The sequence below is a fragment of the Aquimarina agarilytica ZC1 genome, from assembly GCF_000255455.1.
GTDB classification, from domain to species: domain Bacteria; phylum Bacteroidota; class Bacteroidia; order Flavobacteriales; family Flavobacteriaceae; genus Aquimarina; species Aquimarina agarilytica.
This window is the reverse complement of the sequence record NZ_JH621259.1, coordinates 1-57671: the sequence shown is the minus strand read 5'-3', so window position 1 is coordinate 57671 and position 57671 is coordinate 1. Positions and strand designations below refer to the sequence as shown.

The following is a 57671-nucleotide window of genomic DNA, read 5'->3' as shown; positions in this document are numbered from 1 at the left end:
TTAAACGATGAAAGTTTTTTAAAAACACTCCGAGAAAAAATGCTTTGGGGTGAAGATAAAAGGAATTGAATCTAGATGATGGATGTGTTAGAACTTGGTTGTAAAGAGTGAAAGCTTAATAGAATCAAGAACTTTCTTAGTTTTAGTATAACACCATTACGGTTAAATTATGGGTTAAACATTAATTGAGAACAATAAAATCTAAAGCAGAATTCGATGGAAATCACAATAAATTCAATCAAAAACTGTTTTACATTTTTACAATGAAAGTATATTTACGTAATAAAGCAAACAAAATTTCTATATTTGCAAACTTTGATGATTATGCGGAAGACCTTTTTCACACTTCTTACAATTTTAGTAGTTTCACTTGTACAAGCGCAAACGTATGAGGTGGGAGCTGTGATTGGTGTGTCTAACTATGTGGGTGATATAGGGAATACAACATTTATTAGACCGCAGGATACAGGTTTTGGTATTATTGCCAAATGGAATAGGAGTAAACGTCATTCTTTTCGGTTTTCGGCGGCTTATATTCCAATCAGCGCTAGTGATCCAGATTCTTCAGATCCATTAAGGCAACAACGAGCATATTTTTTCGATAATTCTATAAAAGAAATTTCTTTGGGTATTGAGTATACTTTTTGGGAATGGGATTTACATACTGGTGAAAAGCAAATGGTTCCTTATTTGTATACCGGTATTACTGCATTTAGTTATGGAGATTTAGCTCGAAGAGATTTTACAACAACATCTGGGGCAGCAGCAAGTGAGTTTTTGGCATTTGATGATACTTGGTCTATGGCTATCCCAATTGTTTTAGGGATTAAAACAAACTTAGGGAGACACTTTGTTGTAGGTTTTGAGTTAGGAGCTAGATATACATTTACGGATAACTTAGATGGTAGTAATCCAGAAAATTTAAGCTTACCAGGAGGCTCATCGGTCTTAAATTTTGGAAATTTAAATAATAATGACTGGTATTTTTTTAATGCATTAACCCTTACTTACACATTTGGTAGGCGCCCTTGTTATTGTAATTTCTAATAAGAATAAGAGTCAATATAAATTTTTAAGCACTTTCCCCTTTAAAATAAGCTAAAAAATAAGTTAAAATCATTTAAGTTTGTTGAGCAAACAAAAATGGGTATTCAAAAATGTAGAGTAAGCATTTTTTCGATTTTTTAAATAATTTTGGCTAAAAGTTGTGAGCTTTTTTCTTGAGTAACTTACTTTTGTAGTGGCTTTTTAATAAGTTGCTTAAATTTTAAAATGAGAATGTATATAATCCAGTCGGAAATGTTTCGGTGGAATGAATAGTATGATGAGTATAAAAGAACAATTAAATACAAATATCCCAAAGCACTTAGCTATCATAATGGATGGTAATGGGCGTTGGGCAAAAAGCAAAGGTCTTTTACGTGCTCTAGGACATGAAAGTGGGACAAAAACAGTAAATAGAGTAGTGGATGCATGTCGTGATTTAGGTATTGAATACTTAACACTTTATGCTTTTTCTACAGAAAATTGGAATAGACCAAAATTAGAAGTAGATACATTGATGCGTTTGCTAGTTAAATCGCTAAAAAGAGAGCTATCTAATTTTATAAAAGGAGGAATTCGCTTAAATGTAATAGGTAATATTGATGCATTACCTAAGAAGGCAAAAGAAGAGTTGCTTTCTGTTATGGAAAAAACAAAAGATTTAGATACGGTAGTGTTAACATTAGCACTAAGTTATGGTGCTAGAGAAGAACTTGTAAATACTGTCCAAGAATTAGCTGAAAAAGCAAAAAATAATTTAATTTCGCCACATTTAATAACAGAAGACGTTATTAAGGAGCATTTGTACACTAAAAACATACCTGATGTCGATTTATTAATACGTACAAGCGGGGAACAGCGTATAAGTAATTTTTTATTGTGGCAAATAGCTTACGCAGAATTGTATTTCACGCCAGTGTTATGGCCAGATTTTAAAGAAGAAGATCTGTATGAAGCATTATTAAATTATCAACAAAGAGAACGACGATTTGGAAAAACGAGTGAGCAGCTTAGCTAAAACAGTATTGAACTCAACCTCTATTCAGTATATTTTTATTTTATTCTTTTTCATAAGTATTGGTCAGGTGTATAGCCAGAACGATGCTGCTTTTGAAACTAGTAAAAGATATATATTAGGGGAAATTGAGGTGACAGGGTCAACTACATATAATGAACAGACCATTATTACCTATACCGGACTTAGAACTGGTGAGGAAATTTATTTGCCTGGGGATAAAATTAGTAAGACCATAAAAAAATTATGGGAGCTAGGTTTATTTAAAAACATCAATTTATATATCACTAAAATAGAAGACGGAGTTGCTGATATAGAATTAAACATTCAACAAGTTCCCGTGCTTAATGAAGTGAAAATAGTAGGTGTTTCGAAGTCAAAAAATCAGGAATTTATTAAAGATAATAATCTTAATAAAGGAGTGAAAGTAACTGATAACTTAACCACCACTACAAAAAATTACATTCGTAAAAAATATCAAGAAAAAGGCTATTTAAACGCTAAAGTGTTAGTAAATGTTAGCGAAGTAAAAGATACTATAGCATCTAATGAAGTAAACATGTTGGTGCGCGTCGATAAAGGAGAGCGTGTTAAAGTGAATGATATAATTGTCGCAGGAAATGAGAAGTTTTCTGATGCAAAAATTAGAAAGTACCTTAAAAAAACAAAAAAGAAATTTCCTTTACGTTTTTGGAAGCGCTCAAAATATATAGCCGAGGACTACAAGGAGGATAAGAAAAAGATTATAGAGAAATATAAAGAAAAAGGATATCGTGATGCACGTATAATTTCAGATTCTATTGTACAAAGAGATGACAATACTATAGATCTTAAATTATCGGTTGAAGAAGGGAGGCGTTATTACTTTGGAGATATTAGTATTATAGGGAATAGTGTATTTACCGATGAGCAAATTGCTCGTAAATTGATATTGAAAAAAGGAGATGTTTACAATGGGGTATTATTAGATAAGCGTATTGCAGATAATACCAAGCCAGATGCAGATGATATTACTAACTTATATCAAAACAATGGATATTTCTTTTCTAGAATTAATCCAGTGGAGGTGAATGTTAAAAATGACACCATAGATTTTGAATTACGTATTATTGAAGGTAAGTTGACTCATTTTGATAAAATTACCGTTATAGGGAATGATAAAACGAATGATCATGTGGTGCATCGTAATTTAAGAACAAGGCCAGGTGAAATTTTTAGTAAGCAAAAAATTATTCGTACACTTAGAGAACTTGGTCAAACTACATTTTTTGACACGGAACAATTAACGCCAAATATTAAAAACCCAGATCCAAATTCGGGAACAGTTGATGTAGAATATTCTGTTGTTGAAAAAGGATCGAGTCAATTTGAATTACAAGGTGGATTTGGAGGTACAGGTTTTATTGGAACACTAGGCTTGCGATTTAATAATTTTTCTATAGGTAATATATTTAACAAAGAGTCCTACAGACCATTACCTTCGGGAGATGGACAAAGTTTAGCATTACGTGCCCAGGCAAGTCAGTCTTTTAGAACCTATAGTTTGTCATTTGTAGAGCCATGGTTAGGAGGAAAAAGACCTTACCAATTATCAGTGTCCTTTTCGCACACAAATCAATTTCAATTTAATTTCCAAACACGTGAAGTTGACAAAAACCAAAGTTTCCTATTAACTGGGGGTAGCGTAGGAATTGCAAAACGCTTGCGTTGGCCCGATGATTATTTTACATTATCTCAAACCATTGGTTTTAGACATTATAATTTAAAGAATTTTAATGTGAGTAGATTGTTTACATTTGGGAATGGTAGTTCAAATGATTTAACTTATACCTTTGGAATCAGTCGTGATAACACGAGTATTAGTCCAATATTTCCAACAGCCGGATCAAAATTTTCTTTTACGGCAAAAACGAGTTTACCCTATTCATTTTTCAAAAAAACCGATTGGAAAGCTTTAAGAGAAGAGCGTGCGGCGTTAGTGGAAACACAATCGCAAATAAGCTCACAAGTAGTTAATGATCGTATAGCAGAAATTGATCAAGAGCGTTTTAAATGGTTGGAATATTATAAATTAAAATTTGCGGGAGATTGGTATACAGGTTTGCCTAAAAAATTTGTGCTGCGTTCTGCGTTTCAATTCGGGTTTTTAGGTGCTTATAACCAGGATAGAGGAGATATTCCTTTTGAACGTTTTCAATTAGGAGGAAGTGGATTAGGAGGAAATAGTGGTTTAGCTTCTGTTGAAAATGTTGCCTTACGTGGGTATCCAGATGGTAGGGTATTTTCTCGTACAACTGATATTGGTAATACAAGATTTGCAGATTCAGGAGGTTCTACAATTTTTAATAAATTCTCATTGGAACTTAGGTACCCTATAAGTTTAAAGCCTGCAGCAACCATTTATGCGTTAGGTTTTCTTGAAGGAGGTGCGGCATATGACAATTTTAAGCAATTTAATCCGTTTGAATTAAACCGTTCGGCAGGGGCGGGAATTCGTATATTTATGCCAGCCTTTGGTTTGTTAGGTATTGATTTTGCTTGGGGATTTGACTCATTGCCTGGTGAAACTGGACCACACGGACAAGAGATACATTTTATTTTGGGACAACAATTTTAATTTGTGGCACGATTATTTCAATAAGTTAAAAGTAGATACTAATGCGTATAAAAATTTTATCAATTGTAGCATGTTTTTTAAGCATGTCAGCTTTTGCACAAAAAGGAGTTAGAATAGGGTATATTGATATGGATTACATTTTAGACAATGTAGCAGAATATGGAGAGGCCCAAGGACAATTAGAAAAGAAAGTTCAAGATTGGAAAACTGAAATTGAATTAAGGCAAAGTGAAGTTGAGGATATGAAAGTAGCCTTGGCGAATGAAAGAGTACTCCTTACAAAAGAGTTGATAGAAGAACGAGAAGAAGATATACGTTATAAGGAAAAAGAAATAATTGATTACCAACAGCAGCATTTTGGTCCTACAGGATATTTAGTGAGACAAAAAGAGCGTTTGGTAAAGCCAATTCAAGATCAGGTTTTTAATGCAGTGCAAACAATAGCACAAACAAAAAAATATGATTTTATTTTTGATAAATCAGCAGATGTTGTAATGTTGTATTCTGCAGACAGGTATGATATTAGTGATTTAGTATTGCGTAATATCACTAGAGCAGCAAAACGCACGCAGGCGCAATCAAAAGCAGAGAAGAGGAAAATTGAGAATGATGAAGGGAATACGATTGCTCAGGATAAAGAATTACAGGCAAGGCAACGTGAAATTGAGGCAAAACAAAAAGAGCGTGAACGTTTGATAGCGGAGAAAAAAGCCGAAAGAGATAAGTTAAGACAACAAAAGATAAAAGAATATGAAGAGCGTAGAAATAAATTATTAGCCGAAAGGAAAAAGAAACGTGATTCATTAGAAGCTTTAAGAAAAAGTAAATAAATTTAAAAACAGAAAACCAGTATTAATTCAAATTAGTAAAATGAAACAAATAAAAACACTTTTAGTAGCAGTTGCTTTGATTTTTGGAATGAGTAATGTGGCAAATGCACAATCTAAAGTAGCACATATCGCATCTCAGGAATTGGTAAATATTATGCCAGAGTACAAAGCTGCGATGAGTGAACTTGAAAAATTACAAAAAACTTACGATGCTGAATTTAAAACTATGGCAACTGAGTTACAAAATAAAGTAAAGATTTATACGCAAGAAGAAAAAACAAAAACACAAGAAGAAAATTTAAAAAGAGCTCAGGAAGTTCAAGGAATTGAAAAGTCCGTTGGAGAATACCGTCAAAAAGCCCTTAAGGATTTACAAACAAAAGAAGTTGAATTATTAAAGCCAGTTATTGAAAAGGCAAGAGCGACAGTACAAAAAGTAGCTCGTGATAAAGGATATAGCTATGTGTTAGATTCTACAACAGGAACTGGAGTGATCATGGCCGATGGTTATGACTTAATGAACGATGTTAAAAGCGCATTAGGAATTCAGTAATTTTGAAATAAAATAGAATTAAAAGGTTGTTCGTAAGAGCAGCCTTTTTTTTGTGGTAATTTCTAAAAAAGATATAACTTAACAGAAAAGCAAAGTAAATAATGAAAGAACCAATAGGGGTATTTGATTCGGGTATAGGAGGAACTTCCATTCTGAAAGAGTTAGTCAAATTATTGCCTAATGAAAATATGGTTTATTTAGCGGATAGTGCTAATGCGCCTTATGGTCAAAAGTCACCAGAAAAGATTATAGCGCTATGTAAAAAAAATGTAGATCTACTATTGGAAAAAGGCTGTAAACTTATTGTAGTGGCTTGTAATACAGCTACAACTAATGCGATAGCCGAGCTAAGGCGTGTTTATGTTGTTCCTTTTATAGGAATTGAACCTGCCATTAAACCTGCGGCATTGGGTACAAAAACAAAGGCAATAGGTATTCTGGCTACAAAAGGCACCTTGAGTAGTGCTCTTTTTACAAAAACTTCGGATTTATATGCTCAGAATACCGAAATTGTTGAGGTTATAGGAAAGGGCTTAGTTGAATTTATAGAAGCTGGAGATCTTTTAAACCCGGAACTTGAAATTTTATTGAAACACTATGTGGAGCCTATGATAGCTAAGGATATAGATTACTTAGTTTTGGGGTGTAGTCACTACCCTTATTTACTTCCTTTATTAACAAAATTGCTTCCAAAAGGAGTTAAAATCATTGATTCAGGAGAGGCCGTGGCACTTCAAACACATAATGTGCTTAAATCTAAAAACATTAAAAATAATTCAAACATAACGGGTGAATTGTTATTTTTTACTAACAGTAATACCAATACTTTAGAAAAAATTATAAATAAGTGTTTTAAGACAACAAAAAATACGGTGTTAAAAACGCTATAAACAGTAGTCTTTTACTTACTTTTTTAAATTTTAACATTTTTTAACTCGCTGAAATACCAAAATAATCGCTATATTGCGCCATGCTTGATAAGGAATTGAGTATAAGTAACTTAAAATACGCGATTATGAAATCAGTTTTATTCGTTTTGTTTTTCAGTTTAGGAATGGCCGCATTTTCAGCAAATACGGTAATTGACAATGATTTTTCTTTAGAATTAAAGAAGGATATTCTTGTTAACAAAAATCTTCAAAAAACAAAAAAATCGGATAAAGGTGATATAGCGTACAATTCCTACTACGCATTTGAATGGTTGTACAAAGATTCCCCCTTTATAAAAAAGCTTATAGTATTAGCTTAGTTGATTCAAAATTGTTTGTGAGTGAACCCGTAATTACTATTGCGGGTTTTTTGTTTCATAAAATAGACGTGTTTTTTGTTTTTATTTTAACTCGGATTATGTAATAGCACTTCATTATGAGTAGTCTATTCCGTAACTTTGCGTAAAGTTTGAATACCTATGAAAAAGTATACCGTAAAAGTAGTGCCTACATCTCATGAAGGCATAATGAAGTTTGAGGCAAATTATTTTTTAACACAGCATATTAGTTATGAGTTTGAAAATATTGAAGAAGCAAAAATCTCTCCTTTAGCTCAACAATTATTTCATTTGCCATTTGTAAAACAAATTTATATTGCGCAAAATTTTGTAGCTATTAACAAGTATGATATTGTGGAATGGGCAGATGTACAAAGGGAAGTAGCAGAACAAATAGAAGCCTATTTAAATGAAGGGCATCCAGTAATTGATGTGGTAAATACAAGCTCAAAAAAAGTTCCGGTTACCGTATATGCAGAAAGTACACCTAACCCAGGTGTGCAAAAGTTTGTGGCAAATAAAAAGTTAGTACTTCAAACCTTGGAATTTAAAAATATAGATGAGGCAATAGATGCTCCATTGCCAACAGCATTGTTTAATTTTCCGTTTGTAAAAGAGGTTTTTCTAGATGATAATTACGTGTCAATAACTAAATATGATAGAGTAGAATGGAATGATATTTCAAATGAAATACGTGAATTTTTACGTGATTATTTAGAGCAAGGTAAAGAAGTCATTAAAGAAGAGGCTTTTAAAACTCAATCTTCAGAAACTTCAAACGAAGTTGCGAATGAATCGTCATACGTGAATGATGAGAATTTAGATGACGTATCTAAACAAATAATAGCTATTATTGATGAGTATGTAAAGCCTGCGGTGGCAAGTGATGGTGGGAATATACAATTTCAAAACTACGATGCGACTACGCAGAAAGTAGAAGTTATTTTACAGGGAGCTTGTAGTGGCTGTCCATCATCAACTTTTACCCTTAAAAATGGAATTGAGAATATGCTTAAAGAAATGTTGCCAGGTAAAATAGCTACAGTAGAGGCAATCAATGGGTAAGCCATTGAGGAAGTATATATATTTTTAATATGAATTTGTTATAGCGTTAATATTGTTATATATTTAGTATTCAACTAATTATTAATTCTATAAATATTAAAAAATCATGGCAGTATTAAAAGTAATAGAAGTGTTAGCAAATTCAAACAAAAGCTGGGAAGATGCTACTCGTAAAGCAGTAAAACATGCTTCAAAATCGGTAAAAAATATTCGTTCTGTATATGTGAATGAACAAAATGCTACGGTTAATGATGAGGGAGAAGTTGATGAATTTAGAGTAAACGTAAAAATTACTTTTGAAGTAAAGTAGTTATTGTTATAGAGCAATGGTAAAATAGTACTAAATGTTCTAATACATACGATTAATAAATAATATAAAAGCGTACTGATTATGTCAGTGCGCTTTTATATTTTTATGACTTATTCTAAATAAAGAAATCTATGTTATTTCGATTTTTTCTAGCAATAATTTGTTTAGGAATACTTGCTAGCTGTAATACACAAAAAGATCCTATTATGGAAACACATGAGTTTACTAACGATTTAATTCATGAAACAAGTCCTTATTTGTTGCAGCATGCACATAATCCAGTAAATTGGAAGGCTTGGCATCCTGAAACTTTAAAGGAAGCCAAAGAGAAAAAGAAGTTGATGTTAATTAGTGTAGGTTATGCCGCTTGTCATTGGTGTCATGTAATGGAACATGAAAGTTTTGAAGATTCTACGGTTGCCGCTGTTATGAATAAAAATTATATCAATATAAAAATTGATAGGGAAGAGCGTCCGGATATTGATCAAGTATATATGAGTGCGGTCCAGTTAATGACTGGTCGGGGCGGTTGGCCATTAAATGTAATTGCCTTACCTGATGGTAGGCCTGTTTGGGGTGGTACCTATTATCCAAAAGCAGAATGGATGGGAGCACTACAGCAAATTCAGAAAATATATGAAGATGACCCAAGTAAATTGGAAGAATATGCAACAAAACTAACCGAAGGTATTCAATCGGTAAGTTTAGTAACTCCTAATCCAAATGCATTAAAATTTGAAAATAGTACTATAGAAAGTGCTGTGGAAACTTGGGCTAAAAAATTTGATTATAAAAAAGGAGGTTTGGATTATGCGCCTAAATTTATGATGCCTAATAATTATCATTTTTTATTACGTTATGCACATCAAACGAATAATGAGAAGTTAAAAGATTATGTGATTACAACACTTAATCAAATTTCATATGGAGGAGTTTATGATCATGTAGGAGGTGGTTTTGCAAGGTATGCTACAGATGAAAAATGGCATGTGCCTCATTTTGAAAAAATGCTTTATGATAATGCGCAATTAGTAAGTTTATATTCGGATGCTTATTTGTTAACAAAAAATGAATGGTACAAGCAAGTGGTGTATGAAACTTTAGATTTTGTACAACGCGAATTAACGAATGCCGAAGGTGTATTTTATTCGTCATTAGATGCAGATAGTGTAACACATTCCGGTAAATTAGAAGAAGGTGCTTTTTATGTATGGCAAAAGCCAGCATTAGAAACGGCTTTAGGGGTAGAGGATTTTAAACTTTTTGCGGATTATTATAATGTAAATGCTTATGGTATTTGGGAGCATAATAATTATGTGTTGATTCGAAATGAAAGTGATGCTGATTTTATTGAAAAGCATAAGCTTGACAAGGGTGACTTCTTGCAAAAGCAAAAAAAATGGAAACAACGTTTATTAAGTATTCGTTCCAAAAGAGAACGACCACGTTTGGATGATAAAACCTTAACCTCGTGGAATGCTTTAATGTTAAAGGGATATGCAGATGCTTATAGTGTTTTTAATGATGCTAACTTTTTAAAAGTAGCCTTGACAAATGCAGCATTTATTAAAAATAAGCAAATGGCAAGCAACGGTCAATTGATGCATAATTATAAGGAAGGTAAAAGTACGATTAATGGGTATTTGGAGGATTACGCGGCGACTATTGATGCTTTTATTGCATTATATCAAGTTACGTTTGATCAACAGTGGTTAGATTTGTCTAAAACAATGACGGATTATGTATTTGATCATTTTTATGATGATGCTAGCGGTCTGTTTTTCTTTACTTCGGATGAAGATGCAGCTCTGGTAACCCGAAACATTGAGTCATCGGATAATGTAATACCTGCTTCAAATTCAATGATGGCTAAAAATTTATACAAGCTATCTCATTATTTTTCTAATAAAAAATATTTAGAACATTCTCAAAAAATGCTACACAATATACAAGTCAATATTGAGGAATACCCAAGTGGTTACTCTAACTGGTTGGATTTAATGTTGAATTATACCGAAGATTTTTATGAAGTTGTTATAGTTGGCGCTGCTGCAGAAGAAAAAAGAGTAGCCATTCAAAAACAATATTATCCAAATAAAATAATAGCAGGGAGTGCTAAAGAATCTAATCAACCATTATTACAAAATAGGTTTAGTGAAAAGGATACACATATATTTATTTGTGTAAATAATGCATGTAAATACCCAGTAACAGAAGTGGAAGCAGCTTTTAAGTTGTTGAATGATAAATAGCTAAGTGAGCAGTAGGTAGATTGCGATATCATTAAAGTAATGACTTCAAATTTTTTAAGTTTTGAATCGTTTAAATGATGTATCTGTCATACATTTGAGAAAAAAAATTAATACTATGATGACTATTATTTCGCTTTTAAGTTTTTCTGTTTTTGGTTATGAAATTAGTAAAGAAACTATCGATAAATTAGTGGTTTCAGTAATGAGCTATTTGCCAAAAATTATTGCAGCATTACTGGTTTTAATTATCGGTCTTTGGTTAATTAAATTGATAAATAGAGTATTAAGAAACTTTTTTGCAAAAAAGGATTACGATATTACGCTTGAGAAATTCATAGCAGATTTAGTGAATTGGGGATTGAAAGTAATGTTGTTCATTATGGTGATCACTCAATTAGGGGTGCAATCAAGTTCATTATTGGCTATTTTAGGAGCAGCAGGTTTGGCAATTGGTTTAGCGTTACAAGGCTCGCTTTCCAATTTTGCAGGAGGGGTGTTAATATTATTATTTAAACCATTTAAAGTAGGAGATTTTATTGAGGCTCAGGGTCAGGTAGGTACGGTTAAATCAATTTCGATATTTACGACTACATTGCTTACAGCCGGGAATCAACAAGCTATTATTCCCAACGGAAAATTATCAAATGATACAATTAAAAATTACAGTGCCGAGCCTAATCGTAAAAATGTGATGACTATTGGAATTTCTTATGATAGTGATATTAAAAAAGCGAAGGATATTCTTCTGGCTATCGTTAATGGGCAGGAAGCTACTTTAAAGAATCCAGCCCCGGAAGTTTTTGTAGCTAATTTAGGGGATAGTTCTGTGGATTTATCTTTGCGATTTTGGGCAAAAAATGAAGACTATTGGAAACTAAATTTTTATGTGCTAGAAGAAGCTAAAGTACAATTAGAAGCCAATGGGATTTCAATTCCATTTCCGCAAAGAGATATTCATGTGTTTAATGAAAAATAAATACACTTGATAGCAGTGATACTAGTTATTCTATGAGAATAGTAAATTATTTGTTGAGGAATTTTAACCCCGAAAAGTTCGCGAAATTGTGGGAGCAAGACCTATCTGATTTTAAATCAATATACAATAAGTCGTTCAAAAGTGTGGAAAGCGATTACCAACATATGTTAGTAAATAATACTAAAGAAAAGGCGTATAATTGGTTGCGTTATTACAACGAAGTATGTAATTAATATTACTAATAAAAATGTTAAAAACAACTATCTTAGCGGTGTTATTATGAAGGTAGTTGAGCAAATAAAAGCCCCAATTTTAGATGAAATGGAAACTTTCGAGCAAAAGTTCTCCAATTCAATGAGTTCCAAGGTGGCATTGCTCAACCGTATTACCCATTATATAGTGAACAGAAAAGGGAAGCAAATGCGGCCTATGTTTGTTTTTTTGGTGGCAAAAATGCTTTCAGACAATGAAAAGGCAAATGAACGTACTTTTCGAGGAGCTTCGGTAATTGAGTTAATCCATACAGCAACTTTAGTGCATGATGATGTAGTTGATGATTCTAATATGCGACGTGGTTTTTTTTCGGTAAATGCCTTGTGGAAAAATAAAATAGCGGTTTTAGTTGGGGATTATTTATTGTCAAAAGGCTTGTTGCTTTCTATTGATAATGAAGATTTTGATTTGCTTAAAATTATTTCAGTAGCAGTTCGAGAAATGAGTGAAGGGGAGTTACTGCAAATTGAAAAAGCACGTAAATTGGATATATCGGAAGCAGTGTATTATGATATTATTCGACAAAAAACAGCTACGCTCATAGCCGCCTGTTGTAGTTTGGGAGCCGCTTCGGTCCAACCCAATTCAGTTCATGTTGAAAAAATGCGGAAATTTGGAGAGTTGATCGGGATGGCCTTTCAAATAAAGGATGATTTATTTGATTATGGGGAGACTGCTATAGGTAAACCAACAGGAATTGATATTAAGGAGCAGAAAATGACATTGCCACTTATTTATGCATTAAATACGGCAACAGATAAGGATAAAGACTGGATGATTAATTCGGTAAAAAATCACAATAAAAATAAACTTCGCGTAAAGCAAGTAATACAAAAGGTGAAAGATTTAGGAGGCTTGGAATATGCGGAAAAGAAAATGTTGACTTTTAAAATGGAAGCTATAGATATACTACAACAATACCCTAATTCTGACTATAAAAGCGCTTTAGAATTAATGGTGAATTACGTTATTGACCGTAAAAAATAATTCATACTTTGATAGCAAAACAAACCATAGATGCTGTTTATGAAGCTGCTCGTTTGGAGGAGGTAATAGGAGACTACGTTCAGTTAAAAAAATCAGGAAGTAACTTTAAAGGATTAAGTCCGTTTTCCGATGAAAAGTCGCCTTCGTTTATGGTGTCTCCGGTAAAACAGATTTGGAAGGATTTTAGTAGTGGTAAGGGAGGAAATGTGATTGCTTTTTTAATGGAGTATGAGCATTACAGTTATCCAGAAGCAATAAAGCACTTAGCGAAACGCTACGGAATTGAAATTCAGGAGACTGAGCAATCTGATGAGCAAAAAGAGCAAGCCAATGAGCGCGAAAGCATGTATTTGGTGAGTGAGTATGCAAATTCGTATTTTCAAGAGCAATTACATAAAACCGAAACTGGTAAAGCTATAGCTTTAACCTATTTTAAGGAGCGTGGCTTTACTGCCGAAACTATAGAAAAGTTTCAATTAGGATATTCGCCAGATAGCTGGGATGCCTTTACAAAAACGGCAATTAGTAAAGGCTATTTATTAAAATATTTAGAAAAAACAGGACTAAGTATAGTTAAGGAAGAAAAACAATTTGATCGCTTTAAAGGTCGAGTAATGTTTCCTATACATTCCATGTCGGGAAGGGTCTTGGGGTATGGTGGTAGATTGTTGGTTACTAATGCAAAAGCAGCTAAATATTTAAATTCACCAGAAAGTGATATTTACCATAAAAGTAAAGTGCTTTATGGAATTTATTATGCCAAGCAAGCTATTGCTAAAGAGGATAATTGTTATTTAGTTGAAGGCTATACCGATGTAATTCAGTTTTATCAAACGGGAATTACCAATGTGGTATCCTCATCGGGAACAGCATTAACTTCGGATCAAATACGTTTAATTAGTCGACTTTCAAAAAACATTACTGTACTTTTTGATGGGGATGCTGCTGGAATGCGTGCAGCAATAAGAGGAATTGATCTAATTTTAGAGCAGGGGATGAATGTGCGTGTTTGTACATTTCCTGACGGAGAAGACCCTGATAGCTTTGCAAAAAAGCATACTAAAGAAAGTTTACAAGCTTATCTAGATACGAATCAGCAGGATTTTATACGCTTCAAAGCAAGTTTATTACAGGAAGAAGCAGCGGATGACCCTATAAAAAAAGCGGAACTCATCCGAAATATGGTAGCAAGTATTGCTAAAATTCCAGATGTAATTAAGCAAGAGGTATACATAAGAGAGTGTGCTTCTATCATGCAAATTTCAGAGGAGGTACTGTTTACTAGTTTAGCTCAAATTGTAGCCTCAACAAAGAAAGATCAAGATAAAAGATCAAAGTCAAAGCCAAAAGCAGCACCTGTTAAGATGGATCCCAATGTAGATCCTAATGAACCACCCATGGAGGTGTACTTGAATAACATGGAGCCTACAGAAACCGAAGTAAAGGTCAATGTGTTGTTTAGGTTGGAGCGATCCATTATTGGAATTTTGTTGTTATATGGTCAGCAGGAGGAAGTGTTTACAGAATTAATGTATCAGCGTAATGATGATGAGGAATTGGAAATAGTGTCTGTTGAGCAAACTAAAAAGGTGTATGAAAAGGTGTTTTTGGATTTGCAAATGGATGAAATTGAGTTTACACATCCAAGCTTTCAGCAGGTCTATGGTATTTTAATAGAGACTTTAAATGCTGAAGATCAATTTAGGATTGATATGTTTTTACAAATGCTAACTCCGGAATTATCTACGGAAATCACAGATATTCTAATGGAAGAAGAAAAGTATGCATTGGATGACTGGGAACGTAATGAAATATATGTGAAGCAAAAGAAAACAAGTGTAGTTCAGTATGTAAATGATGTCATTTTAAATTTACGTAGACAGTTGGTAGATCTTAAAATATTAGATTTAATGAATGGTATCAAAGAAAAATCACCCGATTCCAATTCTACTATTCAAGAGGACTTATCTGAAGTCATTGAATATCAAAATTTAAAACGAGTGATTTCGGAAAAGCTAAATCGAGTGATATAATATGATCTAGCAAATGTGTAAAATTCTTGATTGATGGATCAAGTCGGCTAAGTTGTCGACTTTTAATTTTTTTAGCAATCTTGTTTTGTATGTGCTAACAGTTTTTTCGTTAATATCTAATTTGTTAGCGATTTCTTTGTTTCTTCTGCCAGCCGAAAGTAGATTGAGTACTTCTACTTCTCTTGTAGATAATTTTTTGAAAGTGTTAAATTGTGAACCTCTGTAACTACGGTTATTTAATTGGTCGCTTAGTCTTTCATTTAAATAAATACCACCTCGAGCAACTCTGTCAAAGGCAAATTTTAAAGTATCTATTGATGCTGTTTTACACAAATAAGCAGAAGCCCCAGACTTTATTGTGCTTAATGCATAAATTTCCTCAGGTTGATGACTAAAAACAAAAACTTTAACGCCTTTGAATCTGTTTTTGATTTCTTTAATGGTTTGAAGTCCATTGGAGTTTGGTAAATCCAATTCTAAGAAAACAATATTTGGCATTTCTTTCCTTATGACCTTAAATAAATTTTTTCCATCTATAAGTGCAGGTAATAATCGAACATCGTTGCTGTTGCTAAACAATGCTTCTAATATCCCTTTACGTGTAATTGGGTGATGATCTGCTACTAATACTTTCATAACAATATTAATTGATGATTTAATTGATTTTGCGTGCAGTAAAACTATAGAGAAAAGCGATTGAAAAAAGTTTTTTAGTGCAAGTTTCGATTAAAAGGTATTATTTTAGGTCAAGAGGTATTTTACAGACCGGAATTGGCTGCATTTTATGCTGGTTTACCGTATTTAGTCGGTGGTAAATTTTGAAAACTTCTTGTTTTCTGCCAGAAAAATCGTCAAAATGCTTACCCTTATCTTGCTGGTTCATTGCCCATTCCAGTTCATCATAGCTTGCTCCGATTTGATCTTCATCGCTACGGCTGTCTCCAAAAAGGCCATCTGTGGGAGCTGCATTTTGGATGGATTCTGGAACATCTAATGCTTTTGCAAGCTGATAAACTTCACTCTTCATTAAGTCTGCAATTGGACTTAAATCTACGCCTCCATCTCCATATTTTGTATAAAAACCAACGCCAAAATCTTCGACCTTGTTTCCTGTTCCAGCAACCAAATAGCCATGTAATCCAGCAAAATAGTATAAAGTAGTCATACGTAAACGAGCACGTGTGTTTGCTAAAGAAAGATCAAGTTGAGCACTAGGCGCTATTTCAGGGACTTGTTTTTTAAAACTTTCGAAGGTCGGAGTTAAGTCAACACGTTCATCACTAACGTTAGGGAAATGCTTTTTTAATTGTGAAATATGTTCTTGAGCACGAGTGACTTGGCTTTCGGCTTGGTGAATAGGCATTTCAATACAAATTGTCTGAAGCCCAGTTTTAGCGCATAGTGTGGAGGTTAGGCCACTATCGATTCCTCCACTCACTCCAACAACAAAACCTTTAATATTAGCGTTTGTAGCATATTCTTTTAGCCAGTTTACTATATGATCTATTACTTTTTCGGTTTTCATTTAATGTAAGTTTATAAGGGTGTTTTTTTGATGTTCAAAACATCATTTTAAATTTCTTTTTATAGTGACATAGTATAAATGGACTAAAAAAAGAATTACTTGTTTATAAAAGTAATTAAAAAGAAACGTTTAATAAAGTATAGAATTAATGTTTGTTTATTTTTGTGACATGAATAAAACAAAGTATTCAAAAATGTATAAATTTATTTTTTTAGCAAGCTTCAGTTTAATTTTTTTAGCATGTAAAAAAGAATATAAAATGCCGGCTGAAATTGCTTCAATTCCAGTTGAGGTGTCTATTGAACGTTTTGATCAAATGTTTGTAAATCTGAGTGATACAACACTATTAGGGATGAAGAAAAAATACCCTTTTTTATTTCCTACAAAATATGAAGATAAATTCTGGTTAAAAAAATCAAAAGACACATTACATCAAGAGCTGGTGAATGAAGTTGAAAAAGTATTTCCAGATTTAAATGAGGTGAACGCTGAATTGATATCATTTTATAAATATCTTATTTATTATTACCCCTCAGTAAAGGTTCCTAGGATAATTTCCCTGATTTCGGATGTGGATTATAAAAATAATGTAGTACTCCGAAAAGAATTGTTACTGTTATCCTTAGATACCTATTTAGGTGGCGAGCATTACTTTTATGAGGATATCTCAAAATATATTAAGGACGATTTTGAACCTTCTCAATTGGTGCCTAATATCGCTATGGCATATGCTCAAAAAATTGTTCCAAGAGCAGATGGGCGTGACTTGTTAGCTCAAATGATATTATTTGGGAAAAGGAGGTATTTGCTACGTACATTATTGCCAAAAATGGAGCTTTCGGATATTTTTGGGTATTCCAAAAGGGAAATGGATTGGTTAATGGATAATGAATCTTTTATTTGGCGTTATTTTATTGAGAAAGAGATGCTTTTTAGTACGGATAAGGACTTGTTACCTCGTTTTGTATATCCGGCACCTTTTTCAAAGTTTTATTTGTCAATAGATCAGCAAGCGCCAGACAAGGTGGGGCAATACATAGGATATCAAATAGTACTTGCATTCATGGAAAAGAAGAATGTATCTTTGCAGCAGCTTATGGAAATGGATAGTAAATCCATTTTTGAAATGTCAACATATAAACCCCAAAAATAATCGCGAATAAAATGGCTGTTACACATACTTCTGAAATTAAAATAAAAGTTGGATTAGATGAAAATAAAGTGCCTGAAGCACTATCATGGACAGCTCAAGATGGCGGTGTAACGGATGAACAAGCAAAAGCTTTTTTACTTTCGGTATGGGACGCTAAAGCCAAGGAGAGTTTACGAATTGATTTATGGACAAAGGATATGCCTGTTGATGAAATGAAGCTGTTTTTTCATCAAACTTTAGTGGCTATGACGGATACTTTTCAGCGTGCTACTCAAGATGTAAAAATGGCTGAGACTATGCGCGATTTTACGGATTACTTTGCTGAAAAATTAGATTTAAAAAAGAAGTAACCTCAGTTTTGGATAGCTTACTGTTTGTATATAATGCCTCATCTGGATTTTGGAATAAAAAAATAGACTTTGCGCATAAAATTTTAAGTCCCAATACATATGAATGTAGTCTGTGTGCATTAACACATGGTAATTTTGGGGAAACAGATAGGTGGAGGTCATTCAGAGCATCTCAAAAAACACCCATGAAATTCATTTATAAAAATGAATTTGAAACGCAATTTCCCGATATAAAGGTGAGTTATCCAGTGATTTTTGCTGTTACTTCAAATGGGTTGAAAATGGTACTTTCTTCAAAAAAATTAAAGGAGCTAAGTTCCTTAGATGAGCTTATTGCTGTTTTGGATAGAAATAAATAGTTGAGATTTATACTAAAAGAAATAAGCTTGCTTGTGCAATAGGTAAGTTCAAGAGTTTGTTTACTCTAGTCTCTAGTCTCTAGTCTCTAGTCTCTAGTCTCTAGTCTCTAGTCTCTTTAAAAAACGCTTGATTTAAGTGGTCTATATGGGCTAATACTTCATCACAGCCTTGTTTGGATGAAGAGGAGGTAATAAAATAAGGAGGCATTTCTTCCCAAAATTCAAGCATTTTATTTTTGTAATTTTCAATATGCTTAGGAAGTGTATTAGGGGTTAATTTGTCTGCTTTTGTAAAAATGATAAAGAAGGGGACGCTATTGGTGGCCAGCCATTCCATAAAAGCTAGGTCAATTTTTTGAGGTTCATGCCTGCAGTCGACTAAAACAAAAGCGCTTACTAATTGCGTGCGTTGTTTAAAATAATTGGTAATAAATTTTTGGAACGTTTTTTTTGTGCTTTTTGATGTACGTGCATACCCATAACCTGGTAAATCAACTAAAAACCAATTTTTATTAATTAAAAAATGGTTAATAAGTTGTGTTTTTCCAGGTCTACCAGAGGTTTTAGCAAGGCTTTTTCGTTTCATAAGTGCGTTAATCAATGAAGATTTTCCCACGTTTGAGCGCCCAATAAAGGCGTATTCCGGAAAAGGGTTACTAGGACATCTGGCAACATCACTGTTGCTAATTACAAAATCGGCACTTGAAATTTTCACACTAAAGTGTTTTAAATATTTTCTTTAACAAGCCATTCATGTAGGTACTTGTTAAATGTTTCTGGATGTTCCATCATAGCTGCGTGTCCACATTCGTCAATCCAATAAAGGCTTGAGTTAGGGATAAGTCTTTCAAAATCTCTAGCAACATCTGGAGGAGTCACAATATCGTTTTTTCCCCAAATAATACAAGCTGGAGCTTTAATTTTTGGTAAATCCTTAGCCATATTGTGTCTAATGGCACTTTTTGCAATTGCTATGGTTCTGACTAACTTGTAACGATCATTTACCGTATTGTAAACTTCGTCAACCATTTCTTTAGTGGCAGTTTCGGGTTTATAAAATACGTCTTGTGCTTTTTGCTTTATATAGTCGTAGTCACCACGTTTAGGGTAACTTTCTCCCATACCGCTTTCGTATAGTCCCGAACTTCCGGTAAGTACTAATCCTTGAGTAAACTCGGGATACATTTTTTGAAACACCAGGGCGATATGTCCTCCAAGTGAGTTTCCTACTAATGTAACCTTAGTATATCCTAAATAATCTAAAAATTCCTTTAAAAACTTGGCTAAATTACTAACACTAGTCTTAATCAATGGAAGTTCATAAATAGGGAGTTCAGGGATAATAACACGATATCCGTGTTGAGGGAAGTGAGAGAACATTCCTTCAAAATTACTTAAACCTCCCATAAGTCCGTGAAGTACAACTAAAGGTGTTCCTTCACCAGAACTAGCGTATATAAATTTTCCTTCTTTTATTAAGTTTTCGTTCATTAATGCTTTGGCATGACTGAAACGCAAATATAATATTTTAACAAACAGGAACAGAATTTTTTTGAAGAACTCTTTTTTTAAGATTTGCTTCTCGTTCTTCTGTTACTTTTTTTCGGTGATGTTTTTTTCTGATTTTTTTCTTTTTAGGCTAGGGTTGAGGTTTGATGGAAGCTGTGATTTGATTAGTTGAGTGGTAAAACTTATTAACAATGTGGTATAATGTGGTAAAATGTGGTAATATTTTCAATATCTTTGACTAATTCTAGATAAATAGTGGTAAACTTAATTGGAACATACGAGTGTAAAGCGGATGCAAAAGGCCGATTGATGCTTCCTTCGGGCTTTAAAAAGCAGTTGGACAGTGTATTGTCGGAAGGTTTTGTGTTAAAGCGATCGGTGTTTCAGCCATGTGTGGAGTTGTATCCAAGGAAAGAATGGGATAAGCTGATGCAGAAAATGAATAAGCTGAATCGATTTAAAAAGAAGAATAATGATTTTATTCGTCGTTTTACGGCAGGAGTAAAGGAGATTGAGGTAGATGCCACAGGGCGAATTTTAATCCCTAAAGATTTGGTGGCTTTTGCAGGAATAGAAAAAGAATTAGTGTTGTCTTCGGCAATAAATATAATTGAAATTTGGGATAAAACACGTTACGAAAAAGCAATTGATGAAGCTGCAGATGATTTTGCAGATTTAGCTGAAGAGGTAATGGGTTTTGATGATATAGTAATGGATGGAGAATAAGTATCATATACCAGTGTTGTTACATGAAACTGTTGATGGCTTAGCAATAAAGCCGGATGGGATTTATGTCGATGTTACTTTTGGTGGCGGAGGGCATTCAAAAGAGATATTGTCTCGGTTAGGACCTAATGGGAAATTGTTTGGTTTTGATCAAGATCAGGATGCACATAAAAATGCACTAGATGATGATCGATTTCAATTAGTGCCTCATAATTTTAGGTTTATAAAGCGTTTTTTGCGCTTTTATGGAGTGAAAAAGGTGGATGGAATTTTAGGTGATTTTGGTGTGTCATCACATCAGTTTGATGAGGCAGATCGTGGTTTTTCAACTCGTTTTGAGGCGGAATTGGATATGCGAATGGATCAAACATCGACACTTTCAGCTAATGATGTAATCAATAATTACGAGGAGCTGGCAATAAAACAAGTATTGTCGCAGTATGGAGAGGTGCGCAGCGCAGCAAAAATGGCTCGTTTAATAGTGGAGGCACGTGAGGTAGCGCCCATAAAAACAAGTGAGCAGTTAAAAGCAATTTTAGCGCCTTGTATGATTAAAAGAAAGGAACATAAAATTTTGGCACAAGTGTATCAGGCAATTCGTATTGAGGTAAATCAGGAAATTGCTGTGTTAAAGGAATTTTTAGAGCAGACAAAAGAATTATTAGCTCCAGGTGGCAGATTAAGTTTGATATCATATCACTCTTTGGAAGATCGATTAGTGAAACGGTTTATAAGAAATGGTCTTTTTGAAGGAGAGCCTGAAAAGGATTTATTTGGAAAAATGTCGGTGCCTTTTAAAAAGAAAGGTGGGCTTATTGTACCCGATGCAAATGAAATTGCTGTAAATAATAGAGCACGAAGTGCTAAGCTAAGAATAGCAGAGCGGATTGAAGATTAGTGGATGAAGGATAAGTTGTATGACATATTAAAAGGAAGGCTTTTATTGTCGGATGATTCGGCAAAAAATTGGGTCATGCTTTTGTTTTTGTCGTTGTTGGCTTTAATAATGATTGCGAGTTCACATAGTGCGGAACGGAAAATTCATGAGATTGCTAAAAAGAATAATGAAGTAAAAGAGTATCGGACCCGATTTGTGGATGGAAGATCGAGGTTAATGAAATTAAAAATGGAGTCACAAATAAAAAAGAGGCTCAAGGAAATAGGAGTAGACTTAAAAAAAGAACCCCCAATAAAATTAGTAGTCAAGGAATAAGCTAGCAATAAATTGGAAACAACAATCAAAAACATATCAAACAGATCGTATTTAGTGGCAGGTTGTCTGTTGCTTTTTGCAGGTTTTGTGTTGTTTAATTTGTTTAAAATTCAGGTTGTTGAGGGAGATAAATATCGCGAAATAGCTCGTAAGAGGGTGTTTAAAGATTTTGTAATTCCTGCAAATCGAGGAAATCTTTACGATGCTAATTATAATTTACTGGCTACTTCGGTGCCTAAATACAATATTCGATTTGACGCGGTAACAGTCAAAAAGGAAACCTTTCAAAAAGAAATACAAAACCTAGCTAAGGCGATGTCTAAGGAGTTTGGGAAATCTACTTCATATTATTCAAAGCTTTTTAACAAGGCTAGAGCTAATAAAAACAGGTATTTATTAATTTGTCGAAATGTAGGCTACTCGCGTTATATGCGAGTTAAAAACTTCCCTATTTTAAAATTAGGAGCTAATAAAGGCGGATTAATTATAGAACAACGAACTGTAAGGGAACATCCTATAGGGAAAATAGCAGAACGAACAGTAGGTTATGAGCGTCAAGATGAAAAAGGCTATTATACCAGAGTTGGACTCGAAGGTGCTTATGGACCTTATTTACGAGGTAAAGCAGGGAAACGTTTAAAGCAAAAGATATCAAAAGGGCAATGGAAACCCGTATCGGATAACAATGAGGTAGAACCGCAAGATGGTTATGATGTGGTTTCAGCAATTGATGTAAATGTACAAGATATTGCACATCACGCCTTGTTGGAGCAGTTGGAAAAGTTTGAAGCGCATCATGGGTGTGTGGTGGTAATGGAAACCAAAACTGGCGATATTAAAGCAATTTCAAATTTAGCACGTACGTCAAAAGGAAAATATTATGAGCGACTAAATTATGCTGTTGGGGAATCGCATGAGCCAGGATCAACATTTAAATTGATGTCAATGGTGGCTTTATTGGAGGATAAGGCGATTGATTCAAGTTATGTGGTAGATACCGAAAATGGACGTGTAAAATTTTATGACCGCACGGTGTATGATTCTCATTGGGGTGGGTACGGAAAAATTACTGCCGCAAAGGCATTTGAATTGTCATCCAATACAGCCTTTGCTAAAATTGTTAACAAGCATTACAAGAGTAACCCTAAAAAGTTATTAAATCGCTTTTATAATATGGGGTTAAACAAGCCTTTGGGCTTACCAATTAAAGGGGAAGGAGATCCTAAATTTCCTTATCCAGGTGATAAAGATTGGTACGGTACTACATTGCCATGGATGGCCTTTGGCTACGGAATTTCATTAACGCCTTTACAAACACTAACATTTTATAATGCGATTGCCAATAATGGCGAAATGGTAAAGCCACAATTTATAAAACAAGTGCGTGCTTGGGATGCGGTCGAAGAACAATTTGGGAAAGAGGTGATTAATCCAGCGCTATGTTCAAAAGAAACGGTTGGAATGGTAAAAACGATGATGGAAAATGTAGTGGAACGCGGTACAGCCAAAAATATAAAGTCAAAGTATATGCCCTTTGCCGGGAAAACGGGGACTTGTCAAAAAAATTACGGAAAAGGGAAAAAGCATTTGCAATACATTTCATCTTTTGTAGGCTATTTTCCGGCAGACGCGCCAAAGTATTCATGTATAGTTGTGGTGCATGAGCCTAAAAAGGAATTGGGCTTCTATGGAAATGTAGTGGCGGCTCCAGTGTTCAAAAAAATTGCTGAAAAAATATACAGGGCAACACCAATTGTAGATCAAGTGAGTCTGGCTTCAGTAGAAAAATCAGGAGCAGATTATACTAATTTTTATACGCTTTCGCAGAAGTATAAAACCATAATGCCGAACGTAAAAGGGATGACATTAATGGATGTGTTGCCATTATTGGAAAATTTAGGATTAGATGTAAAGGTATCAGGTGAAGGAAAAGTAAAAGAGCAGTCTATTCCGCAGGGAGAAAAAATAGGAAATCGTAAACATATTAGCATTATTTTATCTTGAGTAGTTTAACTAACATATTATATAAGGTATCCATTGAGGCGGTAATGGGGAATACACATGTAAGTGTAAATTCATTGCAATTCGATTCGCGTTTAGTGGCGTTAAATGATGTTTTTGTAGCCGTTCGTGGAGTGCAAGTCGATGGGCATCAATTTATAAAAAAAGCTATAGATCAAGGTGCTTTGGTAATTGTTTGTGAAGTTTTTCCGGAACATATTGTCAATGGTGTTACTTATATAAAAGTAGCTGATTCGCAAGTTGCGTTGGCGGTTATGGCGAGTAATTTTTATGAAAACCCTTCGAGTAAGCTAAAATTAGTTGGAGTAACAGGGACTAATGGAAAAACAACAGTAACAAGTTTACTATTTCAATTGTTTAAAAATGCAGGCTATAAAGTAGGTTTGATTTCTACTGTAAAAGTGTGCATTCATAATAAAGAAATTCCTGCAACGCATACTACACCCGATGCATTGCAATTACAAAAGCATTTAGCCAATATGGTTACTGCCGGGGTGACTTATTGTTTTATGGAGGTGAGTTCGCATGGAATTCATCAAAAAAGGACCTTGGGTTTAGAGTTTGTGGGAGGTGTGTTTACTAATTTGTCGCATGATCATTTGGATTACCATGAAACATTTAAAGAGTACCGCGATGTTAAAAAATCTTTTTTTGATTCATTGTCTCAAAAGGCTTTTGCATTAACAAATTCCGATGATAAAAATGGTCCAATAATGCTTCAGAATACAAAAGCAAAAAAAATCACTTATGCTTTAAAGTCTTTTGCAGATTATAGAGGCAATGTGTTGGAAAGTAGTTTTCAAGGTTTGCTTTTAAAAATTAATGATAAGGAGTTTTGGAGTAAGCTCATAGGGGATTTTAATGCTTATAATTTGGTGTCGGTTTATGCTTGTGCAGAAATGCTTGGCTTGGAATCTTTAGAGATTTTACAATTACTGAGTAATCTTGAAAGTGTGAACGGGAGGTTTGAATATGTGGTGTCGGATCAAAAAATTACAGCAATAGTTGATTTTGCTCATACACCGGATGCGCTTAAAAATGTATTGAATACAGTAAATTCAATACGAACACGTAATGAAACCTTAATTACCGTGGTTGGTTGCGGAGGAGATCGTGATCAATTGAAAAGACCTATTATGGCATCAATTGCTGCACAATTAAGTGATAAAGTCATTTTTACCAATGATAATCCTCGTTTTGAAGAACCTCAAGATATTTTAAATGCCATGGAGGCGGGAGTACAACCTCAAGATTTTAAAAAAACACTTACAATCCAAGATCGTAAGCAGGCTATTAAAACTGCGGTAAGCATGGCAAATCCTAATGATATTATTTTAATTGCAGGAAAAGGACATGAAAACTATCAGGATGTAAAAGGAAAAAAAACAGCTTTCAGTGATATGGAAGTGGTGCAGAATTATTTAAAATTAATTGGCTAATGTTATACTATTTATTTGATTATTTAGAGCAGAACTTTCAGTTCCCGGGAGCAAGTCTGTTTGGCTTTTTAAGTTTTAGAGCAGCTTTAGCCATATTAGTTTCTCTGTTGATTTCGGTGACCTACGGAAAACGAATCATTGTTTTTTTACAAAAAAAACAGATGGGCGAAAGTATACGAGACTTAGGTTTGCAAGGGCAGACAGAAAAAGCTGGGACACCGACTATGGGTGGAATTATAATTATTCTAGCCACATTAATACCAGTGCTTCTTTTTGCGAAACTCGAAAATATATACATCATATTATTAGTAGTTACCACACTTTGGATGGGAGCTATTGGTTTTACAGATGATTATTTAAAAATAAAAAAGAAAAATAAAGATGGTCTTGCCGGAAAGTTTAAAGTTATAGGTCAAGTTGGACTGGGTATTTTTGTTGGTTTAGTGATGTATTTCCATAAGGATATAACGATTAAAGAAGAAAAATCTCCGGAGGTTATTGCGCAAATAAGAGCAACTGGGAGTAATGAGTCTGAATTTAAACCCGAAACAAAATCAACGAAAACAACCATTCCTTTTCTAAAAAATAATGAGTTTGAATATGCAAAGCTGTTGGAGTGGATTAATCCAGGCTTAAAAAAATATGCTTGGCTATTTTTCATTCCGGTAGTGATTGTTATTGTTACCGCAGTGTCAAATGGAGCAAATTTAACGGATGGGATTGATGGTTTGGCAGCAGGTACATCGGCAATTATGGTTGTTGTTTTAGGTGCTTTTGCGTGGATTTCGGGGAATATTATTTTTTCCGATTACTTGAATGTGATGTACATACCCCATACGGGTGAGATGACCATTTTTATAGCGGCATTTACGGGAGCTTTAGTTGGGTTTTTGTGGTACAATACGTATCCAGCTCAGGTGTTTATGGGCGATACAGGAAGTTTAACTATTGGTGGAATAATAGCAGTAATTGCTATTGCTGTTCGTAAGGAGTTGTTGATTCCTTTGTTGTGCGGAGTCTTTTTTGTGGAGACACTATCGGTGATTATTCAGGTTTCATACTTTAAGTACACAAAAAAGAAATTTGGTGAGGGTAAACGGGTGTTTTTAATGTCTCCTTTACATCATCACTATCAAAAGAAGGGTATTCACGAAAGTAAAATTGTAGCCCGTTTTTGGATTGTAGGCATTTTGTTAGCAATTCTAACTGTAGTAACGCTTAAACTTAGGTAATTATATAATGAATAACCAAAATAACATACAAAGACTTGTGGTGCTTGGTGCTGGAGAGAGTGGTGTGGGTACTGCGCTTTTGGCTAAGGCTAAAGGATATGATGTTTTTGTGTCGGATTTTGGGAAAATAACAGATAAGTATACTTCAATTTTAGCTGAAGCTGGATTAGCTTTTGAAGAAGAACAGCATACTGAAGCATTGATTTTAAATGCCGATGTAGTGGTAAAAAGCCCTGGGATTCCAGATGCAGTACCTATAGTTAAAAAAATAGTGTCAAAGAGGATTCCGGTAATTTCTGAAATTGAATTTGCTGTAAAATATACTAAAGCGTCTGTTGTCGGTATAACAGGAAGCAATGGAAAAACGACGACTACCATGCTTACGGGTCATGTGCTTTCTTCGGGAATGGAAGGGGTTACCATGGCGGGAAATATCGGAGATAGTTTTGCTAAGGCGGTATTGGATGATCAGACGAACACATTTGTGTTAGAGTTGAGTAGTTTTCAGTTAGATGGAGTGGAAGATTTTTGTCCAAAAATCGCCATACTAACTAATTTGTCTCCAGATCATTTAGATCGCTATGAGTACAGCTATGATAAGTATATCGCGGCAAAATTTAGATTAATAAAAAATCAAACTCATAATGATTATTTCATTTATGATGCAGATGATAAGGACATTCAAAATTATTTAAAAAAGCATAAGCCTAAAGCGCAATGTTTTCCTTTTTCATTGGAAAAAGAATTGGAGCAAGGGGTATTTATAAAAAACAACCATATCGTAATAAGTATGAACAACGAACAAGATATTATCATATCAGAAAGTAGTCTTTCTTTAAAAGGAAGACACAATACCAAAAATGCAATGGCGGCAGCAATGTCAGCTAGATTAATTGGTATACGAAAACAAACAATTCGTGAAAGTTTAACAAATTTTCAAGGAGTGGAGCATCGATTAGAAATGGTATTGAAAATCAATAATGTGCAGTACATTAATGATTCCAAGGCAACTAATGTGAATGCTACATATTTTGCATTGGAAGCTGTTAAAACACCAGTAGTATGGATTGTTGGTGGAGTGGATAAAGGGAATGATTACAGCGAATTGTATAAACTTGTTAATGAAAAAGTGAAAGCAATTATTTGCTTAGGAGTGGACAATAGTCGTATTGTGGCCTCATTTGAAAATTGTGTAGATACCATTGTGGAAACGCAATCTATGCAAGAGGCTGTTAAAATTGCATATGCTTTAGGTGAGCGTAATGATACGGTATTATTATCGCCATGTTGTGCAAGTTTTGACTTGTTTAAAAATTATGAAGATCGTGGAGATCAGTTTAAAACTGCAGTACATAAGTTGTAATAAATGAAACAAGCCTTATTAAATATACAGGGAGATAAAGTGCTTTGGGCTATTGCAGGTCTATTGGCACTATTCTCATTTATGCCTGTGTATAGTGCGAGCAGTAATTTAGCTTATTTGTATGGGGATGGAAATACGTTTAAGTATTTAATTAAACATGCGGTGCATTTAGGTTTAGGTTTTTTAATAGTATATGGAGTACATAAAATTCCATACAACTATTTTAAAGGGCTTTCTATGATTATGTTGCCTATTGCGGTAGTTTTATTGGTTGTAACTATTGCACAGGGAACCACAATTGGGGGGGCTAATGCAAGTCGATGGATACGAATTCCTGTAGTTGGAGTTACTTTTCAAACTTCGACATTGGCGTCGGTGGTGTTGCTTAGTTTTGTCGCACGGTATTTGGCAAAAATAGCATCAAAAGCCTATACATTTAAAGAGACATTGGTGCCATTGTGGTTGCCAGTAATGTTGGTGGTTGCTTGTATTTGGTGGTTGCCAGTAATGTTGGTGGTTGCTTGTATTTTCCCTGCCAATTTTTCAACGGCTGCTATTATTTTTTCTATGGTGATAATGTTGGTGTTTATAGGTGGCTATCCGTTAAAGTATTTGGCTATTATTTTTGCTACAGGTTTATTGTTTTTAACGCTATTTATATTAGCGGCAAAGGCATTTCCGGGAGCATTTTCCAATAGGGTAGATACATGGACTAGTCGTATTGAGAATTTTTTAGACGATAGTGAAAATCAAAAAGATAATTATCAAATAGAGCGAGCTAAAATTGCTATTGCTACTGGTGGTTTAATAGGTCAGGGACCAGGAAAAAGTGTACAAAAAAACTTTTTACCGCAGTCATCTTCAGATTTTATTTATGCGATAGTAGTGGAAGAGTTTGGTTTGTTAGGGGCTGTAGGGATTATGTTTGCTTATCTATTAGTACTGGCTCGATTAATTATTATTTCGCATAAATGTGAAGATGTTTTTGGGAAGTTATTAGTGTTGGGGGTTGGTTTGCCTATTGTTTTTCAGGCGCTTATTAATATGGCCGTGGCAGTTGAGTTATTTCCAGTAACGGGACAAACCTTGCCTTTGGTAAGTAGTGGAGGGACATCTATTTGGATGACCTGCTTAGCTTTGGGTATTGTGATTAGTGTAAGTGTAAAATCGACACCAAAAGAGAAAGAAGAAAGTGAAGCGAATCCGTTGGATATTTTAAGCGAAACTATATGAGGCAGTTGTCATTTGTGATATCAGGAGGAGGTACTGGAGGGCATATTTACCCTGCCATTGCCATTGCCGATGCTTTAAAACAAAAGTATCCGGAGGCCAATTTTTTGTTTGTTGGGGCAAGTGATCGTATGGAGATGCAAAAGGTACCCAAAGCAGGTTATGAAATAGAAGGGCTGTGGATAAGCGGAATACAACGAAAATTATCGACCAAAAATCTATTATTGCCATTTAAGTTAGTGAGTAGTTTATGGAAGTCGTATAAAATTATAAAAAAACAAAAGCCAACAATAGCTATTGGGACAGGTGGGTATGCAAGTGCTGCTTTGTTAAAAATGGCTGGTTGGATGCAGGTGCCGACATTAATTCAGGAACAAAATTCGTTTCCAGGAATTACCAATAAGTGGTTGGCAGGTAATGCTAAAAAAATATGCGTAGCCTATCCTGATTTAGAGCGATTTTTTCCTGCAGAAAAATTAGTACAAACAGGAAACCCAGTACGTCAAGATATATTAAACAAGGATATTTCTTCTGCGGAAGCATTTAATTATTTTGAATTAAATGAAGGGGTGAAAACGATTTTGGTCCTTGGAGGAAGTTTAGGCGCTAAAGCGATTAATGAGTTGGTAGCTTCGAGAATTGCTTTTTTTAAAGAAAATAATGTACAAGTATTGTGGCAATGTGGCCAATTGTATTATGAAAGGTTTAAACATTTAGCTACAGCACACATAAAGATTGTAGCTTATATAGATCGTATGGATTTAGCCTACGGAATGGCTGATTGTATTGTTTCAAGGGCGGGGGCAAGCTCTGTTTCGGAATTAGCTATAGTAGGGAAACCTGTATTGTTTATTCCGTCGCCTTATGTGGCAGAAGATCATCAAACTAAAAATGCCGAAGCTGTAGTTAAGGCAAATGCAGCATGTATGATTAAACAATCGGAATTTGAAGCAAAATTTGATGCTCAAATATTAGCATTATTACATGATAAAGCACTTATTGAAAATTTGAGTTCAAATTTTAAAAAGCTGTCCAAACCAGAGGCTACAGCACACATAGTAAATGAAATTGAAAAATTAATTAAGGAATAGGTTAGTTGAGAGGTTTAGAATACATAGAAAACGTTTATTTTATCGGTGTCGGAGGTATTGGTATGAGTGCCATTGCACGTTATTTTGTAAGTGTGGGTAAACAAGTAGCGGGATATGATAAAACACCAACAGCTATTACAAAGGCTTTAGTTGATTTGGGAGTGGATATAACTTTTAATGATGCTGTTGCAGAAATTCCTCAAAATTTTTTAAATGCAAAAAACACATTGGTTGTATATACGCCGGCAGTTCCAGCGACACATAAACAATTGGTGTATTTTCAAGACCATAATTTTGAGGTGCACAAACGAGCTAAAGTGCTAGGTTTTATTACGAAGGATACGTTTACACTAGCGGTGGCAGGTACACATGGAAAAACGACAACTTCGAGTATATTGGCTCATTTGTTATACGCATCGGGTGAAAAAGTAACCGCTTTTTTAGGCGGTATAAGTGAAAACTATAATTCGAATTATATAAGTAGCGGAAATGAAGTTGTGGTGGTTGAGGCAGATGAATTTGATCGTTCATTTTTGCAGTTATTTCCCAATATTTCTGCTATTACCTCAATGGATGCTGATCATTTAGATATTTATGGAGCGCATGAGGCTTTAACAGATTCTTTTAATGCTTTTGCAGCTCTAACAAAAAATGAATTATTTGTAGTAAAAGGCTTGCCTATGCAAGGAGTTACTATAGGGATTGATACCGATGCGGATTATGTGGCACAAAATATAAAAATAGATAATGGAAGCTATGTGTTTGATTTAAAAACACCAGAGCAACTTATAAAAAATTTGCATGTAAGCCTACCAGGTTTTCATAACCTGCTGAATGCAATTACAGCCTTTGCTATGGCTTTAAAATACGGTTCCCCGGCCGAAAAGTTAGCAAAGGCTTTATTAACGTTTAAGGGGGTGCAACGTCGTTTTAGTTATCAAATAAAAACATCTGATTTGGTGTATATTGATGATTATGCGCATCATCCAACCGAAATAAAGGCGCTACATCAGGCAGTGAGGCAAATGCATCCGAATAAAAAAGTTTTAGCCATTTTTCAGCCTCATTTGTTTAGTAGAACAAAGGACTTTGCAGAAGAGTTTGGAACAAGTTTGAGTCTGTTTGATGAGTTGTTGTTGTTGGATATTTATCCGGCGAGGGAATTGCCTATGGAGGGGGTAACTTCGGAATGGTTATTGTCACTAGTTGCTAATAAAAACAAAAGTTTAGTTTCTAAAAAAGCATTAATTGATTTGGTTAAACAAAGCGATGCCGAAGTGATTGTTACTATTGGGGCAGGTGATATTGGGGCTGAGGTTTCAAAAATTAAAGAAGCGCTATTAGCATGAAAAAGATCAAATACAATATAGGAATTGTACTTGCATTAGGGATCTTAATGTTACTATTTGCGTTTGCCGAAAAACGAAATAATCGAAGAAAAATAGTACAGGATAAAGTGGAATTTATTGGCGATCAGCGACTTTTTTTATCGGAAGATTTCGTTAATAAACTGTTGATACAAAAAGTAAAAAATGATAGTATTCCTACAAAAGAAACTTTAGTTTTGAAGGAGAAGGAGGACTTAATAAAAAATGAGGTTTATGTTGATAATGCCGAGGTTTATATGTCTGTTAATGGGCGTATTAGTGCTCAGGTAGAGCAGCGTGTGCCTATCGCAAGAATTTACGGTGCTCAACCAAAATATATTGATGTTAGCGGTGAATTGATGCCGTTATCAAAAAATAATTCGGTGAGGGTGCCATTGGTGTATTATTTTACACCAAAACATAAAGCAAATTTATTAGTACTCTTAAAAAAAATTAAGGAAGATTATTTTTTAGAAAAATTAGTAGTAGGAGTGAATTGCTTGTCTGGTGATGATTATAGTTTACGCCTTCGGAATCATGATTTTTTGATACGTATTGGTGATGTATCACAACTTGATCTAAAATTTAAAAACCTTAAAGCATTTTATGCAAAGGCTCAAAAAGACAATTTATTTGATTCGTATGCACTCGTTAATCTGGGAATTACAAATCAGGTAATTTGTACAAAAATTTAATAATGGAACAGCAGAATATTGCAGTAGGCTTAGACATTGGAACAACCAAAATAGTAGCTATGGTTGGTCGTTACAATGAGTATGGCAAAATGGAGGTTTTAGGTATTGGCAAGTCCAAAAGTTTGGGTGTGCACCGTGGTGTAGTGAATAATATTACGCAGACCATTCAGTCTATTCAACAAGCTATTCAAGAGGCTGAGAGTGTTGCCGGAATTAAAATAGAAGATGCAACTGTTGGAATTGCAGGACAACACATCCGCAGTTTACAGCATAGTGATTACATAGTTCGTAATGATTCGGAAGAGGTAATTGATGGTGCAGATATTGAGAACTTGTGTAATCAAGTACATAAATTAGTGATGCTACCAGGGGAAGAAATTTTGCATGTGCTTCCGCAAGAATATAAAGTAGATGGGCAGGCTGAAATTAATGAGCCTATCGGAATGTATGGAGGCCGGTTAGAAGCTAACTTCCATGTAGTTGTGGGGCAAATTACTTCCATTCGTAATATTGGGCGTTGTGTAAAAAGTTCGGGATTACAATTATCTGGAATAACATTGGAGCCTTTAGCTTCTGCAAATGCGGTATTAAGTCAAGAAGAAAAAGAAGCGGGTGTAGCCTTAATTGATATAGGTGGAGGAACCACTGATTTAGCCATTTTTAAAGATGGAATTATTCGTCATACAGCTGTGATTCCTTTTGGAGGAAATGTAGTTACCGAAGATATTAAAGAAGGTTGCTCAATTATTGAAAAGCAGGCTGAATTATTAAAAGTAAAATTTGGATCAGCTTGGCCTGGTGAAAATAAGGATAATGAAATCGTAAGTATTCCAGGTTTGCGTGGTCGCGAACCAAAGGAGATTTCATTAAAAAACTTATCAAAAATAATTCATGCGCGTGTAGTTGAAATTATTGAATTGGTATTTCAGGAAATAAAAAATTATGGACATGAGAGTACCAAAAAGCAACTTATAGCAGGTATTGTTTTAACTGGTGGAGGAGCACAGCTAAAGCATTTAAAGCAGTTAGTGGAATATATTACGGGAATGGATACGCGTATTGGATATCCAAACGAGCATTTAGCAGGTGATAGTGATCCCGAAACAACAAGTCCTTTATATGCGACTGCTGTTGGTTTGGTTATGGATAATTTGGAAGCCAAAAAACGTTTGGAAGAAGAAGCACAACCTATTAATACTATTACTGAGGAGCTTAAAAAAGAAGGAGCTGTAGCACCGGAAGAATTTATAGATGAGCCGGAAAATGAAGCCCCTCCAGTACAGTCCAGACCAATTTCGGCGCCTAAAAAAGGAATGTTGGAACGTTGGGCGGATAAATTTAAAGAGTTTTTGGACAACGCAGAATAAAACAAGTTGTTGTTCAAGTAAACTGTAGATCTGTTACAGGATCAAAGTAGTAAAAGAGAATAAAGGGATATATAATATCTGATTTGAAGTTTTCAAAGAGGATCACAACACAAAAAGAAAAAATATGAATACTCAAGATGGGTTAGCAAACATTTCTTTTGACATGCCAAAAAATCAATCCAATGTGATAAAAGTGATTGGTGTTGGAGGTGGTGGTAGTAATGCCATTAACCACATGTTTCAACAAGGAATTAAAGGGGTAGACTTTGTCATTTGTAATACAGATTCTCAAGCATTAGAGAATAGTGGTATTCCAAATAAAATTCAGTTAGGGGTATCCTTAACCGAAGGTTTGGGTGCAGGAGCTAATCCTGAAATTGGTGAGCAAGCTGCTCTAGAAAGTTATGAGGATATTGTAAGCATGTTAGGGGTAAATACTAAAATGGTATTTATTACAGCTGGTATGGGTGGAGGTACCGGAACTGGTGCAGCTCCTATTATTGCAAAAATGGCTCGTGAGCTTAATATACTAACCGTAGGTATTGTAACTGTCCCTTTTCAGTTCGAAGGCCGTATGCGTAATCAGCAAGCTCAAGCAGGTGTTGAAAAATTGCGTAGTGAAGTAGATTCTCTTATTGTTATTAATAATAACAAACTTCGTGAAGTATATGGAAATTTAGGATTTAAAGCAGGATTCTCTAAAGCTGATGAGGTGTTGGCAACAGCTTCAAGAGGAATTGCAGAAGTGATTACACATCACTATACTCAAAATATTGACTTGCGCGATGCAAAAACGGTATTGAGTAATAGTGGAACTGCAATTATGGGATCTGCTAATGCTTCGGGAGCGCAACGTGCTCATGATGCTATTGTTAAAGCTTTAGATTCACCATTATTAAATGATAACAAGATAACTGGAGCTAAAAATGTATTACTTTTAATTGTTTCGGGTAAAGAAGAAATTACTATTGATGAAATAGGAGAGATCAATGATCATATTCAAAGTGAAGCAGGATATGGAGCCAACATTATTATGGGGGTTGGTGATGATGAAAGTTTGGATGATTCTATTTCGGTAACCGTAATAGCTACAGGTTTTGATGCAGAGCAGCAAGATGATATTGTAAATACAGAGACGCGAAAAATTATTCATTCGCTGAGCGAAGACCAAAAGGCAGAGCAACAATTATCATCGGTAAATACAAGTGCTGCAGAATTACCTTCGCAAAAAGTAACTCCTGAAGCAACCATACCTACGCAGCCAAAAGTAGTGGAAGCACCTAAGGAAGTAGAGGAAAAGAAGCCTGAAATAATTGTACACGATCTTTTTGAAGAAATAGAAGAAACTCCAATTAAAGAAAGCTTGTTAATGCCTTCAACAGAGTTTATAAAAAACTTAGATGTAGTAGACCATGAAGAAGTAAGTGGATTTACTGAAAAGGCAATGAATGATGATTTTGTGATTATTAATACACAGGAAATCATTAATGAAATAGAGGTAAAGGATGTTGAGGTGGTGGAACCTGTTTTTGAAGAAGAGAATGAACAGATGACATTCACTTTTGATTTAACTACACCAGAATCGACTAAAGCGATTGAGGTTAATGATGAAATTGAAATAAAGCCTGTCGCTGCAGCAGCTGAAGTAGAAGTAAAAGAAGAGCTTGAAGTTGCTCCAGTAGTAGTTGCTGAAGTGAATAAAGAACCTCAAGTAGTACGTTATCAATTGGAAGAAGAACCCGAGGAAGTAGCTGTAGCTAAAGAGGAAGAAAGTGAAATTACTTTTGAAAAGAAAACTGTAGCACCTTTGACTCCAGAAACTAGTATTGATGAAACGGGAGATCCATTGGATTTACCGATATCGGAAGTATTACGATCAAGAGCCTCCGAGCGTCGTGCTCATATGAAAGATTTTAATTATAAATTTAGATCAAGCGCTTCCAATATTGATGATATTGAAAGACAACCTGCGTATAAAAGAGCAGGCTTGGATTTAGATAAAAATAAAGATGGCAGTGTAGTTTCACGAACCACACTAAGTACCGATAGCAATGATGATTTACAATTAAGAAGAAATAATTCATTTCTTCATGACAATGTAGATTAGACTTCCTTCATTGGGGGTGTTAGCTTCGGTTTCAATTAATTAATAAAGAGAAAAGTCTACGTACTTTGTACTGGCTACTTAATACTTAAATAAAATGAGTTTATCAAAAGATATCATGACTGCCATGAAAGAGGCTATGAAAGCGAAAGATCAAAATGCTTTAGCTTCATTACGAGCAGTAAAGTCAGCTATTTTATTAGCACAAACAGAAACAGGGTCTAAGGAAGAATTAACCGAAGATCAAGAATTAAAAATTTTACAGAAGTTAGTAAAACAACGTAAGGATAGTGCTGTTATTTTTACAGAACAAGGCAGAAATGATTTAGCAGAACCAGAATTGGCTCAAGCCGAAGTAATCGCTAAATTTTTACCGGCTCAATTAAGTGAAGAAGAAGTTGCCAAAGTAGTAGCAGAAGTAATAGCCGCTACAGGAGCAGAAGGGATGAAAGATATGGGTAAAGTAATGGGGCAAGTTTCAGGGAAACTAGCGGGAAAAGCCGATGGGAAAACTATTTCTACCATAGTAAAAGCGAAATTATCATCGTAGTTACTATTGGTTGAGAGTTGTCGGTTGTATGTTGTGTGTTTGATTAACACTAAGTAGTTTGTAATTTATTAGAAAAAGTTAAATTATAAAGCAATAAAAAAATAAAGGATTTGTTGCCATCTAACTAACAACTAACAACTAACAACTAACAACTAACAACTAACAACTAACAACTAACAACATAATGGCTGCGTAGTTCAACTGGATAGAATATCAGATTTCGGCTCTGAGGGTTGGGGGTTCGAATCCCTCCGCGGTCACCAAAGCGGAATCTTCACTTTTATAGTGTTGATTTCGCTTTTTTTTTGACTCTTTTTTGTCTGAAATACTGCTGATTACGTTGAAAATTGAGTTTACTCGAAAAGTTCGAACTCGGTCGTTTTCGAAGTCATACCCCAAACCTTCAGGAAATAGCATATATTGAATTTTTCTTTTGGTTTCAATATCTCCTAAACTCCACATTTTAGGTAGGTTAAGAGCTATTTTTAAAGCTCTTTCTATTGCTTTTTTAAGGTTCGAACTATTAAACTCAGAAGATGATAATAAATTTTCTTTTTCAACCTTTTCAGATTCGAGTCTACCTTTGAATCTTTTGTATTGGTCACTATTAATTTCTTCAAAAACGAATCTTTCTTCTAATCGGTCTAGTTTTTTATCAATCTCTTTAATTGCTTTTACTACAATTTCATTTTCTCTGATTCGCTCTTTATTCATATCTACAAATGCTTTGTAGATGATCTCCTTTAAAGGCGCTATATATTTTTTGTCTTGAATAGTATATTGACTCAACAAGCTTTCAAACTGTAAGTGTAATTTTTTTGCACTTTTATTTTCACGACTGCCTTTTCGCCTATTTTTATAGTAGTAAAGATTCTTTTTCTTGACGATATATCCAGTAAGGGGAGTTCCACATGTTGTTGATCGTAAAAAGATCTTAAGTGGAAGGTTTTCATCATCCATACTATAAGCTCTAGGTTCTTCTCCTACTTCTAACAAATTATGAATTTTTAAGAACATTTCCCTAGTGATGAGTGGAGGATGCTTCCCTTCAATAACTTCCCCTGGTATCAATGAATTTACTATTAATCCACAGTAAAAAGGGTTTCTAAACATATCACTAATTCTTTTATCGTTGGTTTTTACCCCTTTTGCTTGAAGTTTTTTTGCTATTTCTACATGAGACATATTTAGTTCAGCCTTCCAGACAAATGCTTGTTTTAAAAGCTTTCCTTTTTCGTTGATATAAAGATCAGGGTTCTTTCCTTTACCAGGGTTTCTGTTGGAATATCCGAAAGGGAATCCGCCAACCCAATATCCTTTTCTAAGCTTTTCTTTCATACCTGATACAGACTTATCCCTTCTTAATTCATTATCGAATTGAGAAAACATATAGTATAGATTCTGTTGAAAAGACCCAGCACTTGTAGATGTATCTACTTCTTGGGTTGCTGAAATCGTAACTATTCCTTGTTTTTTAAGCTGATCGCTAATGTAAGCTCCATTAGCACCTGTTCTTGAAAAACGGTCGTAAGAATAAACAATGATATAACCGATATTCTTTCTACGCTTTACATAAGAAAGCATTTTTTGAAATTCTTTACGCTCATCACTTTTAGCGGATTCGTAAGTCCCTCCAAAGTATTCTATGACTTCTAATCCCTTTTTAGAAGCACATTCCTTGCAGTATTTAAGCTGAGTCTCAAGACTGGCATTATTTTCAGCTTGTTCTTTGGTAGAAACACGTGTATAGATTACCGCTTTACCATCCGTTTTTAGTTGTGGAGTATTAGATTTCTTTGCAAATTGATTAAATATTGATAAATCAGACATTATTAACTTGTATTTTGAATATGGCGACAAGCAATTGCTGCTAGTTCTTGGAGAACTTTTACCGTTTCTTCAGCTTGCTTATCGCTATAATTTTCGAATCCTTTAAATTTCTTCAACCAAGTAGCATTAAAATTACTATTGGCTTTTACTTGTGCTAATGATTTTGACACTTAGGAGTTGGTTATCCGTAGCTCTAATATAAAGTTAGTCACTACAGAAACTGTACTCATGACACTATAGGTCTTTTTAATTTATTGTTTTTCTCGAACAGTACGATTAATATGTACAATACGCCCGTCATTTTGTTTTATTTCTAAATTCTGAAATTCATATTGTTTTAGAAGGTCAACGATTTTTTTAGTATCCTTAATCTTTTCGATGCCTTCTATGATGTCTATTTTACCATTTCGCTTTAGAACCTTTAAGCTCTCAAAATTTTCATTTCGTAACATCTCAACAACACGAATTTCTTTATCAGTAAGTAGTTTTTGCTTCATGTTACTTTTGTTCTATCATTTTTCTTAGTAGTTCCATCTCTCTTACTACCGAGGCATCAAGTTTTTCTCTAGTTTCTTTTAATTCTAGTTTCACAGACTTTAATTCATCTTTAAATGTATTTTTTATCTCTTTCATTTCAGCAGACTTTTCGTTCATGACAGCTTCCATTTTTGCTGAGGTAGCTTTGTGTTCTGACTGAATCGAAGCGATAATATTCATGAACTGTTTTACACGCTCATTATCCATATTAGAAATAAAATGATTGATCATATTATTTACATTAACTGTTTCAACAAGCGTATTTTTTGAGCCAGCTTCAGCAGTATGAATACGCTTTATTTTTCCTTTTCCAGCATGAATATTCATCGCATTATCTCCAGTACTACTAATGCCGTTTTTATGAATATGAATATTATTCAGTGTTTTTGGTTGGTAGTTTAAAGGAGTTGCTTCATTAGAGTAGAAGTAATTCATATCAAGGGTGAATTCTTTAGCTAGATTAATAAGTGCCATGTGAGGAATGTGTTTTTGACGATTTCTTACAGCAGATATTATGCTTCTATTCGTCGGGTAGATAACAGTTCCTAGTGCACTATCATTAATAGGCTTTAGACCTAGTTTTTTATTTACTTCAATGATTTCGTCTACTGCCTTAATGAATTGAAAGTCTATATGATCATATTCGGGAGTGCTTTTCATAATTTTTTTAAGATTAGGTTAGTTGATAATAATTTGGGTTTATTATGTTTTATAAAAAACAAAAATACATATATTTGGCATTATTAAAATGAAATATTGAATTTTAATTGAAATAAATTGTAAATATTATGTCAAATAGAAATACTTTAATTTATGGAGTTATTAGAGGAAGCCAAAAAAGTGGTTTCTAGGATGCATGGATTATATGATAGTCCTGTGAAAGAAATCATGGAGCGAACAGAGTTATCTCGACCTACAGTTTCTAAATTTTTCAATCTAGAAAAAGTGCGTCCTAGTAGTGAAGAAACAATATATGAGCTTTGTTTGGATTTAATAGAAGCTAAAGAAACTAAGCGAAAAGCACTTGTAGCACGTAGCAAGGAAATTTTAGAAAACTAAAAAGCTTCTCTAAGAAAAGAGAAAAAGGCAGCCAATAGCGCACCCTGTACGCATTGTCTTTACTGACAGTTTCAAATAACTGAGGTAGGACTTTTGACGTTACTTATGAAACCTATTCATTATTCTAGTGCATTTCAAAGACTAGATACTTATGTAAAACACTACAACGATGCTCATGTGCTCAAAGAGCAGTTAAGACAAGCTATTGTCTTTACAGCACAAAACATCATCAAACTCTACGGACTTTCGTTGTTAAAAGCGAAAAGTATATCTACCATAAGTCCTGAAAATCTACCTCCTCTAAGAACTAATAATGTTCAATTGGGAAAAATGGGGAATGCCAGCCCGAGAACCATCGCCAGGCATTTAAAACGATTACAAGAAGCAGGTTTTATTACTAATAAAATTTGGCATGGTAGCAACTCTAGTTATGAGTTGTTTATAAACTCCAATATTTTATGGGAAAACCTTAAAAAGGCTGTGAATAACCCTAAAAATGTCGCTAAAGGGGAAGAAAATTTAGCTGCTGATAATCAAAATTTTAAAGAAGAGCATCGTACAATTTGTCCTCATACAGATACTAGTAACAATAGTTACACAACTAATATATTAATAGCAGTAGATAAGTTGTCGAAAAAAATGAGTTCGCTCCCGCTCACGGTAGGAAAAGAGTCACGCAACGTTACTGGAAACAAGGATACAGGATACACAGAGGAAAAATGCCCCGAAAAAAACGATACTTCCAATAAAACAGGCGACAAAAAAAATGAGGACTTCTTAGCAGGTGATAAAGTAAGCACCGAAGATGCAGAGGGAAATGCGCAGAAAAAACGGGTCACATCACACACTAGCGGCGAGAAGTCGTCCGAGGATGTGGCTCTTTCTGCTTCCCGATCTACTTTTGCTTTGAAGTTATGGCAGTATGCTGAAAATGTGTTGTATAAAGATTATCATCTGACTGAATATCAAAAAACACGCGCTAGGGAACATTTAGAAAAATGGTATGCTCCGTTCGATTCGGAAAAGGAGCTTTTAAGAATTCATCAGGTGTATTTGGACCGTATTGGGCTAGTTCAAAAATACATTGCTAAAGACCCTGAGAACAGATATGCTTCTCTTCCCGACAAGTACTTTGATCTTGAAAACCCTTATGGATTTAAAGGAACTAGGGAGTGGTATTTTAAGCAAAAAGTACGAGAGGAAGAAGTGCGTTTACAGCTTATTTTGAAGCATCAAATACGCAAGTTTGAACGTAACGAAAAGCAACCTGAACATAAAAAACAATCTTCTTTAGAAGTGTTCAGGCAGTGCGAAACCCGTTTAGGAGAACTAGGAAAACCAGAGCTTCTTCAGGCTTTCCATGCTTCGGTATTACAATCCCAGAGTTATCAATTTTCACATTAATATTTCAATATGACCTTACTAAAAGGAAAGTCTTCCCTTAGCAAAAAGCTAAAGGAAGCGGTAGCTGATTTGTCTGTTGACATCTTTGGTTATGAGAAAACGGTTAGAAGTAATATCATAAACCATACTTGTTGGTATAGTGATAAACTCCGCATATCAAGTGAACGATTACAACTTAGAATTTTTTTACATCGAGGCAGTGTCAAAGCTTTTTTGCATGATGAAAAAAGAGCCCTAATGGTTTTAACTCCTAAGGAGCTAGTGCCTTTTTTTATGGATACCTCTTTGGTCGAACTCGATGAAAGGCTTTCTAAAAAAGTGGTTAGTGGTATAGTTTCTTATTTAAAGAATTATGCTACTAATGAAAATATTCCCTTAGAATATTTACGAGTTAGAATTGGTGTTAAGGAGCAAGAAATTCAAGTCAACATGTTTAGCTATGCTACGCATTTAGAAACCATTCCGTTAAAGCAAATCATTAAATATTTTAAAAGATGAGTGATAGAAAAGGATGGAAATTGGGAGAAGATTCTTCTATGAAAATGATTGTTTGGTTTAAAGATGGCAATGTACGTACCATGTACTCGATTGATTGGAAGCACAAATTTTCCAAGCAAAAAGACCAACAATTGGGAATGCAACGTTTTAAAAAGCTCATCAAGAAATACGGTGTATTAGCAGGTACTATTGCTATTTACGATAAGCAATCTGGTGAAGTTTTAGCTAAGTTCTATGAAGGAGATGAGAAATCCTTAGCAGTAGAAAATTCCTTCAAATAAGTGGTCACATGAAAAAACTCATTCTTAACGAAGCTTTTGGAATTTTTGCTCTCAGTTTACTATTAGTTCCCCAAGTAGCGCATACCGTTTATGTTTTTAAAATTAATAGTCAGTACCATGCTCCTTGGTGGAGCTGGGCGTATGCCCTCGGTGTCGATTTAGCCGTTTTAATTTTTACTGTTAAGGGATGGAAAAAAGTAGCGATAGCTTATTTCTTCGGTACGTTAGCTCACAATTTAGTATATCAATTCTATCCAGAAAGTGTTTGGAGTGCGTTACTGATTTGTGTGATGCTATCGGCAACGATATTCAGTTTTAGTCATCTATTTTATTCAGGGGATAAATTGGGAGCTACTGAAAATACTGAAGTTCGCAGCGAGTCCTCGCTAGAAGTAAAGCGTATTCACGCAATCCTAGAAGCAGGAATCCAAATAGAAATGAAGCCTTTTAAGTGCCCTGAATGTGGAGAGTGTTTTGCTATTGCCAAGCAACTGAATGGGCACATCAGTACCCACAAAAAACAAGGCGAATGGTTTGCAGAAAATTATGGTGATTACGAAACCAAGAACCTAGAGCGTGAAGCCTTAGTTAAAAAAAGTTTCTCCTAGGAGGTACTTAGGTACCATTATGAACTTTTAAAAAAGAGTACTAGTGCGGTACTTTTCGCTGAGAAGTACCGCATTTATGAATTTAGAAGTTGTAAAAAATAGTGTTAAGAATCGCTTGGAATTGAAATTTCAAGAAGAACTTCCTAAGGCACTTGCTATTTACTTAAAAGAAGTTGGGTTTAAAGAATCCTTTAGCTCAACAAAAGAATGGTATGCAGATCTGCATCCAGCATATATGACTTATGCTAATGATCTAAAAGAGGCGATTACTAATGGAGATTCATGGGAAGCCATTCCACTTCGACCTTCTTTTTCTTCTTCCTTAGAAAACATAGATCAAAACAAGTTTAGTGTAGTTACTTTTTGTTTTAATACATCCGATGGTACAAGAGAGGAAAGTTATGTAGTATTTGATTCTTATAAAAAGGTTGCTTACGCAATAGCGCAGAAGTTTGGAGAGGAAAAGTATCGAGATAGTTTACAAGAAATAAAAGTCTTTCCTAGAAACTATAAAAAGAGAGCTCGTCAACTTTTCGGAGAACAGAAGATTGTCACTACCATCGAAAAAACTTCTCCTAAGGAGGTAGAAATACCAACTCCACAAGAAGTCCAAACAGCACTTGATTTAGAAAATGAAGCTCCTACAACCACCTCTAAACCCAAGGATATTTTCTTACGAGGATATCAGGTACGGAATGTGTTAGTACCCATAAAGGCTAAAGAGCCTTTTCAATCTGGAAATATTACCATTGGTGCTACTCAGTTTCTAAAGCATCGTTTTAAGGAGTTGTACAACATTTCGAATGAAGATTTATCTAAAGCGTCAGCAGTACAGCTATTTCAATTGATACAACTATCTCATCCGACGGATTACGATATCGATGTGAATCGATCTTCGTTGCTTAGTGAATGGGATAATAGAGGGGAAAGTGTTTTTAAAGAAATCGGTTTTCCAACGGATCTGAATTACCCTTATGTAAATATTAATACAACATATAAAAGTGTAGAACGCTTAGAAAAAGTACTTTTTAAATTTTCAAGAACTCCTTCGTGGTGGGGTGTAGCGGATAATTGGCGACCTGTAGCAGATATTGAAAAGGGAATTGCGCTTACAGAAGAAGTTTTACAAGAGCTTGTAGAACAGCAAGAGGAATACACAAACTCTAAAACTCGAAAACCTAAATCTAACAAGGAATCCAAAGAAAAATATCGAGAACTACAATGGGATATTGAAAGAGTAGAGGCTTCGAAACAGGTTCTACAAGAGTATTTAGATTCAACAGCAAGTCAAGAAAAGCCTAGTCCTAAAGAAACTCTGCAACAAGAAGAGCTAAAAGCTACAAAGCAAAATTCTCAAGAAAATAAGGATTATCTAGATCGTGTGGTTGCCACAATGCACGAACATTTTGAAAAGGACGAACGCTTGTCTAAAAAGAAAATAGAAGCCCTTAAAGAAACTACAGGTTCTCCAAATCTAGGTATGCTGTGGGAAGCAGTAGAACTAAGTTGGCTATTGTGGTACAAACAATTATATCGAGAGCCTATTTCTTTTGAAGCTAGACTGCAAAAGATAATTCATTTTTGGGAGAAGGTACAACCTACTTATGCGTATTCCGATAGTAGCAAAGAACTCTACAAGCAGTATTCTACTCCATGTCCCATTGGGGCCATGATTGCAGAATATACCAATATGAAAGCTGCTGATCTCATTTTCGAGCCTAGTGCAGGAAATGGATTATTGGTTATGGGCGCTGATCCTAATAAGACTCATGTTAATGAGATTGATAAGAGTCGAAAGAAATCTCTGAGGTTTCAAGGGTTTAAAGAGGTTACTAGGCTCAATGCCGCCGAGCCTTTTATTCCTTCTATGACTAAAGCCTATGATGTGGTGGTCACCAATCCACCATTTGCTAAGTGGGAAGCTTCGGAGTTTGATAAAATGCGCATCATCCATAAATATTTTGGGAAGCACCATATACTACCAAGACATCTGAGATTGGAACATTTGATGTCAGCTATTGCCCTAAACAGTATGAAGGATGAAGGAAGAGGTGCGCTTATGCTAATGGGGCATGTGTATTTTGATAACTATGGATTCATAGCCAAATATCGTCCTTTCTTTAATTGGTTATACCGACACTATTATGTGGATGATATTATCAATCTCAATAGTTTTAAGCTTTACAATAAACAAGGAGCAGTAACACAGACTATGCTAGTGCTTATTAATGGGAGAAAGTTGATACCCAATGGGGTTGCACCTACCAAACATGAAACTCCACATTTAGATAAAGTCATCGATAGCTTTATGGATTTATGGGAAGAAGTAAGTCTTCACCTTAGACCTAGTGTACCTACACTTATTCAACAACTAAAAACAGCACAACTTTAATGATATACTATAACCCACAGCTGATGCCAGACGATGCAGCTATCACTTTATTTATAGTTTCAAATCCAGAGAGTTTTGAACGTTATGAAGATCACGAAGCAGCCCTTCATTTCCATCTTAATGAGCTTATCAAACAAGCTATAGCCGAAGGCGAAATGCCTATTGCTTTAATCGAAGATTATTTAGAGGTAAGTTACAATGATGGTAATATGGTAAATGAGATTTCAGATTTTCTGATGCATACCGATACCATGCAATCCGCTCTTGGAATGCTAAAAGAAAGCTGGCATCAAAAGCAAGGAGATACAGTAGAAGAAGGATTATTCTTCGGACAAGGGATATCTGAAGAAGAAATCACGCAAAAATATGCTCAAATCACCCTACGTAGCTATTTAGAAACTTTAAGTGCTTTTGGAAAATGAATACAACCACTATTGAAATCCAAGAAGAAACGAGTGTAGACAAAGCACAAGTGAATGCTATTGTTGCTGAACAAAGTGCATTAGTTCCTTATGAACCTAAATCGCAAGCGACTTTTCGCATGGAAACCTTGATTCCACGAAATATGGCTTATGAAGTACAGAAGTCTATGAACCGCCTAGTCAAGGAAAAAGGAAATATAGATCATTTTGTTCGTAATCAGTTGAAATACGATTCTACTAAGAAATTATGGAAAGCATTAAGCGCCGAACAAGTAGATGCGGTGGGATTGTATTTAAAGCAATTTGAGAATGAGCAAGGAATCATCATTGCTGATCAGACGGGAATTGGAAAAGGAAGACAAGCAGCAGCAGTAATTCGTCATGCAGTTATGCAAGGTTACTTACCTGTATTTTTTACTAAAAAGCCAGATTTATTTACCGATATGTATCGAGATTTAAAGGCAATTGGCTTTGACGATATTCATCCTTTTATCTTGAATACAGATAGTCAGGCTCGAATTAAGGATGCTGATGGAACTGTCATTTATAGCCCTTTATCTAGTAAGGAACAATACGAGCTTATTGCTAATGAAATGGAATATCCTACGGAAAGCCAAGAGTCTATGGATTGGCATCGAAAAGTGGGAAAGAACCTTCCTAATCCATCAACGCATCCTACGGTTTCTATTGCAGAACCCATTGATTATTTACCAGAAGGATATGATATGATCTTTGCTACCTATTCTCAGATTCAGGCAGCACATCCCTATAAGCGATTATGGTTAGAAAGTTTGGTGAGCCGAGGAGTTGAAGGAAGCAAAAAATATAAGCGAGTGGTTTTCATTTTAGATGAATCTCACATGGCAGGAGGTTTCGAATCTAATATTGGTACATGGATGCGAAAGGTATTACCAGACACTAAAGCTTGTTGCTTTTTAAGTGCCACTTTTGCTAAATATCCAGAGGTGATGCCATTTTATGCTAAGAAGACGGCAATTTCAGAGACAGGGCTTACTGATGGAGCATTTGTGCGATCAATGACTAGCGGAGGTTTAGCCTTACAAGAAATTGTAGCAGCGAATCTAGCAGAAAGTGGGCAATTGATTCGTAGACAACGTTCTAATGAGGGGATCAAAGTAGATTATATCACCTTAGATAAAGAACCACAACGTAGTAAAAATAGAGAAAGTGTCAATCGAATCATTGTACTGATGAATGAGGTGGTGCAATTCGAGCGAGAATATGTAGCTCCGATTCTTATCGAAATTCACTCCGATGCTAAAGCTCAAGGAGAACATTTAAAATCTAAGCCTAGAGGGCTAGGGGTGAAACAATCTCCTTACTTTTCAAGAGTATTCAATATTGTAGACCAGATGCTTTTTGCGTTGAAGGTAGAAGAGGTAGCAGATTTTACAATCAAGCTTCTCAAGGAAGACAAAAAAGTAGTGATTGCTTTTAAATCTACGATGGGGTCATTTTTAAAAGACTTGAATTTAGTTAGTGGAGATGAAATTCCTAAAGAAGATATTGATTTTGTTAGGACGCTAGTTAAAGGATTAGACGGAATATTCCATTATAACTATACTCAAATTGATGGCACTAAAACTAAAGAGAAAATTCCTTTAGAAGTATTACCAGAAATGGGGCAAAAAGCCTATCACGATCTAAAGAAACGAATGCTTTTAGAAGCTTCGGGTCTTAATATTTCTCCTATTGATGCATTGATTCACAGCATTCAAAAAGCTAAGAAACCAAAGTATTTAGGTGGTCATAAAGAAGCGTATTTTAAGGTAACTGAGGTTACAGGTAGAAATCAACGTGTCAACCTTTCAGAAAAGATACCTCGTGTAGAAGCTTTTCGAAGTAATACAGAACGTTCTTTCCGACTTTTTAATAGAGGGGAATTTGATGTGTTGTTAATCAATCAAAGCGGTAGTACAGGATCATCAGCTCATGCGAGTAAAGATTTTAAAGATCAACGTCAACGAGCCATGATTGTACATCAGTTTGAGTTGGATATCAATACCGAGATTCAAAAGCGAGGTCGTATCAACCGTACAGGACAGGTGGTAATGCCAGAATATTACTACATCACCAGTGATATTCCTACAGAAAAGCGACTAATGACTATGCTAAAAGCCAAGCTGAAATCACTAGATGCCAATACTACAGGTTCTCAAAAGACCAATGATGAAACACTAAAAAGTGCAGACTTCTTAAATAAATATGGGGACATCGCTGCTTGGAACTGGATAGATGAAAACCCCCAGTATTTAGAGCGTTTAGGACATCCTACGTATTACAAGAAAACAGGCAAGTATGGAAATATTTTCTATGAGCGTCAAGAAACTAAGCAAGGGGCTATTCGACAATTGACTGGTAGAGCAGGACTTTTGAAAGTAGAAGACCAAGATGCTTTGTATGATGATTTACTAGAACGCTATCAACATCAAGTAACTTTAGAGAAGCAACAAGGGACGTATGATTTAGAAACGGAGTTTTTACCATTAGATGCAGCAATTAAAAAGCGTTTTCTATTTCAGAAAGGAAATGGAGGAACAACGCCTTTTGGAAAAGATACTGTTCGTGATGTTACTATCATCAATAATTTGAAGAGACCATTTACCAAACAGCAAGTGGATGATCGTTTGGAAGAAATCCTTGGTGGAGAAAAGCCACTCCAAATTCGATTGCGTCAAGAAGATGTGCTGAATCAAGAGTACCCTAAGCTTATTGAAAAACGAAAGGCAGCCAAGCTCCAAGTGATTGAACGTTTAAAAGCGGAGCGAGAGCAATTGCCAAAGCGAGGAAGTGGTACTACTGTAGAAGAAAATGAAAAGATACTTGCGGACTGGAATCGTCACGAAGAACTGATTCACCAAAAAACAAGGGAGCTAGCTACTTTTGTCGCAGGACTAGAAAATATACAGCGAACGATTAGTCGTTATTTGAACTTCTGGGTGATTGGCGATGTAGTGAAAGTACCTTTTGTTGGAAGTACGTTGACTCCCTCATGGGGAATATTTCTTGGTATGAGTATTGGGAAAGGGAAGAATCCATATACCTATAGCAATATACATTTCAAATTTGTAGTTGCAGATTCTAGAAAATTATTGACGTATAGTTTACAACCTGCCGAGCAAGCTTTTATCAGTCAGATTTACACAGCAAGTAGAGATATTACCAAAGAGGATATTCAGTATGTGCAGTTGGAATGGAATGCACTGATAAAAAAAGCTTCTTCCAAAAGAGAGCGACGCCAAATCTTAACAGAAAATATCGTTGGTGCTTCAAATCAGATTGGAACGCAAAACAAACTCATTAAGTTCAATACTAAAGATGGGTTGATTAAGAATGGTATACTGATGTCTAGGGAATATGGTAAGGATGGGGAAACAGAAACGGCACTACTTTCTATTGGCGATGCGCTATCAGTTATTTCCACTTTAGAAGTCGATGATTTCTTTAAAGATCATGAACTAGTTTTTACCATCAAGCGAATTAGTGCTAACTATTTTCAGGTGTATCTAAACAAGGCACAATTGTATAAAGCTGCTTTAGACCCCTTACTTCGAAAGCTTATTAAAAAAGAGGAAGGTCAGGATAAAGATGAGTTAGCTGATTTTGTTCAAAATGCTGGAGAAATGACAGCAGCATTACATCAGGAAAATGTAGCAGCCTTTTTAAGGCGTCTGAATTTCTATGGAGTAAAATATATGGGAGCAGCTAAGGAATTAGAAGATTGGGAAATAGAAAACGAAACGGACTGGAAAAACAAAACTGCTTCTCAAAAAGGAAAATATCAATATGAACTGGGAAGACCTTATGGACAAGAAAGTAATCCTGCAGCTGGTTTTGTGAGTTACCAGGAACCTGATCAAATATATCCGAATGGTATAGTAGTATATAATCGCTCACTATCAGATAAAGAGCGTTACAACTATTCATTAATTCCCATTTTTAAAAGTGCTGAAATCCCGTACGCTCAATGGAAAGCAGCTACGTTAGCTGGAGCTTTAAAGAAAGATTATAATACTATAGTTCAAAAGGCGATGGAGTTATCGCTACAAGATGCTATTGAAAGTTTGGGATATTTTATTTTGAATCACCCTCATGAAGATGGAAACCCTGAATTTGTATTTGGTAGGTATAGTCCACAAGAATTAGGAAGGGTCTTTTATGAAGATACCATAGCTGCCATTGCCGATATAGATGAACTTATTAATCAATTACAACTTGCTTTACGATGAACCATTTAAAATTAGATATCCCCGAAATAGAACAGATTCCAAATTTTATGAAAATTGTGGATGATCTTAGTGTTGGAAATAATGCTTTCTTAGTGGGAAGCGCCGGAACAGGAAAAAGTACCCTCGGAGAAAAAGTAGCCTACGCACTTTTCGGTCGCAATGAAAATGATGGAAAACGGCTTCCTTTTGTGACGGTGAATTGCAATCAATGGACTTCTCCCATTGATATCAAAGGAGGGCAGACCATGGAAGGCTATAAAGAAGGGGCTTTGATAGAAGCATGGCGCGATGGTAAAATTCTCATTTTAGATGAGCTGCCCAAGCTCGATCCCAATACCGCAGGATTACTCAATGATGCCTTAGCTAAAAGCGCTAAAGAGAAAGCAATCATTTTCAATGGTAAAAATGAACCTATAAAGAAGCATCGGAATTTTGGATGTATTGCCACGGGTAATGTTCTTGGGAAAGGAATGAGTACCAATTATATAGGGAATAATAAGCAAGATGCTTCTTTATTAGATCGTTTTAGTGGAAGTATTTACAGAATTGGTTACAATGAAACCTTAGAGCGATCTGTTGTGTATCCTGCGGTTTTCAATATTTGTGTAGCCATTAGAAAAGCGATTCTAAATTACGAAGGACGATCTATTAGTGATGATGATACGGAGGATATCATGACCCTTCGTACTATGCTGAACCTAGAGCGCATCTACGAGTTAGAGATGAAACGAGAAACGGGAATGAAAGATGAGTTTGGAAAAACCTTTCGTAAAATTCCTAATGGTAAAACTTTAAAAGATGCGATTGAGAGTTATTTCTTAGCTATAAATCTAGAAAAAGCAAAGCATATCAAAGAAGAAATCAATTTGGAAACCTTTTTGAATTCATATAAAGGAAGTACTATGAAACAGGAGTTTATTACCGAGTTTAAAAGGAGGATTGGTTAAATATATTATTGCGAGCAAAACTGAGGAAATTCAATTCTAGGAACTTTTTTGAATTTGTTATCTAAAGAATCATTCAGCCATTCTAAAGTTTTTTGAACATATTTTTCTTGAGCTGTTGTTACAAAACCTTTAGTTTTATAAAATTGTAAAACACTATTTAAGAAGTCCTTGGATTTTTTGTTGTATTGCTTTTCAATAGAATAATTCAGCCAATATGAGGCTGCATAGACTTTTTGTAAATTTCGGGGAGCTAAATGGGGAAATTTGGCTTTAGTAGTTTGAATTAATCCAAGTAATCTTTTTTCTTGCTGTGGAGTGATAATAAAAAATTTAGAATAATACTGATAAATATCTTCGATTTTCCAATAAGATATTCCTTTAAAGTCTTGTAATTTGTTTTGTCTTAATATTAGATATTCTAAAGGAGGCATTATTCTTACTAATTCGTTGCTAGGGTTTTTAGTGCTTCCCATAGAGTTAGAAGCCAAAGAAATAACACCTCTTGTTAAATCAGGAATTTTTTCATCGTAATTATAGATTTCATTTTTGACCTTTTCAATACATGTCAAGCTTGAAATATATCTCTTATTGGTTTGAGTATCTATTAATAGAATTCCCTTCTTTAATAATTTATTGGAATTGCAAAAATAGCAGTATTCATCTTTTTGAAAGTCAATATGGATCTTCCTGTACATCAATCGATTTTCGATTAAATATATCAACAAGCGTACTGAATTACAAAATAAAGACCTTTTAAAAATTCGGTTATCTCATAATTTTAAAACAAGTGAGACGACCAAAGAAACATACCATCAGCAAAAGGCAAGAAACCTACCACTATTTACAATTCAATAGTATAGTAGATTTCCATGCTTTTTGTAATGTTGAAATTCAGCAGTTGAACGCTAGCAATAAAGAGGTTTGGAATCGTATTGAGGGTGCCGCAAGCGAATTCATACAGCAAGGAAAGAATTGGTTTGGAACACCAATTCCTAAAAGTGTAGATGAATTAGAGAATCATCAACAGTTTTTAGGAATGTATTTGCTTGAGAAAGTACGTCCCAAACTAAAAGGAAAACTCGAACCTTATCTATACAAGTTAGCAGATCAAAAGCTTCTAAAACCAAAACTTGATTACAACAATAAAGGTTTAGGAATATTTTCTTTCGATAGAGCGGCTATGGCACTATCGAAGCAATATGCTATAAATACATCAGCACCCATCGATACTAGAATCAGTCAGATGAATGTGGAGTTACAAAAGATATCATTTCATACTTCAGTTAAGGAAGTTTATACTTCTTTTTCTCAAAAACAAAATCAACTTCCAGCGATAGAACTTTATTTATTAGCTGGAGCAAATGCGCAGTTGGGTGGAGATCAATTATTGTATGTAGGACTGGCTTGTGGTGAACTTGTAGATTTTTTAGAACAACGTCAAATCCCAGTTCAGGTAAATGTACTTCTTGGTACGAGTTTTAATACACACAAGCTGATGAATGTTGTTTGTGTAAAACGTTTTCAAGATCCATTAGATAAAAATCAGCTGCTCTTATTGGCTTCAGATCCTAGATTCTTTAGGTATAAAGGTTTTAAAAGTCTCATCTCTATATCAAATTATTTTGGACTTAATATCCCAAATAGTTTAGGGAGTATCGAAAGTAAGATGGGGAATGAATTTGTAAAGCAGATCAACCCTAAAGCTTTTGTTTTTGAACAAAGTTACTCTATTGAAGCAGCCGTAAGAGAGGTCACTACCATTCTAGAAAATTACAGTTCCAATAATCCTAACACTCATGCTTAAAAAAGAAGTCATCAATATCATAATGAATCGAGCCATTGAAATCAATAAAGCAACACCAAATCAGTGTCGAGATTTTAGAATCATGATTTCTAAAATGCGTCCTGATGCCTTGATTTTACAATGGAACTGTATTGATCTTACTGATTTTGATAATCCGAAACAATGCTATCGCTACGAATGTTTCGAATTAGATGGAACACCGCAACTTTGTTCTATTCATTACAGTAACCAAGAAGAAGCAAATGCTTTTTTCTGGTCTTTAGAACCTGTATATCAACAACAATACGCCATAGATCACACCTTATAATTATGTACAAAACTAAAGATTTTACTCCAAAGGAACTCAAAAAAGTAAGTATTACCAATCAAAAAGAAATCAAAGAACTCACGGGAAGCCCTCTTGATTTAGTCAAAGCTTGGGAAGTGATTCGAAATAATTCAGGACACTTTCAAAAGGCTGATGATAAAGCCTTAGAGGCTGACGCCTTACTCTACGAAATTTATCAAAAGAGCAGTAAGTCTCCAAAATCAAAAGATACCCAAGAATACCTACGAATCCAGGAACAAGAACGTGCTAGAGCCTTAGTCTTGTTAGAACTAGAATTACAAATAGCCGCATAACCCATGACGATAAAACAATTACAAGCACTGGATTTAGAAAAAGTGCAACCGACCCTTTTACAAGCTGCTGTCAAATCTTTATTAGAAGATTATGAAAATACAGCAGATAAAAAAGCCTTTGAAACAATTGCTAAAGAGAATATCGAGAAGGTCTATAAAATGGTAGAACGAAGCGCTCCTGAAGCTTTAGAAAAAGAAAAACCTAAGAAAGAGGGTACTTCTAAAAAAGAATCTAAGGATAAGGCTACCATCAAATCTATAGATGAAGATTTGAAGTTATTAGATGCCGATATTAAAGCTTGTCGAGCAAAGATTCGAGCATACAATGATGAGAAAAGAAAAGGAAAGCCCCAAAAGCCAAAACCAACTCGACATGCTAAGATTAAAGGTCATTTTATTTCTATAGCCAATCTGATTCCTCCTACTTTAAAAGAAAATAAAGAGGTACAAAAGGAAGCAAGAAAAATACTACTTAGAGCACATCGCAATATTATGAATACTTTCAAAATGAGTGACCTCCGTATTGAAAAAGGGCAGGAGCAGATTAAAGAAAAATTTGAAAAAGTAATTGATAAAAAGTAACACATGAATAAAAAGGTATTAATCATTACAGGAGCAGGATTGGCTATTGGACTGGCAGAAGCTCTGATCTATTATAATCTAGGTAAGAATTCCAATAAAGAGCAATTCAAATTTCAAGTGCCTAAAGGAAAAGAGCTACTGAAAACCACAGGTATTGTCTTAGCTACTTCTGTGGCTACTGCGGCATTATCTAGTATTATCGAAAAATCACTAGAATCTAGTGAAAACTTAACTCCCCAATTAGTAACCGCTTAATTCTAACTTTATGAAACGTATCGAACATCAATTATTTTTAAAGCGAAATCAATTAGAAGTATCCTTACTTTTGCAGCCCATTCAAGAGAAAATTGAGATTTTCAATCGTATGCAAAAGCTATTGGATACAGTTTCTGAATGTGAAAAAGGAAATTTACTGACTGAACTAGAAGCCTTAGATTTAGAAATTGTGGAAGATATCGAAGAAGAATATGCAGACCGCATGGAGTTCAACGAAATCGAGGAAGCTATTGCTGAATCTAAACCTGTTTTAGAAGAAGTAAAAGAAAAACCAATTGAATCCCAGAGGCCTATGCCCAAGAAACCTATGTTATCTCCAGACGAGAGGATTTTAGAACAACTTATCAAATCAGAAGAGAATGAGAATGTAAGTCGTTCTAAACTTAAAAAAATGGGGTTAGTTACTCCACTAGGTTGGGATACTACCATAGGGCAATTTAGAGTGGTGCGCACTAGTGTATTTAGATATCGATATTCTATAGTTACAAACTTTAATAAATAAGTCATATAACCTTTTGTATTTTAGAATAGTATGTTAGATTTATATTCATAATTTATTGAATATGAGTCTAAAAATTACTAGAGTTGTTGTACACCATTTAGAAAAAGAGGAACAAAGCACAAAAGCATCAATTGAATATTCTGAACATTTACTAAAGATTGATGCTTTTGCGAAGCAATTAATATTAGAGTTGCATAATTCTATTAGCGATAGCTCTAGTAAGAAAAATGCGACATTTAAAGAGAATGAGTCAAATAGTTTTAAAGATGATCTTTTAAAGTATTTAGATGATTCTTCTGATGATAGGTTTATCCAATTCTCTTATTCATTAGAAATCTTGAGACAGAAAATCCAGAAACAGAATTTTGCGAAAGGTGGCTATTTCCTTTTTTGTGATTATAGTGTAGATTCCAAACATTTTGTTATGGTTGTACTTTTAAGAAAGCGATCAGGGATTAATATCATTAGAAAAGAAGATAATTATATATTAGATAAAACTGAGAATGTAAATATTGAGAAAACAGCAATGGCTGCTCGTTTGAATTTTACAATATTTAAGTCTGAATTTGACGACAGAAAATATCTTTCTATAATTACAACACAAGCTGATGGAAATGTATCTGGATATTTTAAAGAATGGATTTTAGCAGATGGGTTAATCAAGAATAGTGAGAACACACAACATCTAATAAATTTACTTAAGACTATTGACCCACCTTTGGATGAAAAGGGAGATTCTATTGATCAATTAGAATTTCAAAAAAGAGTGCATGATTATGTGAAAACAGAACACAAAGGGAAAGTCAATATTTATGATATCTCATCTCATTTTTATGGAGAAACTCTTTCTTCGAAAATAAAGGATTATGCAGAAACCTCAGGAGTTGTAATTGATCCTGAATTTAAGGTGTCCGGCCAACATTGGAAAAAGTTAATAACGATAAGAGCGAAAGTTCCAGGCATTGAATTAAGAGTCGATTTAGATAAATTAAATTCAAGTAATGTTGATGTAAAAAGTGATAGGATAATTATTTATTCAGATAAATTACCAAGTATAATAAAAAGAGAAAAACAAGTGCTTATTGAAAATGCTTGAATATGATGAGTAATTATCAACAAGATTTAGAAAATTTAGTAGATATTATTAATGACCAAGAGATTTTTAAAGAGAAAACTTTTAACGGTTATCAAATAGTATTTTCAATCTTAAAGGATAAAATTAGAACCAAAAGTTTATTGAATAAATTCTTTTTTTTGGAAGAATTAATCAACGAGACTTATGAAATAAATCTGATTAAATCAAGATTAGATAATTTTAAGTTCTATTACAATGAAGAAAATTTTGTTTCAATTTTTGACATACAAGAGGAAAATTCAAATCATTTAATATTAAAAGCACAATATTCTAGGTCTTCAGATAATAGAATTCAAAGCTCAAAGCTTTTTACCGAAAATTTCATACAGTTTTATGAAATAAAAAAGTATTTATCAAATAATCATGATTTCACTCCATTTGTTGATGAGTCAAACAATTCATTTACAATTATCAGTAAACAGAATGGAATTTTTACTGTAGGATACACTCTTCCTAGTTTTAAGTTTTTTTATGAAAAAGAAATGAGTGGAAAATTAGACCTATTAAAATCCAATTTTAGTAAAAAGGAATTTATTCATTTTTTTAAAGAAAATGTTATTACGGTCATACATTCATATGGTGAGTCTTTAAGATTTTCAGCTCTTTTAGAAAACTTAGAAGCTCTTATAAGTTTAACGGATAGGGATTATGAGACTTATGTAGAAAGCTTTGCTTTCGATAAAGTTAAGACTGAGTTTAAAGAAGAAAGACAAAAGTATTTCGAAGATATTGATAAAAATATAGATTCAATAAGTAAGCAAGTTGTTTCGTTTCCTTTAACCTTTGCTGCTTCTGTTTTTGCAAGTTACAAAGTAAAAAATGATCCTAAAATCCTCTTATTGATTTTAATTGCTTACCTTCTTTATACTATAATTGCATTCTTAATTTTAAGAATTACCAAATACAATATTTCCTGTTTAAATGAGGATGTTTTAGAAGAGGAAAAATTAATAAAAACATCCTACAATAAAATCTATGAAGATTTTAAACGTGATTTTGAAAAAATTAAAGTTAAAATCTCAAACCTTAAGTTAATATTGAGAGCTCTATTTATTACTCTACTTTTCTTATTCTGTTTATTTTGTTTTTATACATGCTACAGAATTAATTTGATTGAGTATTTTGAGAAATTAGGAACTAAATATTTACATTTTTTTTGTGTCTAGGCAACCGTTTTTTGAGCATGTTTAACCTTTAAGATTAAGATAACTAATGATAATCTCAAATTAGTTCATTCCTCTATCAATACTTAATACTATAAATTCTTTCTTTTGTAGACTCAGCATAATTAATTACTTTGGTCTAAACCAAATTAGTAACCCATAGGAAAGAGAATAGAATTTTAACATATAAATAGTTCACGTAGCGTTTCGCTATAATTCTGTTCGAGAAAACGACCAAAAAAATTGTAACAAGAATTATAAGCAGAACGCCCGCTTCGTTTATGGGGTGGGCTTCTCTTATTTGTTACAGGGCATTTGGTCGTGCCTCTCGGACAATAAGTTGAAGTTCCGCCTTTTTCTTTTGCAAAAATGAAGCTTATGACCAAGGCAATACTTGTTTTAAACGGTTTAGAATTTTCTGTTTTAAACCCAACATCTTTTATAGTTCCCAAATCGAAATCTATGGTACATCAAATGGCTGTTCCTTTATTTGGAGACTTACACCTTCACTTAAAAATAAAAGAAAGTAGTATTTCAATTTTAAATAATTTAGGCGAAAAGGGGATTCCTATTAATGGAAAAATTTCCGTGTTTAGGACAAAAGATTCTGGTGATAAAAAACTTTACGATATTGAATTTGAAAAGGCTAGGCTAGAAGTTTTTTTGGTTCATTATGATCAAGAGGAGCAGCCAGTTTATATAGAAATATGCTTGATGCCAAGGGTACAAAAAGTGGGTAATATTATTGTTAATAGAGGATTAAAACCGAATCTACAATCCAAATTGGCTATTTCGGAGTGACCATGCCAGTGATTTCGGTCAAACAGTGCCACTCATAGAGGT

The 57671-nt window shown here is 34.4% G+C and carries 59 protein-coding genes and 1 tRNA gene (1 of these 60 running past the window's edge); 51 read left to right on the top strand and 9 right to left on the bottom strand.

The annotated features are described in order from the left end of the window. The 15 genes from KQA_RS0209510 to dnaG form a co-directional block, all read left to right on the top strand. On the top strand, positions 1–69 hold the final stretch of the coding sequence (locus KQA_RS0209510) for an NAD kinase (RefSeq protein WP_010180483.1). 813 nt of this gene lie to the left of the window's left edge; 69 of the gene's 882 nt are visible here — the last part of the coding sequence; the start codon falls outside the window, past its left edge; it ends in the stop codon at positions 67–69. A 249-nt stretch (positions 70–318) separates the two neighbouring features. Continuing rightward, positions 319–1047, top strand: coding sequence for a type IX secretion system protein PorG (gene porG / locus KQA_RS0209505; protein WP_010180480.1), 729 nt, complete (start codon positions 319–321; stop codon positions 1045–1047). Positions 1048–1324: 277 nt separating this feature from the next. Next, positions 1325–2062, top strand: coding sequence for an isoprenyl transferase (locus KQA_RS0209500; RefSeq protein ID WP_010180478.1), 738 nt, complete (start codon positions 1325–1327; stop codon positions 2060–2062). After that, positions 2034–4676, top strand: a complete 2643-nt coding sequence (locus KQA_RS0209495; RefSeq protein ID WP_010180476.1) for a BamA/OMP85 family outer membrane protein — start codon at positions 2034–2036, stop codon at positions 4674–4676. Before KQA_RS0209500 ends, KQA_RS0209495 begins: the two co-directional genes overlap by 29 nt. A gap of 41 nt (positions 4677–4717) precedes the next feature. Continuing rightward, entirely contained in the window at positions 4718–5506 is a 789-nt protein-coding gene (locus KQA_RS0209490; protein ID WP_010180474.1) for an OmpH family outer membrane protein, read from the top strand. A gap of 40 nt (positions 5507–5546) precedes the next feature. Beyond that, entirely contained in the window at positions 5547–6059 is a 513-nt protein-coding gene (locus KQA_RS0209485; RefSeq protein WP_010180472.1) for an OmpH family outer membrane protein, read from the top strand. Positions 6060–6160: 101 nt separating this feature from the next. Beyond that, positions 6161–6949, top strand: coding sequence for a glutamate racemase (murI, locus tag KQA_RS0209480; protein WP_010180470.1), 789 nt, complete (start codon positions 6161–6163; stop codon positions 6947–6949). A gap of 125 nt (positions 6950–7074) precedes the next feature. Then, positions 7075–7308 carry a hypothetical protein gene (locus KQA_RS0209475; protein WP_010180468.1) on the top strand — a complete coding sequence of 78 codons (234 nt, stop codon included), beginning with the start codon at positions 7075–7077 and terminating at the stop codon, positions 7306–7308. A gap of 159 nt (positions 7309–7467) precedes the next feature. Beyond that, complete coding sequence (locus tag KQA_RS0209470) at positions 7468–8391, top strand: NifU family protein (protein ID WP_010180466.1); 924 nt, start codon at positions 7468–7470, stop codon at positions 8389–8391. A gap of 106 nt (positions 8392–8497) precedes the next feature. Continuing rightward, positions 8498–8701, top strand: a complete 204-nt coding sequence (locus KQA_RS0209465; RefSeq protein WP_010180464.1) for a dodecin family protein — start codon at positions 8498–8500, stop codon at positions 8699–8701. Positions 8702–8832: 131 nt separating this feature from the next. Beyond that, positions 8833–10953, top strand: coding sequence for a thioredoxin domain-containing protein (locus tag KQA_RS0209460; protein ID WP_010180463.1), 2121 nt, complete (start codon positions 8833–8835; stop codon positions 10951–10953). Positions 10954–11071: 118 nt separating this feature from the next. After that, positions 11072–11929, top strand: a complete 858-nt coding sequence (locus KQA_RS0209455) for a mechanosensitive ion channel family protein (protein ID WP_010180461.1) — start codon at positions 11072–11074, stop codon at positions 11927–11929. Positions 11930–11961: 32 nt separating this feature from the next. Next, entirely contained in the window at positions 11962–12162 is a 201-nt protein-coding gene (locus KQA_RS20240) for a hypothetical protein (protein WP_157366637.1), read from the top strand. 46 nt (positions 12163–12208) lie between these two features. Then, positions 12209–13189: a polyprenyl synthetase family protein gene (locus tag KQA_RS0209450; protein WP_010180460.1), complete on the top strand. Its 981-nt coding sequence runs from the start codon at positions 12209–12211 to the stop codon at positions 13187–13189. Positions 13190–13197: 8 nt separating this feature from the next. Continuing rightward, complete coding sequence (gene dnaG, locus KQA_RS0209445) at positions 13198–15222, top strand: DNA primase (protein WP_010180458.1); 2025 nt, start codon at positions 13198–13200, stop codon at positions 15220–15222. A 6-nt stretch (positions 15223–15228) separates the two neighbouring features. Here the strand turns inward: dnaG and KQA_RS0209440 are convergent, their stop codons facing one another. Together KQA_RS0209440 and nadE are read right to left on the bottom strand one after the other, a co-directional pair. After that, entirely contained in the window at positions 15229–15858 is a 630-nt protein-coding gene (locus KQA_RS0209440) for a LuxR C-terminal-related transcriptional regulator (RefSeq protein WP_010180456.1), read from the bottom strand. Between the two features lie 100 nt (positions 15859–15958). After that, the gene (gene nadE / locus KQA_RS0209435) at positions 15959–16747 is read right to left on the bottom strand and encodes an NAD(+) synthase (protein ID WP_010180454.1); all 789 of its coding nucleotides are present in this window, start codon (positions 16745–16747) and stop codon (positions 15959–15961) included. A gap of 193 nt (positions 16748–16940) precedes the next feature. Between nadE and gldB the strand changes: the two genes are divergently transcribed. The 3 genes from gldB to KQA_RS0209420 are packed head-to-tail and all read left to right on the top strand — an operon-like array spanning position 16941 to position 18609. After that, complete coding sequence (gene gldB, locus KQA_RS0209430) at positions 16941–17900, top strand: gliding motility lipoprotein GldB (protein ID WP_029209542.1); 960 nt, start codon at positions 16941–16943, stop codon at positions 17898–17900. Between the two features lie 11 nt (positions 17901–17911). Then, positions 17912–18250 (top strand): gliding motility protein GldC, encoded by a 339-nt coding sequence (gene gldC / locus KQA_RS0209425; RefSeq protein WP_010180450.1) that lies wholly within the window; start codon positions 17912–17914, stop codon positions 18248–18250. A gap of 8 nt (positions 18251–18258) precedes the next feature. Continuing rightward, positions 18259–18609, top strand: coding sequence for a hypothetical protein (locus tag KQA_RS0209420; protein ID WP_010180448.1), 351 nt, complete (start codon positions 18259–18261; stop codon positions 18607–18609). 100 nt (positions 18610–18709) lie between these two features. On the opposite strand, the gene yihA is transcribed toward KQA_RS0209420, so the two are convergent. Together yihA and KQA_RS0209410 are read right to left on the bottom strand one after the other, a co-directional pair. Beyond that, a complete protein-coding gene (gene yihA, locus KQA_RS0209415) occupies positions 18710–19324 on the bottom strand; it encodes a ribosome biogenesis GTP-binding protein YihA/YsxC (protein WP_010180446.1) in 615 nt (204 codons plus the stop codon). A gap of 11 nt (positions 19325–19335) precedes the next feature. Then, positions 19336–20100 carry an alpha/beta fold hydrolase gene (locus KQA_RS0209410; protein ID WP_010180444.1) on the bottom strand — a complete coding sequence of 255 codons (765 nt, stop codon included), beginning with the start codon at positions 20098–20100 and terminating at the stop codon, positions 19336–19338. Positions 20101–20373: 273 nt separating this feature from the next. Between KQA_RS0209410 and mraZ the strand changes: the two genes are divergently transcribed. The 15 genes from mraZ to KQA_RS0209335 all read left to right on the top strand — a co-directional run bounded on the left by mraZ (position 20374) and on the right by KQA_RS0209335 (position 36780). Further along, a complete protein-coding gene (gene mraZ, locus KQA_RS0209405; RefSeq protein WP_010180442.1) occupies positions 20374–20844 on the top strand; it encodes a division/cell wall cluster transcriptional repressor MraZ in 471 nt (156 codons plus the stop codon). Continuing rightward, positions 20834–21742, top strand: a complete 909-nt coding sequence (gene rsmH, locus KQA_RS0209400; RefSeq protein ID WP_010180440.1) for a 16S rRNA (cytosine(1402)-N(4))-methyltransferase RsmH — start codon at positions 20834–20836, stop codon at positions 21740–21742. The genes mraZ and rsmH overlap by 11 nt, the downstream gene beginning before the upstream one ends. Before the next feature lie 3 nt (positions 21743–21745). Further along, positions 21746–22057: an FtsL-like putative cell division protein gene (locus tag KQA_RS0209395; RefSeq protein WP_010180438.1), complete on the top strand. Its 312-nt coding sequence runs from the start codon at positions 21746–21748 to the stop codon at positions 22055–22057. Positions 22058–22069: 12 nt separating this feature from the next. Next, positions 22070–24061 carry a penicillin-binding protein gene (locus KQA_RS0209390; protein WP_029209541.1) on the top strand — a complete coding sequence of 664 codons (1992 nt, stop codon included), beginning with the start codon at positions 22070–22072 and terminating at the stop codon, positions 24059–24061. Beyond that, positions 24058–25518, top strand: coding sequence for a UDP-N-acetylmuramoyl-L-alanyl-D-glutamate--2,6-diaminopimelate ligase (locus KQA_RS0209385; RefSeq protein WP_010180433.1), 1461 nt, complete (start codon positions 24058–24060; stop codon positions 25516–25518). The genes KQA_RS0209390 and KQA_RS0209385 overlap by 4 nt, the downstream gene beginning before the upstream one ends. Further along, positions 25518–26750 carry a phospho-N-acetylmuramoyl-pentapeptide-transferase gene (mraY, locus tag KQA_RS0209380; protein WP_010180431.1) on the top strand — a complete coding sequence of 411 codons (1233 nt, stop codon included), beginning with the start codon at positions 25518–25520 and terminating at the stop codon, positions 26748–26750. The genes KQA_RS0209385 and mraY overlap by 1 nt, the downstream gene beginning before the upstream one ends. A 7-nt stretch (positions 26751–26757) precedes the next feature. Then, positions 26758–28113, top strand: a complete 1356-nt coding sequence (murD, locus tag KQA_RS0209375; RefSeq protein ID WP_010180430.1) for a UDP-N-acetylmuramoyl-L-alanine--D-glutamate ligase — start codon at positions 26758–26760, stop codon at positions 28111–28113. A gap of 3 nt (positions 28114–28116) precedes the next feature. Further along, a complete protein-coding gene (locus KQA_RS0209370) occupies positions 28117–29346 on the top strand; it encodes an FtsW/RodA/SpoVE family cell cycle protein (protein WP_010180428.1) in 1230 nt (409 codons plus the stop codon). After that, positions 29343–30434 (top strand): undecaprenyldiphospho-muramoylpentapeptide beta-N-acetylglucosaminyltransferase, encoded by a 1092-nt coding sequence (gene murG, locus KQA_RS0209365; protein ID WP_010180426.1) that lies wholly within the window; start codon positions 29343–29345, stop codon positions 30432–30434. Before KQA_RS0209370 ends, murG begins: the two co-directional genes overlap by 4 nt. 5 nt (positions 30435–30439) lie before the next feature. Next, entirely contained in the window at positions 30440–31783 is a 1344-nt protein-coding gene (murC, locus tag KQA_RS0209360) for a UDP-N-acetylmuramate--L-alanine ligase (RefSeq protein ID WP_010180424.1), read from the top strand. Next, entirely contained in the window at positions 31780–32496 is a 717-nt protein-coding gene (locus tag KQA_RS0209355; RefSeq protein WP_010180422.1) for a cell division protein FtsQ/DivIB, read from the top strand. Before murC ends, KQA_RS0209355 begins: the two co-directional genes overlap by 4 nt. Positions 32497–32498: 2 nt before the next feature. Beyond that, a complete protein-coding gene (ftsA, locus tag KQA_RS0209350) occupies positions 32499–33863 on the top strand; it encodes a cell division protein FtsA (RefSeq protein ID WP_010180420.1) in 1365 nt (454 codons plus the stop codon). 124 nt (positions 33864–33987) lie between these two features. Further along, the gene (ftsZ, locus tag KQA_RS0209345; protein WP_010180418.1) at positions 33988–35970 is read left to right on the top strand and encodes a cell division protein FtsZ; all 1983 of its coding nucleotides are present in this window, start codon (positions 33988–33990) and stop codon (positions 35968–35970) included. A 94-nt stretch (positions 35971–36064) separates the two neighbouring features. Further along, positions 36065–36517, top strand: coding sequence for a GatB/YqeY domain-containing protein (locus KQA_RS0209340; RefSeq protein ID WP_010180416.1), 453 nt, complete (start codon positions 36065–36067; stop codon positions 36515–36517). 186 nt (positions 36518–36703) lie between these two features. Then, a tRNA-Arg gene (locus KQA_RS0209335) sits at positions 36704–36780 on the top strand. On the opposite strand, the gene KQA_RS19905 is transcribed toward KQA_RS0209335, so the two are convergent. From KQA_RS19905 to KQA_RS0209320, 4 genes are all read right to left on the bottom strand, one after another. Continuing rightward, positions 36731–38347: a recombinase family protein gene (locus KQA_RS19905; RefSeq protein WP_010180414.1), complete on the bottom strand. Its 1617-nt coding sequence runs from the start codon at positions 38345–38347 to the stop codon at positions 36731–36733. The two genes, KQA_RS0209335 and KQA_RS19905, sit on opposite strands and share 50 nt — an antisense overlap. A gap of 2 nt (positions 38348–38349) precedes the next feature. Then, positions 38350–38517, bottom strand: a complete 168-nt coding sequence (locus KQA_RS20235; protein WP_157366636.1) for a hypothetical protein — start codon at positions 38515–38517, stop codon at positions 38350–38352. 81 nt (positions 38518–38598) lie between these two features. Next, on the bottom strand, positions 38599–38844 hold the full coding sequence (locus KQA_RS0209325) for a hypothetical protein (RefSeq protein WP_010180412.1): 246 nt from the start codon (positions 38842–38844) through the stop codon (positions 38599–38601). A gap of 1 nt (position 38845) precedes the next feature. Continuing rightward, entirely contained in the window at positions 38846–39544 is a 699-nt protein-coding gene (locus KQA_RS0209320) for a hypothetical protein (protein ID WP_010180411.1), read from the bottom strand. Between the two features lie 153 nt (positions 39545–39697). On the opposite strand from KQA_RS0209320, the gene KQA_RS0209315 reads away from it, so the two are divergent. From KQA_RS0209315 to KQA_RS0209275, 9 genes are all read left to right on the top strand, one after another. Beyond that, on the top strand, positions 39698–39943 hold the full coding sequence (locus KQA_RS0209315) for a hypothetical protein (protein ID WP_010180408.1): 246 nt from the start codon (positions 39698–39700) through the stop codon (positions 39941–39943). 330 nt (positions 39944–40273) lie between these two features. Further along, a complete protein-coding gene (locus tag KQA_RS0209310; protein WP_232285877.1) occupies positions 40274–41347 on the top strand; it encodes a hypothetical protein in 1074 nt (357 codons plus the stop codon). Between the two features lie 9 nt (positions 41348–41356). Next, positions 41357–41845, top strand: a complete 489-nt coding sequence (locus tag KQA_RS0209305; protein WP_010180404.1) for a hypothetical protein — start codon at positions 41357–41359, stop codon at positions 41843–41845. After that, positions 41842–42126, top strand: coding sequence for a hypothetical protein (locus KQA_RS0209300; RefSeq protein WP_010180402.1), 285 nt, complete (start codon positions 41842–41844; stop codon positions 42124–42126). Before KQA_RS0209305 ends, KQA_RS0209300 begins: the two co-directional genes overlap by 4 nt. An 8-nt stretch (positions 42127–42134) precedes the next feature. After that, positions 42135–42734 carry a C2H2-type zinc finger protein gene (locus KQA_RS0209295; RefSeq protein WP_010180400.1) on the top strand — a complete coding sequence of 200 codons (600 nt, stop codon included), beginning with the start codon at positions 42135–42137 and terminating at the stop codon, positions 42732–42734. A 76-nt stretch (positions 42735–42810) separates the two neighbouring features. Continuing rightward, positions 42811–45126 carry an SAM-dependent methyltransferase gene (locus KQA_RS0209290; RefSeq protein WP_029209540.1) on the top strand — a complete coding sequence of 772 codons (2316 nt, stop codon included), beginning with the start codon at positions 42811–42813 and terminating at the stop codon, positions 45124–45126. Beyond that, a complete protein-coding gene (locus KQA_RS0209285) occupies positions 45126–45548 on the top strand; it encodes a hypothetical protein (protein ID WP_010180398.1) in 423 nt (140 codons plus the stop codon). The genes KQA_RS0209290 and KQA_RS0209285 overlap by 1 nt, the downstream gene beginning before the upstream one ends. Beyond that, positions 45545–49798, top strand: a complete 4254-nt coding sequence (locus KQA_RS0209280) for a strawberry notch C-terminal domain-containing protein (RefSeq protein ID WP_029209539.1) — start codon at positions 45545–45547, stop codon at positions 49796–49798. Before KQA_RS0209285 ends, KQA_RS0209280 begins: the two co-directional genes overlap by 4 nt. Further along, a complete protein-coding gene (locus tag KQA_RS0209275; RefSeq protein WP_010180396.1) occupies positions 49795–50745 on the top strand; it encodes an AAA family ATPase in 951 nt (316 codons plus the stop codon). Before KQA_RS0209280 ends, KQA_RS0209275 begins: the two co-directional genes overlap by 4 nt. A 5-nt stretch (positions 50746–50750) precedes the next feature. Here the strand turns inward: KQA_RS0209275 and KQA_RS0209270 are convergent, their stop codons facing one another. Beyond that, positions 50751–51314 (bottom strand): hypothetical protein, encoded by a 564-nt coding sequence (locus KQA_RS0209270; protein WP_010180394.1) that lies wholly within the window; start codon positions 51312–51314, stop codon positions 50751–50753. Between the two features lie 218 nt (positions 51315–51532). Here KQA_RS0209270 and KQA_RS0209265 point away from each other — a divergent pair, with 218 nt between their 5' ends. The 9 genes from KQA_RS0209265 (at position 51533) to KQA_RS0209225 (ending at position 57629) form a co-directional block, all read left to right on the top strand. Next, entirely contained in the window at positions 51533–52549 is a 1017-nt protein-coding gene (locus KQA_RS0209265; protein ID WP_010180393.1) for a hypothetical protein, read from the top strand. Positions 52550–52571: 22 nt separating this feature from the next. Next, entirely contained in the window at positions 52572–52856 is a 285-nt protein-coding gene (locus tag KQA_RS0209260; protein WP_232285876.1) for a hypothetical protein, read from the top strand. Positions 52857–52858: 2 nt separating this feature from the next. Then, a complete protein-coding gene (locus KQA_RS0209255; RefSeq protein WP_010180389.1) occupies positions 52859–53170 on the top strand; it encodes a hypothetical protein in 312 nt (103 codons plus the stop codon). Between the two features lie 3 nt (positions 53171–53173). Beyond that, positions 53174–53752, top strand: a complete 579-nt coding sequence (locus KQA_RS0209250; RefSeq protein WP_010180387.1) for a hypothetical protein — start codon at positions 53174–53176, stop codon at positions 53750–53752. Positions 53753–53755: 3 nt separating this feature from the next. Next, the gene (locus KQA_RS0209245; protein WP_010180385.1) at positions 53756–54007 is read left to right on the top strand and encodes a hypothetical protein; all 252 of its coding nucleotides are present in this window, start codon (positions 53756–53758) and stop codon (positions 54005–54007) included. Positions 54008–54017: 10 nt separating this feature from the next. Further along, entirely contained in the window at positions 54018–54530 is a 513-nt protein-coding gene (locus KQA_RS0209240) for a hypothetical protein (protein WP_010180383.1), read from the top strand. A gap of 61 nt (positions 54531–54591) precedes the next feature. Further along, complete coding sequence (locus KQA_RS0209235) at positions 54592–55626, top strand: nucleoid-associated protein (protein ID WP_010180381.1); 1035 nt, start codon at positions 54592–54594, stop codon at positions 55624–55626. A 2-nt stretch (positions 55627–55628) separates the two neighbouring features. After that, positions 55629–56831: a hypothetical protein gene (locus tag KQA_RS0209230; protein ID WP_029209538.1), complete on the top strand. Its 1203-nt coding sequence runs from the start codon at positions 55629–55631 to the stop codon at positions 56829–56831. Between the two features lie 375 nt (positions 56832–57206). Further along, positions 57207–57629 (top strand): hypothetical protein, encoded by a 423-nt coding sequence (locus KQA_RS0209225; RefSeq protein WP_010180377.1) that lies wholly within the window; start codon positions 57207–57209, stop codon positions 57627–57629. Positions 57630–57671 lie beyond the last annotated feature (42 nt).

Excerpts from the sequence above, each read along its gene's own strand:
- porG (WP_010180480.1), top strand. The coding sequence starts at position 319 with ATGATTATGCGGAAGACCTTTTTCACACTTCTTACAATTTTAGTAGTT.
- KQA_RS0209500 (WP_010180478.1), top strand. The coding sequence starts at position 1,325 with ATGAGTATAAAAGAACAATTAAATACAAATATCCCAAAGCACTTAGCT.
- KQA_RS0209490 (WP_010180474.1), top strand. The coding sequence starts at position 4,718 with ATGCGTATAAAAATTTTATCAATTGTAGCATGTTTTTTAAGCATGTCA.
- KQA_RS0209485 (WP_010180472.1), top strand. The coding sequence starts at position 5,547 with ATGAAACAAATAAAAACACTTTTAGTAGCAGTTGCTTTGATTTTTGGA.
- murI (WP_010180470.1), top strand. The coding sequence starts at position 6,161 with ATGAAAGAACCAATAGGGGTATTTGATTCGGGTATAGGAGGAACTTCC.
- KQA_RS0209475 (WP_010180468.1), top strand. The coding sequence starts at position 7,075 with ATGAAATCAGTTTTATTCGTTTTGTTTTTCAGTTTAGGAATGGCCGCA.
- KQA_RS0209470 (WP_010180466.1), top strand. The coding sequence starts at position 7,468 with ATGAAAAAGTATACCGTAAAAGTAGTGCCTACATCTCATGAAGGCATA.
- KQA_RS0209465 (WP_010180464.1), top strand. The coding sequence starts at position 8,498 with ATGGCAGTATTAAAAGTAATAGAAGTGTTAGCAAATTCAAACAAAAGC.
- KQA_RS0209460 (WP_010180463.1), top strand. The coding sequence starts at position 8,833 with ATGTTATTTCGATTTTTTCTAGCAATAATTTGTTTAGGAATACTTGCT.
- KQA_RS0209455 (WP_010180461.1), top strand. The coding sequence starts at position 11,072 with ATGACTATTATTTCGCTTTTAAGTTTTTCTGTTTTTGGTTATGAAATT.
- KQA_RS20240 (WP_157366637.1), top strand. The coding sequence starts at position 11,962 with ATGAGAATAGTAAATTATTTGTTGAGGAATTTTAACCCCGAAAAGTTC.
- KQA_RS0209450 (WP_010180460.1), top strand. The coding sequence starts at position 12,209 with ATGAAGGTAGTTGAGCAAATAAAAGCCCCAATTTTAGATGAAATGGAA.
- KQA_RS0209440 (WP_010180456.1), bottom strand. The coding sequence starts at position 15,858 with ATGAAAGTATTAGTAGCAGATCATCACCCAATTACACGTAAAGGGATA.
- nadE (WP_010180454.1), bottom strand. The coding sequence starts at position 16,747 with ATGAAAACCGAAAAAGTAATAGATCATATAGTAAACTGGCTAAAAGAA.
- gldB (WP_029209542.1), top strand. The coding sequence starts at position 16,941 with ATGTATAAATTTATTTTTTTAGCAAGCTTCAGTTTAATTTTTTTAGCA.
- gldC (WP_010180450.1), top strand. The coding sequence starts at position 17,912 with ATGGCTGTTACACATACTTCTGAAATTAAAATAAAAGTTGGATTAGAT.
- KQA_RS0209410 (WP_010180444.1), bottom strand. The coding sequence starts at position 20,100 with ATGAACGAAAACTTAATAAAAGAAGGAAAATTTATATACGCTAGTTCT.
- rsmH (WP_010180440.1), top strand. The coding sequence starts at position 20,834 with ATGGAGAATAAGTATCATATACCAGTGTTGTTACATGAAACTGTTGAT.
- KQA_RS0209395 (WP_010180438.1), top strand. The coding sequence starts at position 21,746 with ATGAAGGATAAGTTGTATGACATATTAAAAGGAAGGCTTTTATTGTCG.
- mraY (WP_010180431.1), top strand. The coding sequence starts at position 25,518 with ATGTTATACTATTTATTTGATTATTTAGAGCAGAACTTTCAGTTCCCG.
- murD (WP_010180430.1), top strand. The coding sequence starts at position 26,758 with ATGAATAACCAAAATAACATACAAAGACTTGTGGTGCTTGGTGCTGGA.
- KQA_RS0209370 (WP_010180428.1), top strand. The coding sequence starts at position 28,117 with ATGAAACAAGCCTTATTAAATATACAGGGAGATAAAGTGCTTTGGGCT.
- murG (WP_010180426.1), top strand. The coding sequence starts at position 29,343 with ATGAGGCAGTTGTCATTTGTGATATCAGGAGGAGGTACTGGAGGGCAT.
- KQA_RS0209355 (WP_010180422.1), top strand. The coding sequence starts at position 31,780 with ATGAAAAAGATCAAATACAATATAGGAATTGTACTTGCATTAGGGATC.
- ftsA (WP_010180420.1), top strand. The coding sequence starts at position 32,499 with ATGGAACAGCAGAATATTGCAGTAGGCTTAGACATTGGAACAACCAAA.
- ftsZ (WP_010180418.1), top strand. The coding sequence starts at position 33,988 with ATGAATACTCAAGATGGGTTAGCAAACATTTCTTTTGACATGCCAAAA.
- KQA_RS0209340 (WP_010180416.1), top strand. The coding sequence starts at position 36,065 with ATGAGTTTATCAAAAGATATCATGACTGCCATGAAAGAGGCTATGAAA.
- KQA_RS19905 (WP_010180414.1), bottom strand. The coding sequence starts at position 38,347 with ATGTCTGATTTATCAATATTTAATCAATTTGCAAAGAAATCTAATACT.
- KQA_RS0209325 (WP_010180412.1), bottom strand. The coding sequence starts at position 38,844 with ATGAAGCAAAAACTACTTACTGATAAAGAAATTCGTGTTGTTGAGATG.
- KQA_RS0209320 (WP_010180411.1), bottom strand. The coding sequence starts at position 39,544 with ATGAAAAGCACTCCCGAATATGATCATATAGACTTTCAATTCATTAAG.
- KQA_RS0209315 (WP_010180408.1), top strand. The coding sequence starts at position 39,698 with ATGGAGTTATTAGAGGAAGCCAAAAAAGTGGTTTCTAGGATGCATGGA.
- KQA_RS0209310 (WP_232285877.1), top strand. The coding sequence starts at position 40,274 with ATGGGGAATGCCAGCCCGAGAACCATCGCCAGGCATTTAAAACGATTA.
- KQA_RS0209305 (WP_010180404.1), top strand. The coding sequence starts at position 41,357 with ATGACCTTACTAAAAGGAAAGTCTTCCCTTAGCAAAAAGCTAAAGGAA.
- KQA_RS0209300 (WP_010180402.1), top strand. The coding sequence starts at position 41,842 with ATGAGTGATAGAAAAGGATGGAAATTGGGAGAAGATTCTTCTATGAAA.
- KQA_RS0209295 (WP_010180400.1), top strand. The coding sequence starts at position 42,135 with ATGAAAAAACTCATTCTTAACGAAGCTTTTGGAATTTTTGCTCTCAGT.
- KQA_RS0209290 (WP_029209540.1), top strand. The coding sequence starts at position 42,811 with ATGAATTTAGAAGTTGTAAAAAATAGTGTTAAGAATCGCTTGGAATTG.
- KQA_RS0209285 (WP_010180398.1), top strand. The coding sequence starts at position 45,126 with ATGATATACTATAACCCACAGCTGATGCCAGACGATGCAGCTATCACT.
- KQA_RS0209280 (WP_029209539.1), top strand. The coding sequence starts at position 45,545 with ATGAATACAACCACTATTGAAATCCAAGAAGAAACGAGTGTAGACAAA.
- KQA_RS0209275 (WP_010180396.1), top strand. The coding sequence starts at position 49,795 with ATGAACCATTTAAAATTAGATATCCCCGAAATAGAACAGATTCCAAAT.
- KQA_RS0209260 (WP_232285876.1), top strand. The coding sequence starts at position 52,572 with ATGAATCGAGCCATTGAAATCAATAAAGCAACACCAAATCAGTGTCGA.
- KQA_RS0209255 (WP_010180389.1), top strand. The coding sequence starts at position 52,859 with ATGTACAAAACTAAAGATTTTACTCCAAAGGAACTCAAAAAAGTAAGT.
- KQA_RS0209250 (WP_010180387.1), top strand. The coding sequence starts at position 53,174 with ATGACGATAAAACAATTACAAGCACTGGATTTAGAAAAAGTGCAACCG.
- KQA_RS0209245 (WP_010180385.1), top strand. The coding sequence starts at position 53,756 with ATGAATAAAAAGGTATTAATCATTACAGGAGCAGGATTGGCTATTGGA.
- KQA_RS0209240 (WP_010180383.1), top strand. The coding sequence starts at position 54,018 with ATGAAACGTATCGAACATCAATTATTTTTAAAGCGAAATCAATTAGAA.
- KQA_RS0209235 (WP_010180381.1), top strand. The coding sequence starts at position 54,592 with ATGAGTCTAAAAATTACTAGAGTTGTTGTACACCATTTAGAAAAAGAG.
- KQA_RS0209230 (WP_029209538.1), top strand. The coding sequence starts at position 55,629 with ATGATGAGTAATTATCAACAAGATTTAGAAAATTTAGTAGATATTATT.
- KQA_RS0209225 (WP_010180377.1), top strand. The coding sequence starts at position 57,207 with ATGACCAAGGCAATACTTGTTTTAAACGGTTTAGAATTTTCTGTTTTA.